Below are 55815 nucleotides of genomic sequence, written 5' to 3' on the forward strand. Positions count from 1 at the left end.
CCGCGCACGACCGGCTCGACGCGACCCTCCTCCGCACCGCCCTCATCTGGACGACGACCGCTCTGCTGGCCGTCCTGGTCGCGGCGGCGCTCCTGTTCCACGCGTCCGGCGGACGCTGGTTCATCGTGCAGACGCCCTCCATGGGTACGGCCGCCCCCGTCGGCACCCTCGTCCTCACCGAGCCGACGGCCCTCGAGGACGTCCGGGTCGGCGACGCGGTCAGCTTCCACCCCACCACCACGCCCGACGAGACCTACACCCACCGGGTCGTCGAGATCGCGGACGACGGCACGCTCCGCACCCAGGGCGACATCAACGGTGCCGTCGATCCGTGGGCCACCGGCCAGGACCAGCTCATCGGAGTCGTCACCACGGCGCTGCCGGTGCTCGGCTGGCTCGTGCGCGGCCTGCCGCTGCTGATCATCGGCGCCGTCCTCGTGCAGCTGCTCACCCGCTTCATCGCCTCGCCCACCCAGCGGGCGTCGATGCGGATCCTCGGCCTCTCGCTCGTCGCGTCCGTCACCGTCTTCGTGCTCCGCCCGCTGGTCGGCATCGTCGTCCTCGAGGCCACCGTGGACAGCGGCACGACGAACGCCACGCTCGTCTCGACAGGCGTCCTCCCCATCCGCGTGAGCGCCGAGGGTGCCGACCCCGTGGACCTGGTCTCCGGACAGGTCGGCCGCCTGCAGATCCCGGCGCACGACGGAGACGCCTACGCCCTCTCCTCCGCTCTGCACCTGCCGTTCTGGGGCTGGGTCCTCTTCGTCCTGCTCTGCGCGATCCCGGTGCTCTACACGGTCTTCGTCGGTCTCCCCGGCGAGCCGGAGCGGACCGCCGAGCGCGGCCGCCGCGCCGCCCGCGAGGAGGAGACGGCATGAGCCGGCACCGCCTCTCCGCCGCCTCGCCGGCCGCGCGGCTGCGTACCCTCCTCGCCCGCCCGAGGTCTGTCGTCGCCGCCCTCGCCGCCGCCGCCCTGGCCGCCGTGCTGCTCACCGCCCCTGCCACCTCCGGCGCGTACACCGCCTCGATCCTGAACTCGACCAACACGGTCGGCAGCGCCGCCGCGTTCTTCACCTGCGACGGCGCCCTCGCCGCCGACCGCGGGGCCGCGCTCTTCGCCTACACGCTCGCGCAGCCGAGCGGATCGACGACCGCGCCCGACACGGACTCCGGCCAGTACCCGGGCACCTACCGCTCCACCAGCCTCTTCCCGACCGCGATGGTCAGCTCCGCAGCGACGCCCAAGGCCTGCCCGCGCGACGCGGGCGGCTCGTGGACGCCGAACGGCACCAACCAGTACCTGAGCACGCCGCTGGAGATCAGGAACCCCGGCACCTTCAGCACCGAGATCTGGTTCAAGACCACGAACGCCGGCGGCAAGCTCTTCAGCTTCAGCGCGGGCGCCACCGCTCCCGGCGGCCAGTACGACCGCCACACCTACATCGGTGCCGACGGCAAGCTCGTCTTCGGCGTCTACAACGGCGCCGCGCAGACCATCACGAGCACCCGAGCCGTCAACGACGGGCTCTGGCACCACGTCGTCTCCACGCTCTCGCCGACGGCGGGCATCGCGCTCTGGGTCGACGGCGTGAAGGTCGCCTCGAACAGCACGTACCGCACGGCCGAGAACACGACGGGCACCTGGAAGATCGGATACGACAGCCTGGGCGGCCAGTGGCCGAACGTCGGCTCCTCGTACTTCGGCGGGAGCCTGCGCTACGCCGCGGTGTACTCGACGGTCCTCACGCCGGAGCAGATCCAGACGCACTACGCGGCAGGACGCTGAGCGAACGGCCCGGTCGGCGGCGCCTCCGCAGCCCTAGGGTGAGCGGATGAGCACCCCCGCCCTCTCGCGCCGCGCCCTCTTCCACCAGCGGTTCCTCGTGGAGGAGCGCGTGATGGCCCCGGAGGCGCGCCGCGGCCTCGACCGGGCCGGCTTCGGCCTCATCGGCGTCGGCGTCGTCCTCTTCGCGGCCTTCACCGCGCAGGTCGCGAGCGGCACCGGCCTCACCGTCCTCGATCCGGTCGTCGCCGAGTGGTTCCGCGAGAAGCGCTCCGCCGAGGGCACGGTCGTGATGGACGCGCTCGCCACCGTCTTCGGGCCGGTCTACCTGCCGGTCATCATCCTGGCGGTGCTCGTGCTCTGGTTCGTCCTCGCCCGGCACCTCTGGCGGCCGATCCTCCTGGCCGGCGGCATGCTCGTCGGGATGCTCAGCGTGCAGCTGGCCGCTCACCTCGTGATGCGGATGCGCCCGCCGGTCGAGTACATGCTGCTCGGGCCCGACGGCACGTTCTCGTTCCCCTCCGGCCACGTCACCGGCGTGAGCGACTTCTTCCTGATCACCACGTTCCTCCTCGCCTCCCGCCGCTCCTCCCGGAGCTGGATGATCGGGGGCTTCGCGCTCTCGCTCGGGATGATCGCCGGCCAGATCGTCGCCCGGCTCTACCTCGGCTACCACTGGCTGACCGACACGCTCGCCTCGGTGTCGCTCGCCCTGATCGTGCTCGGCTCGGTGATCGTGATCGACACCCGCCGGACCGCGGTCGTGCGGGGCCACGCGGACTGACCGGCGCGGCGCCTCCCTCTGCGGCGAGGAGCCGACCGCGGGAGCAGGCCCTGTCGTCAGCCCCGGTCGGCCGGATCCTCCTCGGTGACGATCGGCAGCGGCTCCGTCACGCCGATCGTGCTGACGATCGGGACGATCCCGGTGCGGGTGAACGGCTCCTCCGCGGGAGCCGCCGGCTCGTCGGGCAGCGGCGCGGGGTCGACCGCGGCCGGCGCCGACGGGTCGGACGCCGGGAGGCCGGGTCCGCTGCCCGGCGCCGTGGCGTCCTGCCCTGCGTCCGTCTGCCCCGCTTCTGCGCCGTCGGGGTAGAGGACGTCGGCGGCGAGGGCCTGCTCGATCCCGCGGTCCCGGCGGGTCCGGGCGCGGACCGGCGCCACCGCCCGCACGATCGGGGTGCGCAGGCGACGGTAGGCGATCCGGCCGAGCGTGACTCCGCCGGCGAGGCCCAGCGCGATCATGCCCGCCTGGAGCAGGAGCTCGATCCCGGCGCTCGGGCCGGCGTTCGAGGTGAGACCGAGGACGCCGCGGTAGAGGGTGAGGCCGGGCAGGAGGGGGACGATCGCGCACGCGGTCGTCACCACGGCGGGCACCCGCATCCGCTCGGCCAGCATCTCGCCGAGCAGGCCGATCGCCAGCGCCGGGAGGGCGTTGGCCATGAGCGGCGCGAAGCCCGAGGTGGTCAAGGAGTCGGAGACGAGGAACGCGCCGGCTCCGGTGAGGGCGGCGATGAGCGCGGGCCGCGGCGGGGTGTGCGACGAGAGCGCCCAGGCGCCGGCCGCGACCCCGGCACCGAGCACCTGCACAGCGGCAGGCCAGGGGCGGGCGTAGGAGTCGACCAGCACCAGCTCGACCCCGAGCGAGCGCGCGCCGTCGAGCACCACGGCGATCCCGACGACGATGCCCAGCGTCAGCAGCCCGACCTCGAGCAGTCGGCCGCCCGCGGTGATCGGGAACCCGTTGATCGCGTCGTCCGCCGCTCCCACGAACGAGAGCCCGGCGAGGAGCACGACCACCCCCGACGCGACGACGAGCGCGGGCGGCAGCACCGCCAGCTCGACGGGCAGACGCGGCACGACCGCGAGCAGCACCACCGCCACTCCGGTCGCCAGCGCGGCGCCCGCGATCTGCTGGAAGAAGGCGGGCAGGCCCCAGCGGGCGAGCAGCTGGTTGACCAGGTCGATCGCGGCGGCCGTCGCGGCGGCGAGGAGCACGACGAGGGGTCCGCCCCCGAGCAGGAGCGCGACGCCCGCGGCCATCAGCGCGAGCGTGAGGGTGACGACTCCGCGGCGGTAGCGGTGCGGCTGGACGAGGATCGCGTCGAGCCGGTCGTGCGCGGCCTCGAACTGGTGCCGGGCCTCCTCGCGGGCCTCGGCGGAATCGACGGCGTCGGCGACCCGCACCTCCGGCGAGCCCTCGGTGATGGCGGTGACGAGCGCCGTCACGCGAGCGAGCCGCTCGTAGTCGGCGCTGCGGGAGGGGACGACGCGCAGCACGCTCACGCTGGGGGAGTCGTCGCCTCCGTCGTGCACGACAAGGATCGACGTGAAGGTGAGGTCGACCTGGCACTCGATGCCGTACGCGCGGCACACCCGCTGGATCGTCTCGGTCACCTCGGCGGCCGCGGACCCCAGCGAGAGCAGCGTCTCGCCCAGCCGCACGGCCAGCTCGAGCACCCCGCGGACCGTCTGCTCGGCGAGGAGCGCCCGCTGCGCTCGACGGCTCACCGGGGCCGCGGGCCGCTGCCCACCGAGCTTGCCGACGACCTGCTGCAGAAGACGAGGAGAGCGCACCGTCCAGGGTAGGCACGCGGGGGCCGGTCCGGGGACGGGTTGCGCCGGCGGCTTCTGCGCGGATGCCCGGGCAGCAGCCCTCAGAAGCAGGCGAGCACCCGGGTCGTCAGCCAGAGGGCGGCCTCGAGCTCGGTGTGCAGCTCCCGGCCGAGGGCGAGCCAGCGCTCCTCCGCCTCGGCGCTCCTCCAGCCCTCGAACACGTCGCATCCGGCGGCCCAGAGCTCCTGCCAGCGGAGCAGCGGTCCGTGCAGGGCCTCCGGGACGCCGATCGCACCCGGGTCGTCGACCGGGCCGTCGACCGCCCAGAGCGGATACTCCGCGCCGTGGTCCGGGTACAGGCGGAGGTCGGCGAGCCGCCCCTCCCGATCGGCCCGCGCGCGGGCGAGGGTGTCCTCCTCCGTCGCGAACGGCGGGACGATCCACTCGATCTGCGTGACGGGATCGACGACTCGGCGTTCCACGGCTCCTCCTCCGCTCCTCGATGCGCGCACGACGGTAGCAGGGCCGTTCCGCGCCGCATCGGAGGGGGCCTGCCTACACTGGCGAGCGACTGCGTCCGCGAACGGGCGGGCGGGGCGAGGGGTGGGAGCGCATGAGGGTTCACGAGCGCGCGGTGCGGCACGGGCGGCTCCGGCGGCGGTCCGGGGTGCGGACAGTGGTGGTCGGGATCGCGGCGGTGGTCGGCGTCCTCGCTGTCAGCGCCACCTCGCTCGTGGCGATCGCGACGGTGAGCATCAGCCGGAACGTCGCCGACAACGCGGTCGATCTGGGCGTCGCTCCTCCCACCGCCGGGAACGTGCAGATGGGCGCGGTCGAGGGCGGCTTCGACGTCCTGGTGGTCGGCACCGACAACGACGCCACGCAGGGCGACTCCTTCGGCGTCCGCGACGACACGCTCAACGACGTCAACATCCTGCTCCACGTCTCGGCCGACCACCGCAGCGCGACGGTGATCAGCTTCCCGCGCGACCTGATCCTGGACCGTCCCGCGTGCACCGACCCCGAGACGGGCGTCGTCACCGAGGCGGCCGCCGGCGTCCCGCTCAACTCCGCGTTCCAGTACGGCGGGCTCGCCTGCGTCAACGACACCCTGCAGCAGTTCACCGGCCTGACGGTGCCCTACGCCGGCTGGGTGTCCTTCAACGGCGTCATCGAGATGAGCAACGCCGTCGGCGGGGTCCCGATCTGCCTCACCGGTCCGATCCTCGACACCGACTCGGGCCTGGACCTGCCCGCCGGCACCTCCACCGTCTCCGGGTCGATGGCCCTCTCGTTCCTCCGCAGCCGCCACGGCGTCGGCGACCAGAGCGACCTCAGCCGCATCTCGTCGCAGCAGCAGTACCTGGCCTCCCTGATGCGCACCGTCCGCTCGGCCGACACCCTCTCGAACATCCCCGCCCTCTACGGACTCGCGCAGGCGACCTCGTCGAACGTGCACCTGTCGACGTCGCTCACGAGCCCGGCGACGATGATCTCGCTCGCCCTCGCGCTGAAGGACGTCGACCTCTCGAAGATGGTGTTCGTGCAGTACCCGGCGCTCGACGACCCGGACTACCCGGGCAAGGTCGTGCCGAACGCCGAGGTCGGCGCCGAGCTCATGAGCCGCGTCCTCAACGACCAGCCGGTGACCCTCGCGTCCGACGCTCCGGCGGAGGAGGCGCCCGCGGCGGAGACGCCCGCGGAGGGCGGCGCGGCTCCGACGGATCCCGCTCCCGTCGCCGTCGACGCTCCGGGTCAGACCGCGGCGGAGGAGACCTGCGCGGTGCCGTCCGACTGACCCGACAGGTCTCGCGACGACGAAGGCGCCCGGGCGGTGTGCCCGGGCGCCTTCGTCGTGCGCGGTGCGCGGCCGTCTACGCGCGGCGGCGGCGGAGCACCGTCAGGGCGAGACCGCCGAGGATGCCGAAGGCGGCCAGGGCGAGCGGCGCGGTCGTCGAGACGCCGGTCGAGGCGAGGACGGGGCGGTGGCCGCCCGTCTGCGCCGCGGGTCCGGAGCCGGCCGGGTGCACTGCGGGCCCGGCGCCGGCAGGGTGCGCCGTGACGGCGGCGACCGCGGCGGAGCAGTCGGCCTCTCCGGCGATCGGGTCCTCCTCCGTCAGCGTGTAGTCGTAGGAGGTGCTCGCCACGAGACCGCTCGACGTGCCGCGGGCGATGACGCAGTAGATCTCGCTCGCCGGGTCCTGCAGAGGGTACTCGCCGAGGGAGATCAGGCTCCAGCCGAGCCCGTCGACGCCGACCTCGAGGCTCGAGCCGCCGCCCGTGAGCGTCTGGCGCGCACCCGAGGTCGAGAAGACGCCGATCGAGACGGTCTCGTCCGCGCCGAAGCCGAGGAGAGCGCCACCGCTGGTGGGCTGTCCGTCCGCCGGGGCGGGCTCGGGCGGAGCCCCCTGGGGCCAGATCCGGATCGCGGTGCGCGAGGGGACCTGCTCCAGCGACGACGTCACGGAGCGTCCGCTGGTCTCTCCCGTGGCGGTGACGGAGAAGGTGCCCAGCTGGTCCGCCATGGTGTCGGCGTCGAGCAGGACGAAGGCCTCGCCCGAGAGCGGGGTCGGCGCGGGGGGCACGAGGGCGGAGGTGCTGCCGTCGGGCGCGGTGAGCGTGACGGACACGTCCTCGCCGCGGTCGAATCCGCGGAACGAGGCGACGACGCCGTAGATCCGGAACTCTCCGACCTGGATGTCCGCACCGGCCGGGAGCACCCCGCCGTCCTCCCGGTTCTGGAAGACGACGCTCGTGTCGGGCTGCGTCACGGTCAGCTCGACGGCATCGGAGGCGACACGGGCGCCCGAGGCGTCGAGTCCCTCCGCGACGACGGAGATCGTCTCGCCGGGGAGCGGGAGGTGGGGGTCCACCGCGACGCCGTCCGCGTCGGTGGGGAGCCAGTCCTGGAGGCGGAGCTCGCCGGAGGCGGTGATCACGCTGGTGGTGACGGCCTCCTCCGAGGCGCCGTCGCGGAGCACGACGACGGCGACGGTGCCGGGCTGGAAACCGGTCCCGGACACGTCCAGGCCGCCGGCCCAGCCCTCCGCCGAGGGGATCGCGGAGAACGCCGAGCCCGCTTCGTAGGTGGTGCGGTCGAGGGCGATCGCCAGGGGCGACTGCGCGCTCTCGACGGGCGCGGTGGTCGGAGCCGGAGTGGGCGCCGGAGTCGAGGCCGGCTGCGGCGTCGCCGTGGGCTCCGGAGTCGCGGTCGGCTCCGCGGTGGGAGCCGGCTCGGCCGGTGCGGGGCTCGAGGCGGCGTCAGGGACGACCTCGGTGGCCAGGGCGACGGACGGGAACGCGAGCGCCCCCAGCAGTGCCGCAGTGGTGATGATGGTGACGCCGTGGCGTCGTCGCGCAGAACGCACGATTCCTGCTTTCTCCGAGCCGCTGATCGCGGTCGGCTTCCCCATGAGCGGGGGACGATCGCCCCCTGTGGCCGAGTGTGTCCTATGCGGAACCTCAGCCGGTGCCGGATCCTGCAACGATCCGATCACGCCGCGCGGCGCGAGGTGACGGTTCGGTCACGGCCGGGCGCGGCGATTCTGACGGGCCGGTGGTCGTCGCTCTCCGGAGGCTCCTCAGACCGGCGGCACGACCAGCAGCACCACGCCGATCGCGGCGCTCATCGCGGCGACCACGCACCAGCGCTCCGCTCGGGTTCCCGCGGGTCCGCGCGTCCGCGCCACGGCGCCGAGACCGATCGCGAGCACGGCGATGCCGACCTGCAGCGCCACGGTGGTGCGGATCAGCGTCCAGGCGTCGAAGGCGCTCGCTCCAGCCGATCCCGTGGCGAGCAGCGGCACTCCGCCGACGCCCGCCGGCACCAGCAGCAGGCCGGATCCGATCGCGAGCGCCGCGACCAGGTGGGCGAGCACGTCGTCCAGCGCGGTCCGTGGGGGCGCGCCGACCGGCCCGAGAGCGGCGGCGCCAGGCCTCATCGCGACAGTGCGGAGATGCATGGGGCGAGCGTAGGTCCGTACCGCACCGGAGCGGACCCCCTGCGGAGGCCCCTGTCCGGTGGGCATTCCGAAGGAGGATCGGCGCTGAGCGAGTAGTCGAGGGCCCCGCCCTCCGGTCGCTCGTCGACGCCGTCCGGGCGGCTCGCTTCACGCCCGTCAGTCGCTGCTCCCGGTCCAGGTCCCTTCGATCACCTGGATCAGGTCGTGCCGCTCATCGCGGCCCAGATCCGGTTCGAACTCGACGACGAGCCGGTCCGACCGGTAGACATCCCTCGTGTTGTACACCGTCGCCTGGCGCGCGAGATCGAGGGAGTGGTAGCGGTGGATCGACGCCCCGGGCCCGTCGACGCCCTCCACGCACCCACGACGATCTCCGCAGGCCTCCCTGCTCGGAGCGGCAGCGCGCTCGAGTCCGTCCAGCTCCGCGCGGGTGATGTCCCGGATCGTGATCCTCGATCTCGAGTCGTCGAGGAGGAGCCCCGCTCCGAAGACGGCGGCTCCGCCGACGACGGCCCCGACGACGAGACCCGCAGCCCCGAAGACGACGGCGGTCCGGCCGACCGTTCCCGTGGCTCTGCTCGTCGCTGTCATGGAGGTCCTCTCTTCGGCCGGCTGCTCGGGCGGACGGCGGAGTGCCATCGCATCCGGAGAACCTCCCAGCGCTCATCGGCGGAGTCAAGAGCGCACACCTCGATGGCAGGAGATGTGGCGCGATCGTCGACGCAGAGGGTGCAGCAGCAGGCTCCGCATCCGCCCGGCGCCTCCGCCTCAGGCGCCGTCTCCGGCAGGATCAGGGGATGCGCCTGCAGACCCTCACCACCGGATCCGGACCGCGACACGTCGGGCTGGTGCACGGGCTCGGTGCGTCGGCGGCGACCTGGGGGCCGTTCGTCGAGCGGCTCGGCGCGACCGGCCGTCACACCGTCACCGCCGTCGATCTGCGCGGGCACGGCGAGAGCCCGCGGGCCGAGTCGTACCGGATCGACGACATGGCCGCCGATCTGGTCGAGACGCTGCCGGCAGGGCTCCACAGCGTGGTCGGCCACTCGCTCGGCGGCGCGGTGCTGCAGCGCGCCGTCGCCGCACTCGCGCCCGGCCGGGCCGTCTACCTCGATCCCGGGTTTGCCCTGTCACTCCCGACGAGCGGCCTGGCCGGACGGCTGTTCTGGGCGGCGCCGCTCCTGTCGCTCGGCATCGCCCAGCTCGGACAGGCGCGGGCGAGCGCCGCGGTCCGCGCCGCCTACAGCCCCGAGACCCGCGCGCTCCTCGACGACGCGAAGAAGCGGTTCGACTCTCGGATGGCCGTCGGCGTGTTCCGGGACGTCGCCTTCCACCCGGTCCCGGTCGAGGCGCCGGCGGTCCCGTCGACGATCGTGCTCTCCGACCAGTCGCCGGCGGTGCTGCCTGACGCCCTGGCCGCGCGGCTCGAGCAGCGGGGCTGGCAGGTGCGCCGGATCCCGGGCGTGCACCACGACATGCAGCTCGAGGACCCGGACAGGACGTTCGCCGCGATCGCCGACGTACTCTAGCCGGGCGCCCCTCCGCGGGTCGGGCGCCGATGAGCGGGAACTACCGGCACATCCGCCCCGACGACCGCGGCCACGGGCGGCTCCGGACGGACGGACGCTCGAGCCGTCTGCGAGAGTGCTGGCATGTCCCCGCAGTCGTTGTCCGAAGCCGATCGTCGCCTCGTCGCCGCGTGGGCCGCCGACTGCGCGGAGAGGGTGCTCCCCCTCTTCGAGGCCGAGGCCCCCGACGACGTCCGGGCACGGGGCGGCATCGCCCGCGCCCGAGCCTTCTCGCGGGGCGAGTCGGACGCGGCGGGGGAGATCCGGCTCCGCTTCGTCGCGGGTCGTGCGGCGCAGTCGGCGATCTCTCCGGCGGCGAAGGCTGCGGCGCGGTCGGCGGGACAGGCGTCCGGCGTCGCCCACATGGGAGCTCACGCGCTCGGCGCCGCCGCCTACGCAGTGAAGGCGGTCGGGCTGGCCTCGACGCGGGAGGGCGGCGAGGCCGAGATTCGGTGGCAGCTGGGGCACATGAGCGGGCAGGTGCGGGCGGCGCTGCGGACCCTGCCGCTCCTCGGTGAGGACCCGTCCGGCCCGCTCGGTCCGGGACTCCTGACCTCGGGTGTGCTCGGATCGAGCATCCGCGCGGTGCAGGCGGCGCTCGGCGCAGCAGCCGCGGACTGATCGCCGACGCAGGCGGCGCAGCAGAGGGATCGGGCGACGGCGCGCAGGTCGTCCCCCCTCAGCGTCTTCACCCGCGTTCGCCCACCGCGGATCCGGACGCGCTGCCGTCCCAGGCGGAGAGCATGCTGAGCCGATCCACACTGTCGCTGTCCGCGTCCGGGCAGGAGACCACCAGGACGCCCCCGCCCACCGGCAGCTTCTCGCACGGGCGTCGGTTCGCGCTCGTGCACATCCCCTCGACCAACCACTGCACCCTCGTGATCGCCGCCGAGCCGGACGGCGCGCGCTGGTCAGCGAGTCCACGCAAGCCAGCGCTTCGGCTCGGTCCACACCCAGCCGCACCGCGGATCTTCGGATGAGCCGTGTGCTCATCTCGCGTCTCTCGCCGATCGGCCGCCTGCCGTCGACCTCGAATCGCCGCTCCGACGGCTTCATCCACCCCGATGATCGGTCGCGTTGCCATTTCGCGGAGGAGGGGACGACGTGCTTCGCCGCACGATCAGTTCGGTTGAGACCGTCGTTCGAGCATCCACGGCCTCGCGGCCCTCGATGACCGCGACGAGTGTCCGAACGCTCACACGGCCGACCTCCATCAATTTCTGGCGGACCGTCGTCAGAGGGGGCCAGAAGGCCTCGGCCTCCTCGATGTCATCGAACCCCACGACGCTGACCCGGCCGGGCACGGGGATGTCCGCCTCGTGGTAGGCGAGGAGGACTCCTAGCGCCATCTGGTCGTTGGCGGCGAACACTGCGGTGACGTCATCCCGCTCTCTCAGCGTGACTCCGGCGCGGTACCCCGATCCGGTCGACCAGTCGCCGGCGAGGGTGGCCGGCGGTTCGATGCCGCGCTCACGCAGCGCCTCCCGCCAGGCGGCCTCCCGTCGCAGAGCCGCGAAGCTGTCGCTCGGTCCGCTGACGTGCCAGACCGTGTCGTGCCCGAGGTCGAGTAGATGCTGGGTGGCGAGCAGTGCGCCGTGCCTCTGGTCGGAGTCGACCACGGGATGGCTGGTCTCCCGGCTGGCGTCCAGGGAGACGACGGGAACGCCTGGCGGGAGGTGCACGTCCGGGTTGTCTCGGTAGTGGAACTGCTCGAGCACGATGATGATGCCGTCCAGGGCCTGGTCGGCGAGCACCGAGAAGGCGTTGCTCGTCTCGTCCCGGCTGGAGACGTCCACGGTGATGAGCGTGAGGGAGTACCCGGCCCGGTTGGCCTCTGCGGAGATCGCCTCGAGGGTTCGGCGGTTGCCGAACGAGGAGAGGGTCGAGAGCACCACGCCGATGTTCCGGTACCGGCCCGATCGGAGCGCGCGGGCCGCGCGATTGGGCCGGTAGCCGAGCTCGGTCATGCTCAGGAGGACCTTCTCCCGGGTGAAGGAGTCGACCTCGGGCGCCCCGTTCGCGACGCGCGAGACCGTCTGCTTCGACACCCCCGCCCGCTCGGCGACGTCGCTCTGAGACGGTCCCTTGTGCCTCGTCGCACCGGGACGGTGCGCCTCAGACATCCTGGTCGTCCGCGCGCACCGGGGCCGCGGGAGGAGGCGTCGCACGGGGATCCTTCTCGTTGCTCATGGCTCCATGCTAGAGTCCGGACCCAGATGGTCACGTGACCAAAAATCTCAACGACTGAGGAGCGACGATGGTGTCTCTGACGACAGCCCGACCGGTGAGCGCCCGCCGCGCCCGCCGCGACTGGCGGGGCTGGGGGTTCATCGGCCCGTTCATGCTCGTGTTCCTGGCGGTCCTGGTCGCGCCGGTGATCTACGCGATCTACCTCAGCCTGTTCCGCCAGCAGCTGGTCGGCGGCAACGCGTTCGTGGGAGTGGAGAACTACGTCCTCCTCCTGCAGGACCCGCGCTTCTGGGAGTCGCTGGGCCGCGTCACGCTGTTCCTCGTCGTGCAGGTCCCGGTGATGCTGGTGCTCTCCCTCGTCGCCGCTCTCGCCATCGACAGCGCCCACCTCGTCGGCCGAGGCGCGTTCCGGATCCTGCTGTTCCTGCCCTACGCGGTTCCCGGCGTCGTGGCAGCACTGATCTGGGGCTTCCTCTACGGCAACCAGTTCGGCCTCACGGGCAGCGTCAACGATCTGCTCGGCGCGGAGATCCTGCAGCCGTTCAGCTCGGAGTGGGTGCTGGGCTCGATCGGCAACATCGTCACCTGGGAGTTCCTGGGCTACAACATGCTCATCTTCTACGCGGCACTGAAGGTCATCCCCGCCGACATCTACGAGGCGGCGGACCTCGACGGAGCGGGCGGCCTGCGAGTGGTGTGGAGCATCAAGCTGCCGGCCATCCGCAGCGCGGTCGTGATCGCCACCATCTTCTCGATCATCGGCAGCTTCCAGCTCTTCAACGAACCGAACCTCCTGAAAGTGCTGGCCCCCAACGTGATCTCCACCTACTTCACCCCGAACATGTACGCCTACAACCTCTCCTTCGCAGGCCAGCAGTACAACTACTCGGCCACGGTGGCGATCGTCATGGGGCTCCTGACCGCCGTTATCGCCTACATCGTGCAGCTGCGCGGACAGCGCTCCGAGGTGCGCTGAGATGACCGTCTCCTACGCACGCACCAGCCCCCGCGCTCGACGCCCGCGCCGCTCGATCCTGCTCGCCGTCATGATGGTCGTCTTCGTCGTGTACTCAGTGGTCCCGCTGGTCTGGCTCCTCATCAACGCGACCAAGAGCCAGAGCGATCTGCTCTCCACCTTCGGCCTCGGCTTCGGCGGCGAGTTCGCGCTCTTCCAGAACATCTACGAGACACTCACCTACCGCGACGGCGTGTTCCTGCAGTGGTTCGCCAACACCCTGCTCTACGTCGTCGTCGGAGCGGGCGGAGCGACACTCCTCGCCACGGTCGCCGGCTACGGACTCGCCAAGTTCGACTTCCCCGGGAAGCGGGGCGTCTTCGCCCTGATCCTCGGGGCGGTGGCGGTGCCCGGGACCGCCCTGGCCGTGCCGACCTTCCTGATGTTCAGCCAGGTGGGACTGACGAACACGCCCTGGGCGGTCATCCTGCCCTCGCTCGTGAGCCCCTTCGCGCTCTACCTCATCTGGAGCTTCGCCACCGAGGCCGTCCCGACCGAGCTGCTCGAGGCGGCACGCATGGACGGGTCGAGCGAGTTCCGCACTTTCTTCACCATCTCGCTGCGACTGCTCTCCCCGGGCATCGTCACGGTCGTCCTCCTCACCGTCGTCGCCACCTGGAACAACTACTTCCTGCCGCTCATCATGCTCAGCGAGCCGACCTGGTATCCGCTCACGGTCGGCCTCAGCCAGTGGAGCGCGCAGGCGACCGGCGTCGGAGCCCAGCCGATCTACAACCTCGTGATCACCGGCTCGCTGCTCACGATCGTCCCGATCGTCATCGCGTTCCTGTTCCTGCAGCGCTACTGGCAGTCGGGTCTGACCGCCGGAAGCGTCAAGCAGTGAACCTCCGCACCTCCTTCCTCCCCTCCCTTCCCGTACAACGAAGTCACTCGAAAGGAACTCCCATGACTCACTCCACCAGCAGGCGGCGTCTCGGCCGCTTCGGCACCCTGGCGGGCGCCGCGCTCACCCTCGGCCTGGTGCTCTCCGGCTGCTCCGCCGCCGGCGGCGCGACGAACTCGGACGCCGATGCGGCCGACCTGGACGCGGCCCTCGAAGAGGGCGGCGCCCTGACCTACTGGACATGGACTCCGTCCGCCGAGGCGCAGGTCGCCGCGTTCGAGAAGGCCTACCCGAACGTCGATGTGAACGTCGTGAACGTCGGCACCGGCACGACCGAGTACACGCAGCTGCAGAACGCGATCACCGCCGGCTCCGGCGCGCCCGACGTCGCCCAGGTCGAGTACTTCGCCATCCCGCAGTTCGCGCTGGCCGACTCCTTCGTCGACCTGACTCCGTACGGCCTCGCCGACCTCGAGGATCTGTACAGTACCGGTCCCTGGAGCTCGGTCAGCATCGGCGGCGGCCTGTACGGCCTGCCGCAGGACTCCGGCCCCATGGCCATGTTCTACAACCAGGCCGTCTTCGACCAGTACGGCATCGAGGTCCCCACTACCTGGGACGAGTACTACGCCGCCGCACAGAAGCTGCACACAGCGAACCCCGACGCCTACATCGCCGGCGACACCAGCGACCCCGGCTTCGCGACGAGCATGATCTGGCAGGCCGGCGGCCGCCCGTTCGAGGTCGCGGACGACGGCACGACGATCTCCGTCGACCTCGAGGACGAGGGCTCTCAGGCCTTCGCCGCGAACTGGTCCCGCCTGACCGAGGGCGAGCTCTTGCCGGACATCCCGAGCTGGAGCGACGAGTGGTACCGCGCACTCGGCGACGGCACCATCGCCACGCTCCTCAGCGGGGCCTGGATGCCCGGCGTGCTGGAGTCCTCCGTGCCCGAGGCCGCGGGCGACTGGCGCGCCGCAGCCCTGCCCACCGTCGACGGCGGCAGCACGGGCGGCAACTCGGAGAACGGCGGCGGCGGACAGGTCGTGCTCGAGCAGAGCGAGAACAAGGCTCTGGCCGCTGCGTTCGTGCGGTGGCTGAACTCGGACGACGAGAGCATAGACATCTTCCTCCAGTCCGGCGGCTTCCCCGCGACCGTCGCCGACCTCGAGTCGGACGAGTTCCTGGCGCAGACCCCCGAGTACTTCGGCGGGCAGGCGATCAACGAGATCCTCGTCGAAGCGTCCCGCACCGTCAGCACGGGCTGGCAGTACCTGCCCTTCCAGGTCTACGCCAACAGCGTCTTCCCGGACACCGTCGGTCAGTCCTTCGTCAACCACGAGGACATCGGCAGCGGACTGATGGACTGGCAGGACCAGCTCGTCGAGTACGGCGACCAGCAGGGCTTCTCCGTCAACAAGTGATACGGAGTCGCTGAGCGATACGAGAGCGCGGCGCGGGGCCTCCCCGCGCCGCGCTCTCATGTGCGGTCGAGGGCGCGATCGACTGTCCCGCGACAGCCGCCGCGCTCCGCGGGACCGGAGAGGATCGGCGCGGAGCGATCAGGGCCGGTACAGGACGGCCGCTGTGCCGCGGACTCCCGGCCGCACCTGGAACAGCGCTCCGGCGAGAGGGTGCGCGGCGGCATCGGCGGGAGAGTAGTCCTCGCGGGACGTCGTGATGAACAGGGTGTCCAGATCGGGTCCGCCGAAGGTCACGCTGGAGACCTGCGGGGCGTCGACGTGGACGACACCGATCAGCTCGCCGGAGGGGTCGTAGCGATGCACTGCCGAAGCACCCCACATCGCTACCCACAGCGCCCCCTCGTCGTCGATCGTCATGCCGTCCGGGCTCCCTGGCCGCGACGACAGATCGAGCGATCCGTCACGACGGAGGGCGGACCCCTCCGTGAGATACCGGTCGATGCGGTGGGTCGGGGTGTCGATGTAATGCATCGTGCCGCCGTCTGGGGACCAGGCCAGACCGTTGGAGATCGTGACCTCGGGGACCGCCTCCGTGACGACGCCCTGGTCGAGGGCGTAGAGGGAGCCGGCGCCCGAGCGCTTGTCCATCGCCATCGTGCCGAACCAGAACCGGCCGGCCGGATCGACCTTCCCGTCGTTCATGCGCCGGTGCACGCCGTCGCGCGGAAGGACGTCGACGACGGGGGAGACGGTGCCCTCTGGGGAGAGGGACCACAGGCCGTCCGCAGCCGCGACGAGCCAGCCGCCGCGCACGTCTCCGACGACGGCGCCCACGGGACCGTCGAAGGCGATCGGGGGGCGGAGCAGGAAGCTCGTACCCTCCGGGGTCGCGGAGCGGACGAGTCCCGCGTACTGGTCGACCCATATCAGCGTGTCGCCGCGCGGGTCCCAGAGCGGGCCCTCGGCGTGATGCGACACGGGCGGGATGCACACCGCGGCCTCCCAGTAGGCGGGGACGGCGGAGCTCATGCGCCGCCTCCCGGCGTCGCCGCGACCGCGTCGTCCGGGTGCTCCACGGGCTCCTCCAGGCGGCCCCGGGTCTGATCGACGAGCGCACGGGTGAGGCCGACCGCTGCTCCGGCGTCGCGTGCGGTGAGCGCGTCGGCGAGCCGGACGTGGATGGCCAGGGCCCGCTCGCCCTCCTCGTCGAACACCGGCACGCTGCCGGAGTAGCGCAGCCGGAGGGCGGCGAGGACGGTGTCGGAGAGCTGCGCGAGGACGGAGCTCGAGGCCGCGACGACGATCGCCGAGTGGAAGTCGAGGTCGGCCCGCGTGAACGCGGCGACGCGCCGGTCGCGGTAGGTCGCGGTCATCTCCTCGGCGGCCCGGACGATCGCGGTCAGCTGCTCCTCCGTGCCTTGGACCGCGGCGAGCTCCGCCGCCGCCGGCTCGATGATGGTGCGCAGCTGCATGAGCTCGCGGAGCTGGATCTGCGCGTCGTCCGTGTGCGACCGCCAGGCGATGACCCGCGGATCCAGGAGCTGCCAGTGCTCGCGGCCGAGGACGGTGATCCCCACCCGCTGGCGGGCGACTATCATCCCGAGCGTCTCGAGGATGCGCAGAGCCTCTCGGATCACCGACCGCGAGACGCCGTGCTCGCGGGTGAGCGTCTCGATGTTCAGCACCGTGCCCGTCGGCGGATCTCCACCGACGATGGCGGTGCCGATGGTGTCGACGAGGGAGCGTTGATGAGTCATGAGACGGGTGGGACCACTCCCTCGTAGGCGCGCTGCGGGAGCTGCGTGGCGAGCTTTCCGCCGCTCACGTCGATGAGCGTGCCCGTGATGTAGTCGGCGGCGTCGCTCGCGAGGAACACGAGCAGATCGGCGATGCTGTCGGCGGTGCCCCAGCGGCGGAGGGTCAGCGTGTCGAGCAGCCGGTCCTGAGCCGCCTGGGGCATCGTCTCGAAACCGTTCATGGCGCTCGGGATCATACCGGGAGCGTAGGCGTTGACCGTGACGCCCCACGGCCCCAGCTCGCCGGCGAGCACCCGGCTGAACTGCACGACGGCCGCCTTCGATGCGCCGTAGGCGGCCGCGCCCACCGAGGGGACGATCGCCGCGAACGAGGCCGCGTTGAGGATGCGTCCATGACCGGAGGCCTTCACATGCGGAAGCACCGCCTGCGACATCAGGAACACGCCGCCGACGTTCACGTCGAAGCAGCGGCGCCAGGCGGCCAGATCGAGATCCTCCACCCGGCCCTCGACGTTGATGCCCGCGTTGTTGACCAGGACATCGATACCGCCGAACTCTTCGGCGACGCGAGCGACGCCGCTCGCCACGGAGTCGGGCTCGGTCACGTCGCCCTCGATCTGGAGGACGCCCTCGGGCGCGCCCTCCGGGAAGGCGACGTCGAACGCCGCCACCTTCGCACCCTCGAGGGCGAACCGCTCAGCGAGCGCCCGCCCGATGCCCCGGCCGCCACCCGTCACCAGGACGACCCGATCCGTGAGATCCATCAGCATGTCCTACCCCCGTCGTTCTGAAAAGTCTGCTTATTATAGATCTCATGGACGCGGAGATGCGAGTCGCCTGGGTGACAGGAGCCGGAAGCGGAGTGGGGCGCGCCTGCGCGACGGCCCTGGGGGAGCGGGGGTGGACCGTCGCCCTCTCGGGGCGCAGGGCGCCCGAGCTGTCCGAGACGGCGGGACTCGTCCGCGCCGCAGGCGGCACCGCCCTCGAGCTGCCGTTCGACGTCGCCGCGGACGACGCCCGTGAGCGCGTCGAGGCGATCGCCGCCGCGACCGGCACCGACCGCCTGGACGCCGTCATTCTCTCCGCCGGTGCCAACACCCCGCGGCGGGCGTGGGCGGACCAGTCGATGGCGGAGTTCGCGAGCGTCGTGCAGACCAACCTCCTCGGCGTCGTCCGCAGTGCCGACGCCGCACTTCCGGGACTGCGCGCCGCATCCGGCGTGATCGTCGTGGTCTCCTCGATCGCGGGCTGGCGCCCCTCGCCCGGCGCCGGAGTCGCCTACAGCGCCGGGAAGACGGCGCTCGCGCCGGTCGTCCGCACCCTCAACGACCAGGAGGCGGACTCGGGCGTCCGCGCGACACTCCTCTGCCCCGGGGACATCGACAGCGACTTCCTGCGCCAGCGGCCCGAGGTCCCCGGCGCGGCGGCCCGATCGGTGATGCTCGCGCCCGCCGATATCGCCCGCTCGGCGATGTTCGTGGTCGACGCACCCCGCCACGTGCGGATCGACGAGCTCGTCATCTCCCCGCTCTCCCAGCGCTCCGCCTGATCGCGCTCGACCCGACCCGACCCCACACGACACGCGGTCGCCGTCTTCACGGCGCCCGGACACCGACGAGAGGCTCCCATGAACCACCGATGGCTCCGCACCGGCGAGGAGCGCACCCCGCGCATCTCCTTCGGCGCCGACTACAACCCGGATCAGTGGCCGCGCGAGGTCTGGGCCGAGGACGTCCGGCTGATGCAGGAGGCCGGGGTCGACGTCGTCTCCGTCGCCATCTTCTCCTGGGCGAAGATCCAGCCCGCCCCCGACCAGTGGGACTTCGCCTGGCTCGACGAGGTCCTCGACCTGCTGCACGCCGGAGGCATCGGAGTCGATCTGGCGACGGCGACCGCCTCCCCGCCGCCCTGGCTCACGCTGGCCCACCCGGAGATCCTCCCCGTCACCGCCGACGGCAGGATCCTCTCGCCCGGGGGCCGGCAGCACTGGCGTCCCACCTCGGCGGTCTTCCGAGCGCACGCCCTCGAGCTCGTCGAGCGCATCGCCGAGCGCTACCGGGACCACCCCGCGATCGTCGCCTGGCATGTCAGCAACGAGCTCGGCTGCCACAACGCCTGGGACCACTCCGAGGACGCCACGCGGGCGTTCCGCACCTGGCTCGAGCACCGCTACACCGGCATCGACGGCCTCAACGCGGCGTGGGGGACAGCGTTCTGGTCGCAGCGCTACAGCTCGTTCGAGGAGGTGCTCACTCCGCGTCTGGTGGCGGCCCTGCCGAACCCGACCCAGCGCCTGGACTTCCTCCGTTTCTCCTCCGACGCCCTGAAGGAGTACCTCGTCGCCGAGCGCGAGGTGCTGCGGCGGATCACCCCCGACATCCCGGTCACGACCAACTTCATGATCATGGAGGGCAAGAACCACGCCGCCTACGACGACTGGGCGCGGGAGGTCGACTTCGTCTCCAACGACCACTACCGCTTCGCCGGGGAGCAGTCCTTCGACGAGCTGGCCTTCTCAGCGGCGCTGACCTCAGGCGTCGCGCAGGGATCGCCCTGGTTCCTGATGGAGCACTCGACCAGCGCGGTGAACTGGCAGCCGGTCAACCAGCCCAAGCAGCCGGGGGAGATGGCGCGCGACGCCCTCACCCACGTCGCCTACGGCGCCGACGCCGTCTGCTACTTCCAGTGGCGGCAGTCCGTCGCCGGAGCGGAGAAGTTCCACTCCGCGATGCTGCCCCACGCCGGCGAGGACAGCCAGCTGTTCCGCGACGTCGTCCAGCTGGGGGAGCGGCTGCGCCGGCTGGACGATGTGGCGGGGAGCCGGCGCGAGGCGGCCCCGGTCGCCGTCCTGTTCGACTGGGACTCCTGGTGGGCGAGCGAGCTGGAATCGCACCCCAGCACGCTGCTGCGCTACCGACGCGAGGCGCTGGACTGGTGGCGCGCGCTCGCAGACGCGGGCGTCCGCGCGGACGTGATCACCCCGGGCACCGACCTGACCCCGTACGACGTCGTCGTCGCTCCGATGCTCTACCTCGTCTCCGGGCGGACAGGTCGCGAGCTGACCGGCTACGTCGAGGGCGGCGGGAACCTGATCACCACGTACTTCTCGGGGATCGCCGACGAGAACGACCACGTCGTCGCCAGCGGCTACCCGGGTGCTCTGCGCGACCTCCTCGGCATCCGAGTGGAGGAGTTCCACCCGCTCCTCGAGGAGGAGCACGTCCTGCTGGAGGGTGACTTGCGCGGATCCCTGTGGACCGAGGGGATCCAGCTTCGCAGTCCTGAGACGCGGGTGGTCCGCCGCTACGCGACAGGACCGCACGCGGGCGAGCCGGCGGTGACGCGGCGCGCGGCCGGAGCGGGCAGCGCCTCCTACGTCTCGACCCGTCTCCGAGGGGGTGACCTCCTCGATGTCGTCGCCGAACTTCTCGAGGCCGCCGGAGTGGCCTCCGAGCTCCCGTCGGAGATGGTCGGCGCCGTCTTCCACTCGCGGCGGACGATCGACGGCAGCGGGTTCGATTTCTACATCAACCGCACCGACCGCCGAGTCGCGCTTCCCTCTGATGAGCCGGACCTTTTCGAGCAGCGGGCTGTTCCTCCGAGGGGAGTCGCAGTGGTTCGTCGGATCGGCAGCCCACTCCGCTGACAGCGAGCCGGGCGGCGCTGCTGCTCGAAGCGCTGATCCGCTCGATCGTGCAGCGCGCGGGGGCCGTGCCGCATCGCGACCGGTCGCCGGGAGTCGGCGCGTCCTGATCGGAGGCGAGCTCACCGGTCCGGTCGTGCCGACACCCCCCCCGACGCGAGGAAGGGCCGCCCCGAGGGACGGCCCTTCCCGCGACTCCGTCGGCCCGCGCTCCTCCAGAGGAGCCGGGCCGACGAGTGCTCAGTGCTGGCGGATCTTGTCGATCAGCTTCTCGCCGAGGTCCTTGACCTTGTCGGTGATGGGGGTGCTCGACTTCGGGCGCTCGGTGACGGTGAACGGCAGGGTGATCGCCTTGCCGGTCTGGTCGCCGGTCACCGTGACGCTGTAGTCGCCGGGCGTGGCGGGCGCCTTCGCCGTGACGGTGAGGCCGCCGCCGGCGAGGTCGCGGGTCGCGGTGCGGTCCGTGAAGAGGGGCGCGGAGCCGATCAGCTGCGTGTCTCCGTTGAAGCCCTTCGCGGTGAGAGTGACGTCGGCTCCGGGGGCGAACGACGAGCCGGAGAGCTCGGCGGTGGCTCCGAAGCTCATCGAGCGGATGTCGCGGTCCACTCCGAGCGCGTTCGTGATGGTGAAGAACGTGTCGGTCTGGTCGGTGAGCCCGGCGACGTTCGCCGCGCCCGGCCCGTAGGCGGCGATGCGCAGCTGCGTTCCGGTGTGCTGCTGCGATCCGCCCTCGGCGGCCGTGCCGTACGACACCTTCATGGTGCTGCCGTCGGCGGTCTTCAGCGCGGTGCTGAGCGAGGTCGGCGGGGTCGAGTCGACGATCTGGCTGGAGTGGGCGTGGTCGGCGGTGACGATGACGAGGGTGTTCCCGTCCGCCTCGGCGAACGCGAGCGCGGCCTGGACGGCCTCGTCGAGGTCGACGGTCTCGCCGATCTGGCCGCACGCGTTCGCGGCGTGGTCCTGCTTGTCGATGCTCGCGCCCTCGACCTGGAGGAAGAAGCCCTTGTCGCCCGTGTCGAGGAGGTCGATCGCCTTCTCGGTCATGGAGCGGAGCGTCGGCTGCTCGGCCGGACGGTCGGGGTTCGCGGCGCAGGTCTGCGGGGCGGCGTCCGCTCCGCCGACCGTCGCCGGGGTGGGCGCGTAGCGGACGGGCAGGTTGCCGGAGTTGAACAGTCCGAGCACGGGCGCGTCCTGGTCGGCGACGGTCAGCGCGTCGAGCTGCGCGGCGGTGGCGGGAGTCGTGGCGTCCCCGAGCACCTGGAAGCCGCGCTCCGCGGCCTGCTGGAACAGCGGCTCGCCGCTCCAGTCGCCGGCGCGGGCGACCTGCGCGAAGCTGGCCGAGCCTCCGCCGAGGGTCAGGTCGGCGCGGGTGTCGAGGATCTGCTCGCTGATCGAGCCGAGTCCGCCGTTCTCCAGCGCGTCGTCGCCGCAGCTCGCGCTGTCGGGTCCGTAGCAGCTGCGGGCGTCGACGTGGGCGGCCTGCACGGCCGGGGTGGCGTCCTGGATCTCGGCGGTGGTGACGTTGCCGGTCTTCAGGCCGTTCGCCTTCGCGATCTCGAGGAGGGTGTCCTTGCGCTGCTGGTCGATGTCGACCGAGATGGCGTTGTCGTAGGTCTTGGTGCCGGTGGCCCAGGCGCTGCCGGTGGCGGCGGAGTCGGGCACGTAGTCCGGGGCGCCCTTGACGGCGCCCGCCGCCGGGTCGTCCGCGCGGTAGAGCGAGTAGGTCGTGTACTGGCCGGTGATCGGCAGGGCGTCGATCCCGGGGAAGCGGCCGGCCGCTCCGTACTGGTAGTTGCGAGCGACGGTGATCTCCGAATCGCCCATGCCGTCCCCGATGAGGAGGATGACGTTCTTCGCGTCCTGCTCCTTCACCGCCGCGCGCAGCGAGTCGGAGAGGTCGGCGTCGACCGGGGAGATGCGGGCGGCTCCGCCGGTGGCGGAGAGGTCGGCGGCACCGACAGCAGTGGCGGCGCCGGGTGCGGCCAGGGCGGCGGCGCAGACCAGAGCAGCGGCCGAGAGGGCCAGAGCGGAGCGTCCGCGGTTCGCGGAGCGGAACAGTCGTGTCACGTCGTGGACTCCTTGAGAGGTGAGACCCCGGAAAGGGGCACGCTCATCTCACTCCTCATCGCCGCATCGGTGGGTGAACGGTGATGCATAGCTGAGTGAACTTTCCGACGAGGGCTCTCGGCCCCGGCGGCCCGCCGGAGCGTCCTGCCGACCGGCGTCCTGCCGACCGGCGCTCACCGGGAGCGTCGGTCGGCAGGGGCGCGGTCGCCGGAGCCTTTCGGGTCAGCGCTGGACGAGCGGGACGGCGATGTCCGTGACGTCCGCGCCGATGGCGCCGAGCGGAGTCGCCGTGCCGTTCAGCAGTCCGATCTCGTAGAGCGACCCGTTGACGGCGGCGAGGCCGACCGAGCCGATGGAGCTGCCGTTGCGGAGGACGGAGTAGATGTCGAAGCCGGTCGCACCCGCTGCGTCGAGGCCGAGCTTCCCGGTCGGCGCCAGGGTGCCGACGTTGGCCGGGGACTGGATGGCGATCTGGTCGAGGGCCGTGTCGAGGACGAACAGGGTGGTCGCGCTGTTCGCGTCGAGGTCGTTGTTCGTGTACGCGGCCCCGGCGACACCGGTGGCCACGGCGGGCGCGGCGTAGCTGAGCGTGCCGTCGGCGACCGTCGCGGCGCCCGCGGTGGCGAACGGCTGACGGAGGTTCTGGCCCGTGTCGCTGACCACGCGCAGCGCGTTGGCGGCGGGGTTGAAGTCGACGCCGAAGGAGGTGCCGCTCAGCGCCACGGTGAGACGGGTCACCTGAGTGGCCACGCCGGTGGACGGGTTGATGGAGTAGACGCCGGCGCTCGCCGCGTTGTCGCCGACGCCGTAGAGGGCGCCGTCCTGGACCCGGTAGTCGATGCCGATGAGCGCGGTGTCGCCGCCGGTGAGGCCGGTGACGGCGACGCCGTTCGTGACCTTGCCGGGCTTCGTCGGGTTGAACTGCACGAGCTTCGTGCCGCCGTCGGAGAGTCCGACGACCCGCAGCTTCGCCGCCACGGAGCGGACCGCGTTGATCAGGTTCCTGTCCGACGCGCTGCTGGAGTCGCTGGTCGCCGCGGCGGGAGCGACGCTGCTCGCACCGGCGAGCACGGGTGCCACCGCCATCACGCCCGCGACGGCGACAGCTGCGATACCGACTCTGATGTTCCTGGTCATCGTGCACTCCTCGAGACTTGCGGTCGCCGGAGATCGGCGGCTCGGAGGGGGATACCGTCCGGAGCGCGCGAGCGTTCATCCGATCCGGAGATCCGTGCCCCGTCACTCCAGAGAGCCGTCGGCGAACCGGCGGAGCGCGGCCGCGTAGCGGTCCGGGTCCCGGTGGTCGCTGTCGGTCAGGAGCAGCACCGAGCCGGAGACGGCGCGCGTGTACTCGCCGCGGCAGGGGAGGGTGACCACCGTCGTCAGTCCGGCCTCCCAGGCGGGGACGAGGGAGCCGAGGCAGCGCCGCTCGGGGGCGGCGTCCAGAGGGATGTCCCGTGCGTCCATCCGGGCGGACCGCAGCTCGTCGTGCCAGGCGCGGAAAGGCGCTCCGAGGGAGTCGTCGCCGAAGCGCTCCCGCCAGCCGGGGCCGCGCGCGAGGTCGAGGAGGCGTGCGCGCTCGGGGGATCCGTCGGCGGTGCTGGAGAGCTGCCGGAGGAGCGGGCCGGTCTCGACCGCCAGATGCTCGACGCAGTCGTGCCACAGCTGAGGCCAGGCGCGCTGCTCGTCGGCGCCGGGCTCCGCCGACCCGACCCGTTCCGGGGACCGCTCGAGCGGCGGCGGCCCGTCGCCCGCCGGGGTGAGGCCCCGCGCCTCGCGGATCCAGAGGAGCTCGAGCAGCGCTGAGGGGTTGTCCTCGACCGTGATGACCATCTCCGACGGCCAGGGGTCGCCGGGAAGGGGACGGGATGCGCGCATGGGAGGGGCTCCTTCCGAGGGGATGAGGTCGGATCGTGCCGGAGAAGGCTCCAGGGAGGCTGGACTCGCGTCGGCCGACGCGCCACTCCTCCGGGCTCCCAGCGGCGTCGCCGGTGATCCTCCTCGCCGGCGGTCGAGGACGGCGCCGAGCGCCCCCCGAATGTCGGTGCCCCCGACCTACACTCGGACGCGTTCGAACACACGTTCGATACCACGAGGAGGGAGTCGACCATGAGCGTGACCGTCGTGGAACGCATCGCGACTCCGGCCTCGGACGCCGTCGCCGTCACCTTCCTCGTCACCAGCGAGGCGGTGGCGGCGGGGTTCCCGTCGCCGGCGCAGGACTACTTCGACGGGTCCCTCGACCTCAACGACCACCTGATCCGCGACAGGACGTCGACGTTCATCGTCCGAGTCTCGGGCGAGAGCATGGTCGGCGCGGGCATCAGCGACGGCGACGAACTCGTGGTCGACCGGTCGATCACGCCGACGCACGGGAGCGTGGTCATCGCGATCCTCGACGGCGAGCTGACCGTGAAGCGCCTCGAGCTGCACCCCGGGGGAGTGGTGCTGCGGGCCGAGAACCCGGAGTACCCGCCGATCCACGTCGCCGAGCTGAGCGACCTCCAGGTGTGGGGCGTCGTCACCGTCTGCCTCCACCGGCTGCACCGTGCGCTCTGAGCGGCGCATCGCCCTGGTCGACGTGAACTCGTTCTACGTCTCCTGCGAGCGGCTGTTCGATCCGAGGCTCGCGGGCCGGCCGGTCGTCGTCCTCTCGAACAACGACGGCTGCGTGGTCGCCCGCTCCGACGAGGTGAAGAGGCTCGGGATCGAGAACGGCACGCCCTGGTTCCAGATCGAGCCGCTCATCCGCTCCGGTCGCCTCCCGGAGGTGATCGCCCGATCGAGCAACTACGAGCTGTACGGCGAGCTGTCCGCGCGCGTGATGGAGCTGCTGGGCCGCTACTCCGCCTGGCAGGAGGTGTACTCGATCGACGAGTCCTTCCTCGGCGTCGACGGCGACGTGGCGGAGCGGGCGAAGATCGGCCGGGCGATGCGGGCGGCCGTCGCGAAGAACGTCGGCCTGCCCGTCTGCGTCGGATTCGGGCCGAGCAAGACTCTCGCGAAGTTCGTCAACAAGGGCGGAGCGAAGAAGCACCCGCGCCTGGGGGGCGTCTGCGACACCGACTGGTACACGCCCGAGCAGCTCGACGCGCTCATGGCCTCGCAGCACGTCACCGAGCTGTGGGGAGTCGCCGGCCGCACAGGGAAGCGCCTCGCGGAGCTGTCCATCCACACCGTCCGCGACCTCCGCGACGCGGACCCCGTGCTTATCCGCAAGAAGTTCTCGGTCGTCCTGCAGCGCTCCGTCTACGAGCTGCGCGGCGTCGACTGCATCCCCCTCGAGGCCGCTCGCACCGTCCGCGACCAGCTGATCTTCTCCCGGTCGTTCGCCACTCCCGTGACGACGATCGCGGGCATGGAGCAGGTGCTCTCCGTCTACGCGCAGCGCGCCGCCCACCGCCTCCGCGCTCAGGAGTCGGTCACCAGGACGATGAGCGTGTTCGCGTCGACGTCGCCGTTCGCGGACGCGCCGTACGAGTCCGCCGGCGGCCTGGCCGGCTTCCCCGTCCCCACGGACGACCCGGTGGCGATGGTGAGGGCCGCGATCGGCACCCTGCGCCCGCGGCTGCGGGAGGGCGCGCGCTACGTGCGGGCCGGCGTCATCCTCACGAACCTGTCGCCTCGGAACTCCCACGCGCTGCTCGAGATCTTCGACACCGCCTTCGACACGAAGGGCCTCGGCGCCACCATCGACGCCGTGACGAAGCGCCACGGCCGGTCCGCGGTCGGCCTCGGGCTGGCGGGCATCCGCACGGGGCCGGTGTGGACGATGAAGCGCGACGCCCTCTCGCTCCGGGCGACGACGCACTGGGGCGAGCTGGCGACGGCCCACGCGCGGTGAGCCCGCCGGCGGGGAGATCGGGTCATCCGACGCGTAGGCGCCCGGGGCGCTCTCGGGCAGGCTCGTCGCCATCGACGAGTGTCGGTGCGGGGACGGCGGGAGGACCCATGGCCGAGAGCTGGCAGGACGCGTCGGTGCGGGGCGTCGCGATGATCGAGAACGAGCTGGTCGTGCGCGACTTCCTCGAGGTGTGGAGCGCTCGCGACAGCCGCCAGCTCGTCCCGTTCCTGCATCCGGAGGTCGTCTACAGCGCGTCGAGTTCGCAGGAGATCGCGGGGCGGGCGCGGGTCCTCGACATGTGCGACGAGGTCCACCGGGCGTTCACCGAGATCCGGATCGCCCTCGTCACGATCGCCGTCGCCGGCAGCGTCGTCCTCACCGAGCACGCCCTGCACCTCCGCTCGGACACGGGGGAGGGCCACTGGCTCCGCTGCTTCGGGAGCTACGAGCTCCGCGGAGAGCAGATCGTCACCTGGCGGCAGCTCCATGGCTGAGGGCCTCGCGTGACGGCGGTGACCGGGCCCGCGCGCCTCAGGCTCGCCCTGGTGCTGCTGGCGATCGCCTCGGGCGCGACCGACGCGTTCGCGTTCCTCCTGCTCGGCGGCATCTTCACCGCGAACATGACGGGCAACCTGGTGCTGCTGGGGCTGTACCCCCGCTCCGCCTGGCTGACGACCGCGGCCGGAGCGGTCACGGCGATCGTCTTCTTCGCCGGAGCGGTCTACGCCGGGTTCCGCACGACGCGGGCGCGCACGTCGTCGACCGGCGACGGGAGACGTCCGCTCCGCGCGATCGCCCTCGTGGGGGTCGTCCTCCAGCTCGCCGTCGCGGTCGCCTGGCCGACGGTGCAGGGCGGCAGATCGCTGCTCGTGGACTGCGCGTTCATCGCGACCAGCGCGGCGGCGCTCGGGCTGCAGACCGTGCTCGCGAAGCGGATCTCCGGCGCCGCCGGCCTGACGACCACGTTCGTCACGGGCACGCTCACGAGCCTGATGCAGGAGCTCGCCGAGCGCTCGTCCGGGTCGAGGACCCTCCAGGCGCTCATCGTCGCGAGCCTCGCGGTCGGGGCCGTCGTCGGAGCGGCGACCGTGACGCTCGCTCCGGCCTGGGCCCCGACGCCGGCCCTGGTGCTCTCGGCGGTCGCCGTCGTGCTTCTCTTCGCGCACCGCGCGCGAGCCGTGCCCGCGGGAGCGGAGCCCGGGGCCCCGCGTCCCGCGTGACCGGGATCAGGCGTCGAGCGCCCACTTCGGCCGGACCCAGTGGCAGGTGTAGCCGCCGGGGTGCTTGCGCAGGTAGTCCTGGTGCTCCTCCTCGGCGTCCCAGAACTCGCCGGCGGGCTCGACCTCGGTGACGACCGGTCCGGGCCAGCGGCCCGACGCGTCGATCTCGGTGATCGTCCGGCGCGCGACCCTCTCCTGCTCAGGCGAGAGGAAGAGGATCACGGACCGGTAGGCCGTGCCGATGTCGTTGCCCTGACGGTTCTTCGTCGTCGGGTCGTGCACCTGGAAGAAGAACTCGAGCAGGTCGCGGTAGGAGAGCTGCTCGGGATCGAACTCGATCTCGACCGCCTCCGCGTGGTCGCCGTGGTGGCGGTAGGTCGCGTTCGGCGTGCTGCCGCCGGCGTACCCGGCGCGGGTGCTGAAGACGCCCGGCATGTCGCGGATGAGCTCCTGGAGCCCCCAGAAGCATCCGCCCGCGAGGATCGCGCGCTCCTCGGCCATCAGACGCCTGCCTTCGTGTCGTGCGCGGACTCGCGCGGAGAGATCATCATGCGGGCAAGTCCATCACGACCGGGGACGTCGCGGCGAGCGTCGGACGACTCTCGGAGCAGACCGTCGGCGGGGGAGCCGAGCGTGTCCCGGCCGAGCGCTCCGTCACTGCGATCGGTACGCCGCCGGAGATGCACGGGTGGGAACGAGTCATCTGACCGGGTCGCTCCGGGTGCCCCCGTTCCTACGCTCGTCGGTACAACCGAGGAGAGAGCGGAGCGGACCATGGAGCAGCCGAACGTCGAGACGCGCAGTGCACGGCGGGTGATCGAGACCCTGACCGCCAACGGCGTGAAGTACGTCTTCGGGATCCCGGGAGCGAAGATCGATGCGGTCTTCGACGTCCTCGCCGACGAGGGGCCGGAGCTGATCGTCTGCCGGCACGAGCAGAACGCCGCCTTCATGGCGGCCGCGGTGGGACGGCTCACGGGCAGCCCGGGTGTCGTCCTCGTGACCTCCGGCCCCGGCACGACCAACCTCGCCACCGGCCTGCTCACGGCCAACACGGAGCAGGACCCGGTCGTCGCGCTCGCCGGGGCCGTGCAGCTCTCCGACCGCCTCAAGCGCACGCACCAGTCGATGGACGCGGCCGCCTTCCTCACCACCGTGACGAAGTACACGGTCGAGTCGACGGATCCGGACGACGTCTCGGAGGCGGTCAGCAACGCCTTCCGCGCCGCGGTCGCCGAGCCCCGAGGCGCCGCGGCGGTCGTCCTCTCGGCCAGCGTGATGGCCGCGCCGACCTCGCAGGTCATCACCCGGGCGGCCACGGGGCCGATGAGCGGTCCGGCGCGCGCCGAGGACCTCACCCACGCCGCCGACCTGATCAACACCGCGGAGCGGCCCGTCCTCCTCGTGGGACTCCGCGCGTCGGAGCCGGCGACCGTGGCGGCACTGCGGGTCCTGATCAGCGAGACGGAGCTGCCGGTGATCGAGACGTTCCAGGCGGCCGGCCTCGTCTCCCGCGAGCTCGAGGACCACTACCTGGGCCGCGTCGGCCTGTTCAAGAATCAGCCCGCCGACCTCGCCCTCGCCGAGTCCGACCTCGTCGTCGCGATCGGCTACGACGCCGTCGAGTACGACCCGGTGATCTGGAACAGCGACGTCGACCGCCGGATCGTCCACATCGACTCCGTCGACGCCCCGCTGGACAACCACTACCTGCCGGCGCTGGAGCTGAAGGGCGATCTCGCGCAGACGGTCGCGGCCCTCACGCCCCTCGTCTCCGGCCTGCAGCTCGACGAGGACGCGGCCGACCGGGTCGCCCGGCACCGGAGCGAGCTGGAGCGGATCGACGACGCGGCGCGGACGGCCGAGGCGGCTCCCGGGACCGTCGATCCCGCCCGCCTCGTGCTCCTGATGCGCGACCTGCTCTCGGACGACGCCACCGTGGCCTGCGACATCGGCTCGAACTACATCTTCATGGCCCGGCACTTCCGCGTGTACGAGCCCAAGCACCTGCTCTTCTCGAACGGGCAGCAGACCCTCGGCGTCTCCTTCCCGTGGGGCATGGCGGCGAGCCTCCTGCGCCCCGGGACCCCGGTGGTCTCCGTCTCGGGTGACGGAGGGTTCCTGTTCTCCGCGACGGAGATCGAGACGGCGACGCGGCTCGGCCTCTCGTTCACGCACGTGATCATGCGGGACGACACCTACGACATGGTCGGCTTCCAGCAGCTGCTGAAGTACGGCCGCAAGTCCGGGGTCCAGCTCGGCGACTACGACATCGAGAAGTTCGCCGCGGCGTTCGGCGCCACGGGCAGGCGGGTGAGCGGCCTCGCCGAGTTCGAGGAGGCCTTCCGCGCCTCCCTCGCCGAGCCGGGCGTCTCGATCATCGACGTCGCGGTGGACTACAGCCGCAACGTCGACATCGCCGCCCACCTGGTCGAGGACGCCTTCGAATGAGCACGCACACGGTCGACTCGACCGACGACTACGCGATCTACCAGAGCTCGACCATGGCCGCCCTGCTGGCCGGGGTCTACGACGGGGACCTGACGATCGGCGAGCTGCTCACCCACGGCGACCTCGGGCTGGGCACCTTCAACCACCTGGACGGCGAGATGGTGATCGTCGACGGCGTCTGCTACCACCTGCGCAGCGACGGCTCCGTCCAGGTCGCGGACGGCGACGACCGGACGCCCTTCGCCGCCGTGCTGCCCTTCCACGCGACCACGACGTTCACGGTGGAGGAGCCGACCGGTCTTGCCGGCCTCACCCGGCTGATCGACGACGCGGTCGACGGCGGGAACATCCCCGTCGCCCTGCGGATCGACGGCCGGTTCACCGAGGTCCGAACCCGGACCGTGGGCGCGCAGACCGAGCCGTACCCGCCCCTGATCGAGGCGACCGCCCACCAGAGCGTCACCGGCATCGCCGACACCCGCGGCACGATCGCGGGGTTCCGCACTCCGCAGTTCGAGCAGGCCGTGTCGGTCCCCGGGTACCACCTGCACTACGTCGACGACGCCCGCGAGAAGGGCGGGCACGTCCTCGACGTGACCGTGGCCGAGGTGACGGTCTCGCTCACGACCGTCGCCGGACTGCACCTCGCGCTTCCGGAGACGGACCAGTTCCGCCGGGCGGACCTGGCGATGAAGGACATCGCGGCGCAGGAGGCGCGAGCGGAGGGGTGAGGCGGGCGGGACCTCCGGGGAGACGGGCCGGCCGCGACCCGTCTCCCCGGAGGCCGGTCAGGGCGCGAGCTCCTCGCGGACGATCGCTGCTCCCGCGCTCAGCGCGCTGAGCTTCCCCCAGGCGAGGTCGCGGGGCAGCGGCGCCATGCCGCAGTTCGTGCTGGGGAGGAGCAGGTCCGCGTCGACGAACCGGAGGGCGCGGCGCAGGGTGTCGGCGACCTCCTCGGGCGTCTCGACGGTCCCGCTCGCCACGTCGATCGCTCCGAGCATGACCTTCTTGCCGCGGACGAGCTCGATCAGCTCCATCGGCACGTGGGAGTGGTGGCTCTCCAGCGAGACGATGTCGAGCGAGGACTGCTGGAGGAGCGGCAACGACTCCTCGTACTGCCGCCACTCCGACCCGAGGGTCGCCTTCCAGTCGGTGTTCGCCTTGATCCCGTAGCCGTAGCAGATGTGCACCGCGGTCTCGATGCGGAGTCCCTCCGCCGCCCTCTCCAGCGCGGCCACACCCCAGTCGTGCACCTCGTCGAAGAAGACGGTGAAGGCGGGCTCGTCGAACTGGACGATGTCGACTCCGGCGTCCTGGAGGGCCCGCGCCTCCTCGTTGAGGATGGTCGCGAACTCCCACGCCAGCTTCTCGCGGCTCCCGTAGTGCCGGTCGGAGAGGGTGTCGATCATCGTCATCGGGCCGGGCAGCGCCCACTTGATGGGCTGATCGGTCTGCTCGCGCAGGAACCGGGCGTCGTCGGCGAACACGGGCCTCTCGAGCCCTACGGCGCCGACGACGGTCGGCACGCTCGCGTCGTACCGGTCGCGGATGCGCACCGTCTCGCGCCGCTCGAAGTCGACGCCCGTGAGGTGCTCGATGAACGTCGTGACGAAGTGCTGCCGGGTCTGCTCCCCGTCACTGACGATGTCCAGGCCCCGGTGGTGCTGCTCGTGGACAGCGGCGCGCAGGGCGTCCTGCTTGCCCTCGGCCAGGGCGTCGCCGGTCAGCCGCCACGGGGACCACAGGGTCTCCGGCTGCGCGAGCCACGACGGCTTCGGCAGGCTACCGGCGATCGAGGTGGGCAGGAGCGGGAGGGCCGCCGAGGCTCCGCGCGCGCTCATCGGACCGCTTCCGCGTACTCGGCGGCCCACTGCCGCAGCCGCTCCCCGTGCGGCTTCATGAGATGCTCCTCCGCGAACCTCCCCTGCTCGACCGCGAGCCGGCCGCGCTCCTCGCGGTCGTAGGAGACCGCGGGCCGCACGTAGTCCTGCTGCTCCAGGTCCGGCCGGTAGACGTCGGCGGCGGCCGAGCGCGCGCCGTAGATCTCGGGCCGGTAGATCCTCTGGAACGTCTCCATCGTGCTGATGGTGGCGATGAGCTGGAGGTCCGAGTAGTCCTCCAGCAGGTCGCCGCCGCAGTAGAACGCGAGCGGCGCCGTGCTGCCGGGCGGCATGAAGAAGCGGACCCCGAGGCCCATCTCCGCGAAGTACCGGTCGGTCAGCGAGAGCTCGTCCTGCCGGTACTCGACGCCGAGGATCGGATGGAGGGTCCCGGTGCGCCGGTACGTCCTGCTCGTCGAGACGCTGATGCAGATGATGGGCGGCGTCGACGAGAGCTCCGCGTACTGCGCGGAGTACCGGAAGTGCTGGAAGAGCGCGCCGTGCAGGACGCCGAAATCGTCGGGGACGGTGAAGCCGGCCTGCGCGGCGTTGACCGCCGGCAGCCGCACGCTGAAGTCGTGGTCGCGGAGGTAGGAGGAGAAGTTGTTCCCCAGTGTCCCCGGCTGACATCGGCCGGTGCGGCGGTCGAGGATCCGGGTGCGCAGGACCTCCAGCAGGGGGAACTCCCGGTCCTCGCCGTCCGTGGTGAGCCGCAGCCCGACGGAGACGATGTCGAGCCCGACCGTGTAGCGGCCGCGGCTCGGATCGTCGCCCGGCACGAGATCGTTCAACCGGTCGTCGATCATCCGCAGCGCGGTCCGGAGGTTCTCCCGGCGGCGCTCGCCGCGGGCCAGATTCGCGAAGTTGGTGGTGATCCGGGAGCTCTGGGCCGGCGAGTAGTCCTCGTCGAAGGGGGTGAGGGTGATGCTGAAGGCGGGTTCGTTCGTCATGATCGGCCGATCGGTAGGAGGGACTGGGGCGGGGGCACGATCAGTGCGGGTGGTCCTCGGTCAGCTTGAAGCCGAGTCGGCCGTGCGCGAAGGCGGCTCCGGCTCCGATGGCGGCCGCGACCCAGGCTGATTCGGCGAGCTCGGTCTCGGTCGCACCGGCGCGCACGGCGTTCTGGCCGTGGCCGTCGATGCAGTAGACGCACTGCTTGCTGATGCCCACGGCGTAGGCGATGAGCTCGCGGTACTTGAGCGGGATCTCGCGACCCTGCGGAGCGAAGACGGCGGTGTCGAAGGCGGTGAACGCCGCAAGGACGTCGGGGGTCTCCTTCTTGTAGGCGGCGGTGTAGCGGCGGTCGGCTGCGCGGTCGTAGTAGGCGTCGGTCATGGTCTTCCTTCGGAGGTCGGAGAGGGGGCGGAGGGGATGAGGTCACGGCCGGGCGGGGATCTCCAGGCCGAGGTTCTCCCGCAGGGTCGTGCCCTCGTACTCGGTGCGCAGCGAACCGCGCTCCTGCAGCAGCGGCACGACGCGGTCGACGAACTCGTCCAGACCACCCGGGTGCAGGTGCGATCCGAGGACGACCCCGTCGCCGCCTCCGCTCTGCACGAACTCGTCGAGACGGTCGGCGACCTGCTCAGCCGTGCCCACGTACTCCGTGCGGTCGAAGACGGTCTCGGCGAGACCGCGGAGGGTGAGGTCGCGCTCCTGAGCGAGCGCACGCCAGGCGCGCACGGTCCCCGCGCGATCACCGTGGATCAGTGCGCGGCCCTCGATCAGCGGCGGCGCCTCGAGGTCGGGCTCGAGATCGGGTACCGGCCCGTCGACGTCGAAGCCCGACAGGTCCCGGTTCCAGACCTGCTCGAAGAGCACCTGGATCGTGCGCGGTGTGAGTTGCTGATCGCGGATCCACCGCGCTCTCTCCTCCGCCTCCGCAGCGGTGCCGCCGAGGACGACGGCGGCTGACGGGAGGATCCGCACGGAGCCGGCCGGGCGACCCGCCGCCGCGACCCGGGCCGCGATGTCGCGCGCGAACTCGTGCGCCTCAGGTCCCCGGTGGTAGGGGGAGAAGATCACGTCGGCGCTCGACGCCGCGAAGTCGCGACCCTGCGGAGAGACGCCCGCCTGCACGATCACCGGGCGGCCCTGCGGGCTGCGCGGCACGGTGAAACGGCCGGAGACGTCGAACTGGCTGCTCGAGACGGCGAACGACCCCGTCGACGAGTCGGCGAGGAACTCGCCGGAGGGGGCATCGGCTCGCACGGCGTCGGAGGTCCAGGTGTCCCAGAGCGTCGTCACCGCGCGGACGGCCTCCTCGGCACGGGCGTAGCGGTCGGCGCGGTCGAGGAAGCCGCCGCGGCGGAAGTTCGCGCCCGTGAAGGCGTCGAAGGACGTGACCACGTTCCACCCCGCTCGTCCGCCTGAGAGGTGGTCGAGGGTCGCGATCTGACGGGCGAGCTCGAAGGGCTCGTTGAACGTCGCGTTGAGCGTGCCGACCAGGCCGATGTGCTCCGTGACCGCGGCCAGCGCGGCGAGGAGCGGCAGAGTGTCCGGTCGTCCGGCGATGTCATGGTCGAACGGGCGCCCCGCGCGCTCCCGCAGTGCCAGACCCTCGGCGAGGAAGAAGTAGTCGAACCGCCCGCGCTCCGCGGTCTCTGCGACGCGGCGGAACGTCGAGAAGTCGACCTGGCTGCCGGCGTCGGGGTGCTCCCACAGGGTGTGCTCGTTCACCCCGCCCACGTAGGCGGCGAGGACGATCTGCTTCGGTCGCCGCGTCATGACTGCTCCTCGGAGGCGTAGCGGTTCGGGATCGACGTGGGCAGGCCCAGGGCTGAGCGGAGGGTGCGGCCCTCCTCCGTCCCGACGAGCAGACCGCGTCGGCGCAGCTCGGGCACGAGGTCGTCGGCGATCAGCGGCAGATCGGTGGCGAGAACCGCGGGTCGGAGGCGGACGCCGTCATAGCCGAGCCGTGAGAGCTCGGCGATGCGGTCGGCGACGGACGCGGCCGACCCGGCGGCGACGGCGGCGTCGCCGGTGAGCGGTCGGCCGAGAGCGTCGAGGCGCGAGAGTCTGGCCGCGGCGGACTCCGCCGGGGTGTCGAGGACGACGACGAGGTCGGCGAGGACCCGCAGGCGCTCGCCCGTGCGCCCCGCCCCGCGCTCCGCCTCGGCGATCTCCTGGAGGATCCTCTCGGCGTCCGCTGCGTTCTGAGGCGTCGCGAACACGACGTCGGCCGAGCGCGCGGCGAAACGGTACGGGATGTCGGCGTGTGCGAGCGCGGCGACGACGGGCTGCCCCTGCGGCGGCCGGGGAGTGATCGCGGGGCCGCGCACCGAGAACCAGCGTCCTGCGAAGTCGACGCGGTGCACCTTGTCGGCGTCGAGGAAGCGATCGGTGGCGACGTCGCGGATCTCGGCGTCGTCCTCCCAGCTGTCCCAGAGTCTCCGTGCGACCTCGACGGCGTCGGCCGCCTCCTCGAAGAGCTCGTCGACGACGGCGCGGATCGCGGGGTCCTCGAGAAGGGGCGTGCCCGGCTCCGGCGGCACGATCGCCGCGATTCGTCGTCCGACGTGCGAGGCTTCGTCGACGCGTGACGACACCCTGACCTGCCAACCGCCCCGCCCCCGGCTCAGGTGGTCGAGCGTCGCGACGGCCTTCGACACGTGGAAGGGCTCCGTGTGCGTCACGGTGACCGTGGGCACGAGACCGATGCGGCTCGTGAGGGGGGCGACGTAGGAGGCGATCAGCAGCGCGTCGAGCCGGCCGCGGACCTCGTCGGTGCGGTCGTCGGCCAGGAAGGGGTCCGCCGATTGCAGGGCGAAGGAGTCCTCGATCGTCACGAAGTCGATCCCGCCGCGCTCCGCCCGCTGCACGATGTCCGCCCAGTACGCGCCGGTGAAGAGCGCGTCGGGACGGGCGCCGGGCTCGCGCCAGGACGCGGGGTGCCAGCCGTCGCCCTCGAGGGCGACGGCGAGGCTGAGGGGTGGGGCGGCGGTCATCGTGCTCCTCGGATCAGGGTGCCGGCTCGGACGAGCTCCTCGTCGTCGAGTGCGCGGAGGCGGCGCAGCAGCGCGCGCGCGACCTTGTCGTTCTCGCGGAACGACACCGCGTTCGTGCCCGGCCGGGAGAAGGCGCCGACGAACGGCGAGTCGGTGTACGGGCCGATCGCGTACCGGCGGCCGACGCGGCCTCCCGCCGTCGAGCGCAGCAGGGTGTCGTCCTGGTGCACGCGCAGCCTCCCGGTCGACAGGAGAGTGTCGCCGACGTCGACGAGGTCCTCGACCGCCGACCCCGACGCGACGAGCGCTCGCATCAGCGCGTCGTCACTCCTCGCAACGGACGTCCGGGGGAGGCGCGCGTCGACGAGAGCGTCAGCGAGGACGACCTGATCGGTCGCCCCGCCGCTCGCGACGAAGCGGCCCTCCTCTTCGGAGGTCTCCACACGGATGCCCGGGCCGAGGAAGTCGACGACGCCCGCGTCCGAGAGTGCGAGCAGCTCCTCGAGACGGTGCGCGGGCGGCCCGCTCGCGAGGAAGCTGAACCAGCCGAGCCACCATCCGTGCAGATCCTCGATCCGCGAGCGGGGTGTCCACCTCGCGGACGCGGTGAGATCGGCGACGAGGAAGTGGCTGCGCAGAAGGGCGAGGAAGAGCGCCATCGTGGCGCTGTGCTCCTGCCGGCTGCGCAGAGCCAGGTCGTCCCGGATGTAGGCGCGCACCGCCTCCTGCAGCGCCGAGCCGTCGGCGAACCGCACATCGGCGAACGGGCGGTCGAGATCGGGGAGGAGCAGCCTGTCGAGGCTGTCCGGCACAGTGTCCGCGACGAGCGCGGTCAGGGTCCGCGCATCTCCGAGGACCCGCTCGGCGTCGGCCCCGAGTGCGGGGAGAGCGTACCCCTGTCCCGCTTCGGGTCGCGGGCCGCGGGAGCCGGCGAGGACCGAGGCGCGCGGGTCGAGCCGCGAGAACACCTCCGAGAAGTGCGTCCAGTCGGTGCTCACCCGGTCGGGGTGCCCGGTGAAGAGCTCACGGTAGTAGCCCCAGAGCATCTCCTGGGCGATCAGGGGCCAGACGTCCTCGCTGAAGTCGAGCGGGCGGTGTCGCGAGCGCAGCTCCTCGACGACGGACGCCGAGAACCAGCGGGGCTCGGGCGCGGCTCCCTGGAGCGTCGAGCCGATCTTCGAGTGGTAGGGGACCCCGCGGCGGCTGCCGATCAGGATGCGCGGCTCACGTCCCGACGGGTGGTAGCGCAGTCCGCCGGCGTCGTCCCGTTCGAAGCGGCCGCCCCGGCCCTCGGTGAGCAGCACCAGGAGATCGACCGCGACCAGGCCGAAGCCGCGCACGATCACGTCGCGTCCGGCGCGGAGGGATCCGAGGTCGGCGTCGGCCGTGAACGACGGCGGCAGGTAGGCGAGGCCGTGGCGCTCGGCGAACCCGGCCAGCCGGGTCTCGTCGACCGTCGGCAGAGCGCCGCTGTGCCCGAGCGAGAACAGGACCAGGTCCGCCTCGATCACGTCGCCGGAGTCGAGGACGACCCGCTGCGCACCGTCGTCGCGGCCGAGCACCTCGACGACACGCGCCGCGTGCTCGCGGACCTCGACGTCAGGGCGGAGAGCGGCGAGCGCCTCCCGGTGGAACCAGCGCAGATAGAGGCTCTGCAGCCGGCGGGTGGGGAAGCTGTCGGCGCGGAGCCCGTCGAGCTCGCGGCGCACGGCTTCGTCGCCCTCTGCGAGCGCGATCCGGCCGGCCCGCACCGCCTCCGCCCACTCGATCAGCGAGGGTCCGGGGCGCACCGGCCCCTCGATCGTCGCGCTCGCGTCGGTGAACATCGTCACGTCGGCTGCGAGCGAGTTGAGCTTCAGCAGCGGCGACTGCTCGTAGCGCCAGATCCGGCCGGGGCCGACGGGGTACGGGTCGACGACGTGGACGACGAGCGCGGCCGGCCCGAGGGCGTCCTCGGCGGCGTTCGCGGCGAGGCGCTCGAGGACCCCGACCGCGCGGGGACCTCCCCCGACGATCACGAGGGAGCGGGTCCCGTCCGATGGCGCTGACATGCGTCCACGATGACTCTTCCCCCGTGAGGACGCCGCTCTGTGACGACTCGTGACGATGTGAAGAAGTGTGTAGCGGCGGGTTGGAGCCGGGTGGCCGCGGACCCTAGCGTCGGCCCCCACGGCGTGCAGAACGGTGCGCCCCGACAGGCAGGAGCCTCGAGTGCCCATCGAATTCCTCGGCATCGCCGCGCTCAACGACGGCAGCGAGACACGAGCACGCAGCGGCGCGAGCTTCGACCCGGAGTACACGGTGCGTCTGGCCGCGGCTCATGAGGACAGCGGGTGGGACCGCATCCTGTTCGCCTACCACTCCGGAGCCCCCGACCCCGCCGTCGCCGCCGCTTTCATCGCGTCGCGGCTCGAGCGCATCCAGCTGCTGCTGGCGCACCGGCCCAACGTCTCCTACCCCACGGTCGCGGCGAAAGCCTTCGCGACCCTCGATCAGCTGAGTGGAGGCCGCCTGAGCGTCCACGTGATCACGGGCGGGTCGGACGCGGACCAGGCCGCGGAGGGCGACTACCTGAGCAAGGACGAGCGCTACGCGCGCACCGCCGAGTACATCAGGATCGTCAAGCAGGTCTGGACGACCCGTGAGCCGTTCGATCACGTCGGGGAGCACTACCGCTTCTCCCGGTTCGTCAGCGACGTCTGGCCGGTGCAGCAGCCTCGGCCGCAGATCTCGTTCGGAGGCTCCTCTCCCGCCGCTCTGTCCGTCGGTGCCGCCGAGAGCGACGTCTACGCGCTCTGGGGCGAGCCGCTGCGGGACACCGCCGAGCAGATCCGCAGCATCCGGGAGGCGGCGGCGGCGGCCGGCCGCGACGTCGCGCCGCGCATCCAGGTCGCCTTCCGACCCATCCTCGGGGCCACCGAGGAGCAGGCCTGGGAGAAGGCGGAGGGGATCCTCCGCCGCATCGAGGCGCGCACCCGCGAGACCGCCCCCGGAGGCCTCGCCGCGCCGGAGAACACCGGCTCGCAGCGCCTCCTCGCGATCGCCGCCGCAGGCGACCGTTTCGATCGCGCGCTCTGGACCAGGGCGGGAGTCGCCGCGGGAGCGCGCGGCAACTCGAACGCCCTCGTCGGGACGCCGGAGACGGTGGCCGCCGCGCTGCTCGACTACGTCGATCTCGGGGTCGACATCATCTCGGCGCGCGGCTACGACTACGTCGACGACACCCTCGACTTCGGTCGCCACGTGATACCGCTGGTGCGCGAGGAGGTCGCTCGACGCGACGCCGCGGCCGCCCAGGCCGCCGAGGAGGCCGCTCGTGTCCTCGTCTGACACCGTCGCGGCCGACGAGTTCGTCCATGTGCGGGCCGATGACCCGCGGGCCCGGCCCCTGCTCGACGAGCTCGAGCGCGAGTACGACACCCGCTACGGCACCGCCTGGGGCGAGCCGGCATCGGCCGAGCTCGCGCGCTACCCGAGCGAGGTGTTCGCCCCGCCGGAGGGATCCTTCGTCCTGCTTCTGCGCGACGGCACCGCGATCGCCGGAGGCGCGCTGAAGAGATTCGACGACACGACCGCCGAGCTCAAGCGCATCTGGACATCCTCGGCGCACCGTCGGCAGGGACTCGCCCTGCGCGTGGTCGCCGAGCTCGAGGCGGAGGCCCGCCGGCTCGGCTACTCGACCGTCTACCTCACGACCGGGCCGCTCCAGCCGGAGGCGCAGCGGCTCTACCTCACCGCGGGCTACACACCGCTCTACGACGTGACCCAGCCTCCGGAGGTGGTCGTCCTGCACGGCTATGCGCGGACGCTCACCGATCGGCCGCTCGACGTCGCGAGGATCCGGACCGCGCACGACGACTCCTTCGCGCAGCTCACCGCGTCCCTGCCCGACGGCGGAGCACGCCTGCGCGGTGGCGTCACGGGGCGTGCCTCATGAGCGGCACGATCGCGCCGCCTCGACCGCGGGACACGTCCGGCCCCCTTCCCGGAGGCATCGACCTCGCCCGACTCGGCGAGCGGCCGGTGCTGCCGCTGCGCCACCCGGTGCGCTGGGTGGTCGCCGCACTGGTCCTCGTGCTCCTGCTGAACGCCGGACAGACCCTCTTCACGAACCCGTCGTGGGAGTGGCCGAAGGTCGGGACCTGGCTCTTCAGTCCGGCGATCCTGAAGGGGCTGCAGCTGACGCTCCTCGCCACCGCCATCAGCGCCGTGATCAGCTTCGTCGGAGGCCTCGTCGTCGCCGTAGCCCGGCTCTCGGGCAATCCGGTGCTGTCGACGCTCAGCTGGGTCTACATCTGGCTGTTCCGCTCGGTGCCGCTGATCCTCGTCCTCATCTTCCTGTTCAATCTCGGCAACCTGTATCCGACCGTCGGCATCGGCATCCCCTTCGGTCCGCAGTGGTCGGTGCCGACGGTGTCGCTGCTGCCTCCGCTCGCCCTCGGCGTGATCGGCCTGAGCCTGTCCGAGATCGCCTACAGCGCCGAGGTCGTCCGTTCCGGGGTGCTCGCGGTCGATCAGGGGCAGCACGAAGCGGCGAAGGCGCTCGGGATCCCGCAGCGCCGCCAGTTCACCCGCATCGTCCTCCCGCAGGCGCTCCGCTCGATCGTGCCCGCCTACGTGAACCAGATCATCGGCCTGCTGAAGGCGAGCTCGCTGCTGTTCTACGTCTCGCTGCTCGACCTGTTCGGGGTCGCTCAGAACCTCGGCAGCACGTACCCGACGGACATCATCCCCCTGCTCGTCGTCGCGACGATCTGGTACCTGGTGCTGACCTCGGCGATCTCGGTCGTGCAGTTCTACATCGAGCGCTTCTACGCCCGCGGCGCGCACCGGGAGCTCGCGCCCACGCCCCTCCAGCGGGTGCGGCGCTCGCTCGCCGGCCTGAGGAGTGCGCGATGACCGCCGCCATCGAGATCCACAACGCGACCAAGTCCTACGGCGACCGGACCGTGCTCCGGGGAGTCGACCTGCGCGTCGAGGCGGGCACCGTCACGGTTATCCTCGGTCCGAGCGGCTCGGGCAAGTCGACCCTGCTGCGGGCGATCAACCATCTCGAGAAGCTCGACGAGGGGTTCGTCTCCGTGAACGGCGAGCTGATCGGGGTGCGGCTGCGCGGCGGTCGGCTCAAGGAGCTGCGCGAGAAGGAGATCCTGCGCCAGAGGGCGAGGATCGGCTTCGTCTTCCAGAGCTTCAACCTCTTCCCGCACCTGACGATCCTCGAGAACGTCACCGAGGCGCCGATCTCGCAGGGGCAGCCGCCCGCGGAGGCCCGCGAGCGGGCACGCGCCCTGCTCGAGCACGTCCGTCTCGCCGACAAGGCGGCGGCCTATCCGAGGCAGCTCTCCGGCGGCCAGCAGCAGCGCGTGGCCATCGCGCGTGCGCTCGCGCTCGACCCCGAGGTGATCCTCTTCGACGAGCCGACCTCGGCTCTCGATCCCGAGCTCGTCGGGGAGGTGCTGCAGGTCATCCGGTCGCTGGCCGAGAGCGGCCGCACCCTCATCGTCGTGACCCACGAGATCGGCTTCGCCCGCGAGGTCGCCGACCGGGTGGTGTTCGTCGACGACGGCCTCGTCGTCGAGCAGGGCAGCCCGAGCGAGGTCCTCGACCGCCCGCAGAATCCGCGGACCCGCGACTTCCTCGGCCGAGTCCTCGGCTGAGCCCCCGCACTCCTCCTCCTCTCCATCCGCACGACAGACACAGGAATCGAATCATGACCAGACCGCACATCACTCGTTGGACCAGAGTCGGGGCGCTTCTCGCTGCCGCCGCGCTGACGACGGGCCTCGCGGCCTGCTCCGGTGCCGCCGCCTCCGACCCGGCCTCCCCGGGAGCCGCCTCCGGCACCACCACCGTCACCGTGGGTGCCCTCTCCAACGGAGCGGCGACCGAGACGGACATCGACGTGCCGGTCGTCGACGAGATCCGCGGCACGCTGCCGCAGGAGATCCTCGACCGTGGGACCCTGACGATCGGCGTCGGCGCTCTCCCCGCAGGCTTCCCTCCGCTCGCGTTCACCGGGACCGACACCGAGACCCTCACCGGCTCGGAGCCCGATCTCGGCCGCCTCGTCGCCGCCGTCCTCGGGCTGCAGCCCGAGGTGGAGAACTCCACCTGGGACAACCTCTTCGTGGGCATCGACACCGGAGGCAGCGACGTCGGCTTCTCGAACATCACCGTCACGGAGAAGCGCAAGGAGAAGTACGACTTCGCCTCCTACCGCGCCGACACCCTCGCGTTCCAGGTCCTCGCCTCGAACGACTGGGAGTTCGACGGCGACTACGAGAACCTCGACGGACTCACCGTCGCGGTCAGCAGCGGCACCAACCAGGAGAAGATCCTGCTCGAGTGGCAGGCCCGTCTGCAGTCCGAGGGCAGGTCCCTGGAGATCACGCGACTGCCCGATGCCAATTCCGTCACTCTCGCTCTCGGCTCCGGCCGGATCGACGCCTACTTCGGGCCCAACCCGACGACGGTCTACCAGAACCGGATCTCGGAGGACGGCGCCGACCCGACCCGCAACGCCGGCACGTTCTCCGGAGCGGGCGAATCGCTCGACGGGCTGATCGCGGCGACTGTGAAGAAGGACTCCGGACTCGCCGAGCCGATCGCCCAGGCCCTCGGCTACCTCATCGGGAACGGTCAGTACCAGGACTGGCTGTCGGCCTACGGCCTGCAGGACGAGGCCGTGGACGAGGCCCTGGTGAACCCGCCCGGGCTCCCGCTCGACAACAGCTGAGCCGCCCCCGCCTCGGGCGCCCCGATCGACCAGCGGGGCGCCCTCCGCCCGCTTCCCCGAGGACTCCCATGCACCTGTTCGACTCGCTCACGCGCGAACGACTCGACCGCCCGACGAGCCGCAAGTGGAGCCTCCGCCCCGGCACCATCGGAGCCTGGGTCGCCGAGATGGACTTCGGTACGGCGCCGGCCGTTCGGAGGGCACTGCACGACGCCGTGGCCGGCGACGTGCTGGGCTATCTGTCCCCCTCGACTGCGGGCGAGCTGGGCGAGGCCGCCGCGGAGTACCTCGCTGAGCAGTACGCGTGGACGGTCGACCCCGCCCGCGTGCACTCCGTCTCGGATGTCATGGCCGCGCTCGGAGTGGCCGTCACCGAGTTCTCCCGCCCCGGCTCACCGGTGATCGTGCCTACCCCCGCTTACATGCCGTTCCTCACCTACCTGTCGGCCATCGGACGCGAGGTGATCGAGGTCCCGGGAACGATCGTCGACGGCCGCTGGGAGCACGACCTCGACGGGATCGATGCGGCCTTCGCGCAGGGAGCGGGCACCCTGGTGCTCTGCAATCCGCACAACCCGACGGGCTCGGTCCTGCCACGGTCCGAGCTCGAAGGTCTCGCCGCTGTCGTCGAGCGCCACGGCGGGCGGGTCTTCGCCGACGAGATCCACGCGCCGCTGCGGTTCGACGGCGTCCCCCACATCCCTTACGCCTCGGTCTCGGAGGAGGCCGCCCGGCATTCCGTCACCGGAACGAGCGCCTCGAAGGCGTGGAACATCCCCGGCCTGAAGGCCGCGCAGCTGATCACCACGAACGACGCAGACGAGGACGTCTACTCGCGCTTCGGGTTCGCGGTGCAGCACGGCGCTTCGAATCTCGGCGTGATCGCCTCGACGGCCGCCTACCGGGAGGGCGGAGCGTGGCTCGACGAGGTCGTCGACTACCTCGACGGCAACCGGCGCCTCATCGCCGACTTCCTCGCCTCCGAGCTGCCCCGGATCGGGCACCGCACCCCGGAGGCGACGTATCTCGCCTGGTTCGACCTGGGTGCTCTCGGCCTCGCCGATCCCGCGCAGCACCTGCAGCGCGAGGCGGGAGTGACGCTCACCTCCGGACGCCTGTGCGGCGCCGGCTACGCCGACCACGTGCGTCTCGTCTTCGCCATGCCGCGTCCCCTCCTCCTCGAGACGCTCGAAGCCGTGCGGGCCGCCGTGTGAACGGCGGAGCGCCTTCGCGGGGACTCGACGAGGTGGGACGGCGGAGCACCGAGGCGGGCGGCATCGCACGACAGTGGCGAGGAGCCGTCCTTCAGCGCCTCCGCTCCCTCTGCACCCCCGATGAGGCCGGGCCGCCGGCGGTGGACCGGGCGGCCTCGCGTGTCGAGGCTGTGCAGCTCGCCCACGAGATCGAGCACGGATTCTTCCGCCCGGTGCCCGGCCGGGCGCAGGATCCGGAGTGAGACGGGGCGGACCCCCCCTACGTCCCGAAGAGGTTGGCGCGGGTCCCGCCGGGAGCGAGCTCGTCGCGGAGGATCCCGCGGCGGCGCAGGACGGGGACGAGGTCGTCGAGCATCCGGTGCAGGGTGACGGGGTGCAGGTCCCCGGAGAGGAGCAGCCCGTCGCTGCCGCCGTCGTCGCCGAGCTCCTCGACGAAGTCGGCGAACTCCTCCGCGGTACCGACGAAGCCGGCGCGCTCGGCGACGCGGCCCTTGCGCGCCTTCCTGATGAGCAGCTCCCGCAGCGGAGCGTCCTCCGTGCCGCCGTACAGGCCGGCGATGGTGCCGTGCGAGACGTGCTCGCCGAACACCGACCGCGGGACGGGGAGATCCAGGTCCAGCCCGGTGAGGTCGGTCTCCAGATCGCTCGACCAGCCGAGCGCGATCCGCCGCAGCGCGTCCTCGTCGGGGTGGCGCGACGCCTCGACGACGCGCGCGGCCTCCTCCGGGCTCGACACGATCTCGGGCTTCACGACGAAGAGCACGCGCAGGTCGTCCGCCGTCCGCCCGTGCTGCTCGGCCGCGGCGAGCACGCGCGCCCGGTAGTCGCGCACCGCCCGGGCCTCCAGAGGGGCGAGCGCGAGCTGCACGTCCGACTGCGTGCCGGCGAAGGCCAGGCCGCGCGGAGACCCGCCGGGGGAGACGACGATCGGGTCGCCGTTCGCGAAGGGGACGGCGTTCAGGGGTCCGTCCACGTGGAAGTGCTCCCCGCGGTGCCGGAACGCGTCGATCCGGGTGCCGTCGGCGTAGCGGCCCGACCCGGGGTCGGCGATCAGCGCGCCCTCGCCCCAGCTGTGCCAGAGCCGGCGGACGACCGCCATCCACTCGTCCGCCCGGTCGTAGGCCGCGTCGTGCGACAGCGGCTCCAGGCCCACGTGGCGGGCGCTGCCGACGTCGGTGACCAGGTTGATCCCGAAGCGGTCGGAGCTGAGGTGCTGCAGCGTCGCCGCCTGCCGGGCGGCGAGGTACGGGGGCGTGATGCCGGCGTTGATCGTCGGCGCCAGCCCGATCCGCTCGGTCGCCGCGAACAGGTACGGCGCCAGGAGGAGCGGATCGTGCTTCGGCCCGCCGTACGCTCCCCGCACCCGCAGGTCGAGCGTCTCCGGGGAGCCGAGCGAGACGGCGTCCTCCATCACGATCAGCTCGAAGCCGGCCTGCTCCAGCTCGCGGGCCGACTGCTGGTAGAGGCCGGGCTTCGTCCAGTCGTGGTTCCACTCCCGGTAGGGGTGCCCCCATCCCTGCGGTCCGAAGCCCCGGGAGAAGAACCAGCCGAAGTGCTGACGGCGCGCCACGCTCACACCTCCGCGAGCGCGGGGAGGGCGCGTGCGCGCACCGCGGCGAGCCCGCGTTCGAGGTCGCGGAGGAGGTCGTCGACGTCCTCGATCCCGATCGACAGCCGGAGGAGCCCGGGGTGGATCCCGGCGGCGGCGCGCTCGGCGGGGGTGCGTCCGGCGTGGGTGGTCGACGCGGGATGCAGCACCAGCGAGCGCACGTCGCCGAGGTGGGTCATGTGGCTGAACAGCTCGACGGCGTCGATGAAGGCGGCCGCGCCCGCCTCCCCTCCGGCCACGGTGAAGGAGAAGACGGAGCCCTGCCCGCGGGGGAGCAGGCGCTGCGCGAGGGCGAACGACGGGCTCGACTCCAGGCCGGAGTAGTCGACCGACACGACCTCGGGCCGCCCCTCGAGGAAGCGGGCGACGGCGAGGGCGTTCGCCGAGTGCCGCTCGACCCGGAGCGACAGCGTCTCGACGCCCTGCCGCAGCAGGAAGGAGTTCAGCGGTGACGGCGTCGGTCCGAGGCGGGAGACCACGATGTCCCGCGTGTACGAGACGAGGGCGCGCCGGCCGTGCTGCTCGGTCCAGCTGCGGCCGCCGAACGACCGCTCCTCCTGGTTGAGGTGCGGGAAGAGCGCGGGGCGCGCCGCCCAGTCGAACGTGCCGGCGTCGACGATCACGCCGCCGAGGGCGGAGCCGTGCCCGGCGAGGAACTTGCTGGTCGAGTGCACGACCACGTCGGCACCGTGCTCGATCGGGCGGAGGAGGTACGGGGTCGCGAGCGTGTTGTCGACCACGAGCGGCAGCCCGTGCCGGTGCGCGATCGCGGCCAGCGCCGGGAGGTCCAGCAGATCGTTCTTCGGGTTGGGGATCGGCTCGCCGAAGAGGACCCGGGTGTCGGGCCCGATCCGCCGCTCCCACTCGCCGAGGTCCGACGCGTCGTCGACGAAGTCCACGCCGATCCCGAGCCGCCCGAAGTTCTGCACCAGCAGCCCGCGGTTGCCCTCGTAGAGGCGGCGCGAGGAGAGCACCCGGTCGCCGGCCTGCAGGATCCCCAGGAGAGCGGAGGCGGTGGCCGCCTGGCCGCTCGCCACCAGGATCGCCTCGGCGCCGCCCTCGAGATCGGCGAGCCGACGCTCGACCTCCTCGGTGGTCGGGTTCCCGTTGCGGGTGTAGAGGTAGCCCTCGTCCTCGCCGGCGAACCGCTCGCGAGCGTGCTCGAAGCTGTCGAACACGAAGCCGGCGCTGAGGTGCACGGGCGTGACGCGCGCTCCGTGGGCGCCGTCGGGCGCGGCACCGGCGTGCACCTGGCGCGTGGTGAAGCCGGCCGCCGCGGAGGCACGGGGTGCGGGCGCGGAGACCCTGGTCGCGGCGCTCGCCGCCGCAGTGGTCGCGGTGGTCGCCGGTGCAGTGATCGTCACGGTGTGCTCCTGTCCAGACGCCCGGAAGGCGGATGCCGGGAGCCTGTCAGGCCGAGGGGAGTGCGCGCCGGATCGTGACGGAGTGTGACTGCGCGGGTCGTGGACGTCGACCGCTCGGCGTCCACGGGTCGTGCCTCAGCTGTGCGTCGTGTTCGCTCGGATCTCCTCGACGGACAGCTCCGGTGCGCCGCCCGCTGCCGCCGCCGGGTCCATCCAGACGAAGTCCCAGTGGTGGCCGTCGAGGTCGTCGAAGCTCTTGGAGTACATGAATCCGTGGTCCTGCTCGCCGGCCGGGGTCGCCCCCGCGGCGAGGGCCTTCCCGTGGAGCGTGTCGACCTCCTCCCTGCTGTCGGCGCTGAGGGCGAGCTGCACCTCGGTCGAGGTGGTGGCGTCGATGATCGGCTTGCTGGTGAACTCCGCGAAGAACTCCCGCGTGAGCAGCATCGCGGTGATCGTGTCGCTGATCACCACGCTGACGGCGTTCTCGTCGCTGAAGCCCTCGTCGATCGAGTAGCCGAGCGATTCGTAGAAGGCTCTCGCCCGGGCGAGATCGGCGACGGCCAGGTTGACGAAGATCGTGGTGGGCATCGGTGCACCGTTCCTGTCGGGTCGCCGGTGGCACGCCGCCGCCGGTCGTGACTGCATGATGATGACCGGCCGGCGGCGGTGTCAAGGAAGCGCCGTCGAGAAGGCGGCGGATGCCCGGTGCGGGGCGCCCGGGTGAGACTGCGGCGCGCGAGCGGGGAGCGGCTCATCGTCGTGAAGCCCTTTGGGAAGGGTCGTCACGGCTCCGCGTCCGCGCCAGTTCTGGTGGAAACCGCGCCTGTACGGAGAAGGCTGTTGTTCCCTCGGCCGCTCGAACCTATGGTCGGCGATCGTGACCGCGGCGGCGGGGCTCCTCCTCCGTGACGGACCGCTCGGAAGGGTTGACCATGCGACGAAGCAGAACGTTCCACCTCTCGATCACCGCTGTGATCGCCTGCCTGACCGTCGGGACGGTCGCACCGGCCCCAGTCGCTCCTGCCGCCTCGACGAGTGTCCCGGTCGTCGTGAGCCGCGTCGACGGCATGTCCACGGGATTCCTCAGCGGTGTCGACGTCTCCTCCGTCCTCTCCCTCGAGGAGAGCGGGGTCGTCTTCCGCGAGAGGAGCGGCTCTCCGGCGGATCTCTTCGCCGTCCTCGCTGATGCGGGCGTCACGGCGGTCCGGGTCAGGGTGTGGAACGATCCGTTCGATGACCGCGGCCGAGGCTACGGCGGCGGGAACGTCGACGTCGGGCGAGCCGTCGAGGTCGGCAGACGCGCCACGGCTGCTGGACTGGGAGTGCTGGTCGACTTCCACTACTCCGACTTCTGGGCGGACCCCGGTCGTCAGCTGGCTCCGAAGTCGTGGGCCGGCTCGACGCCGGAGGCGACGGCAGCAGCCGTGCGAGGCTTCACGGTCAGCGCGCTGCGGAGGTTCGAGGACGCCGGCGTCGACGTGCGCGTCGTTCAGGTCGGAAACGAGACGAACACCGGGATGGCCGGCTACTCCCGCGACGCCACATCGATGGACGCCTCCCTCGCAGCGCTCTTCGCAGCGGGTGCTTCCGCCGTGCGGGAAGTGCTGCCGCATGCTCTTGTCGCTCTGCACTTCACGAACCCGGAATCCGTCGGGCGGTACTCGGCGATCGCCGCGGGGCTCCACCGCTTCGGAGTCGACTACGACGTCTTCGCGAGCTCCTACTATCCGTACTGGCACGGCTCGACCGCGAACCTCACCGAGGTGCTGGCCCAGGTCTCACGGACCTACGGCAAGAAGGTGATGGTCGCCGAGACCTCGTGGCCGTACACCCTGACGGACGGCGACGGGCATCCGAACGTCATCGCCACTGCTCCCTCTTCGAGCCGGTACCCGATCAGTGTGCAGGGCCAGGCGACGGCTCTCCGGGATGTCGTCGCAGCAGTGCGCGATGTCGGATCGACGGGCATCGGCGTCTTCTACTGGGAGCCGGCCTGGCTGCCCGTCGGTCCTCCATCGGCTCTCGCCGCGAACCGGTCGCTCTGGGAGCGCTTCGGCGCGGGATGGGCGACGAGCCGCGCCGCGGGCTACGACCCGGTCCACGTCGGCGGGAGTCACGGCGGATCGGCCTGGGACAACCAGGCCCTGTTCGCTGCGGACGGCCGTCCCCTTGAATCCCTGCGCACCTTCGAGTACCTTCGCGGCACCCGCGGTTCCCGCGAGGTCTCGACCTCGGAGTGAAGCAGGTGGTCGATCCTCAGTGGTCCCGCCGCACGACCCGGACGCCCTTCCCCGGAACGACCACGGTCCCGTCCACGGTGCTGCCGGTGATGAGCTCGAGCGTGCCGGGGCTCGCGACCGCCGCGTCCGTCTCGGCATGGTTGATGAGGAAGGTGAAGTCCGCGACGTCACCGTGGCGGACGACGACTTCGAGCCCTTCCACTGTCTCGGCGGGTGGAGTGATGCCGGCGTCCGTGAGCAGGGTGTCGACGAAGTCCGCGAGGTCGTCGCCCCGGAGCCGCGTGGAGAGGTACCAGGCCGATCCGTCGCCGAGCACGTTGCGGGTGATCGCCGGTCCTCCGGCAGCTGGTCCGGTGGCGTACCGCGCTCTCTCGACCGCGCCCTCGAGGGCGATGTCGTCGGTCCAGCCGCTTCCTCGCGCTCCGGAGTCGAGCTCGACGACCTCGCCGTCGCGGAGCGGCAGGAACTCGGGGATCGAGAGGCCGAGGACCTCGCGGAGGGCGCCGGGGAAGCCGCCCTCGTGCACGGCGTCGTTCTCGTCGACGATCCCTGAGAAGTAGGAGGCGGCGAACGTGCCGCCGGCGCGGACGTACTCGGTCACGTTCGAGGACGACGTCCGGTCCATCAGGTAGAGCGAGGGGGCGAGGACGAGGCCGTAGCCGCTGAGATCGGAGTGGGGGTGGGCGAAGTCGACCGTGACACCGCGCTTCCAGAGCGCGGAGTAGAAGGCCTCGATCCGCTCGCGGTGATCGAGCTCGACCGAGGGCCGCCACTCCAGATCGTGCGCCCAGAAGGACTCGATGTCCCACAGGATCGCGACGCGAGTCCGGACGACGGAGCCGAGGACCGCTGAGAGGCGGTCGAGGTCGGCGCCGAACTCGACGACCTCCTTCCAGACCCGCGTCCGCGCCCCGGCGTGGGGGAGCATCGCGGAGTGGAACTTCTCGGCTCCGTACCGGGAGGCCCGGAACTGGAAGAAGAGGACCGCGTCGGCCCCGCGCGCGAGATGGCTCGCGGCGTTGCGTGCGAGCTCACCGGGGCGTTTCGCGATGTTGCGCGGCTGCCAGTTCACCGCCGACGTCGAGTGCTCCATGAGGATCCACGGACGCCCTCCGGCGAAAGATCGCGTGAGGTCGGCGTCCATCGCCAGCAGCACGTGGTTGTCGTGGCGCTCTGCGGCCAGGTAGTGGTCGTTCGAGACCAGGTCGACCTCGCTGCTCCATCTCCAGTAGTCGATCGAGGGGCAGTTGGTGGCCATGAAGTTCGTGGTGACCGGCTTGTCCGAGTAGCGCTTGATCGCGTCGCGCTCCGCCGTGAAGCAGGCGAGGAGCGCGTCCGAGGTGAAGCGGGCGAAATCGAGCCGCTGCGTCTGGTTCACGACGGTGGCCGCGACCCGTGGCGCGTCGATCTCGTCCCACTCCCCGTACACCTGGCCCCAGAAGAGCGTGCCCCACGCCGCGTTCAGAGCGCCGAGCGTCGCGTACTTCGCCTGCAGCCAGGCGCGGAAGGCCGCGACAGAGTAGTCGGAGTAGTCCTCGCTGACCGGAGCGCCGTACTCGTTGTGCACGTGCCAGAGGACCACCGCGGGATGCGCGGCGTAGCGCTGCGCGAGCTGCTCCGTGACGGCGACGGCCGCCGCCCGGTACTCGGGCGAGCTCGGGCTGACCATGCCGCGCGAGCCCCGGCCCAGGGTGACGCCCTCCCGGGTGACAGGGTGGGAGTCCGGGTACGCCTTCCAGAACCAGGCGGGCGGGACGGTCGTCGGGGTCGCGAGGTCGACATCGATCCCGGCGCCGTGCAGCAGATCGAGCAGCTCGTCGAGGAACCCGAAGTCGTACCGGCCCTCCTGCGGCTCGAGCAGTGCCCAGGAGAAGATCCCGACGCTGACGAGGTCGACGCCCGCCTCGCGCATCAGGGCGACGTCCTCCGCCCAGACCTCCCGCGGCCACTGCTCGGGGTTGTAGTCGCCTCCGTAACGCAGCCCCGGCCGCCCCGGGATCCACGGAGCCCGGGGGAGCGGACGCCCGTCGGCTCCGGGGAGCCGGTAGCGGAAGGCGGAGGGGGTGTCGCCGGTAGCGGTGGTCATGCGAGCTGTCTCCTTCGGCTGTGCGCGGTCCCAGTGTCGTGCCCTGGTGCGGGTGGCTGCGCCACTGTTGACAGGACCATACACGTATGGCTAACTGTAACCGCTCACAGGGCACGCCGCCGTCCTCCTCCCGAGCGGAGGCGCCGGGGATCGACGAACCAGCTTCTTCAAGGAGGACGAATGCACATCCCGTTCCGCAGGATCCGCTCCCTCGGCGCCGCCGCTGTCACCGGAGCGCTCCTGCTCACCGGTTGCTCCACCGGCTTCGACGACGGAGCCTCGGGCACTGTCGAGCTGACGTATTGGGCCTGGGCGCCGAACCTCGATCAGGTCGTCGACATCTGGAACGAGGACCACCCGGAGATCCAGGTCACCGTCAGCAAGCAGGACGGCGGCGACCCCGCCATCACCAAGCTGCTCACCGCCGTCAAGGCGGGCAGCGGAGCCCCCGATCTGGTTCAGGCCGAGTACCAGAAGATCCCCACCCTCGTCGCGGCGGATGCTCTGGCCGACATCTCCGACGAAGGCGCCGGCGATCTGGAGGGCAGCTTCTCCGACGGCACCTGGTCGGCCGTCACGCTCGGAGGTGACGCCGTCTACGCGATCCCCCAGGACTCGGGGCCGATGATGGCCTACTATCGCGCGGACATCCTCGAGAGCCTCGGCCTCGGCGTCCCGACGACGTGGGAGGAGTACGCCGCGGCCGCGGAGGCCGTCCACGCCTCCGACCCGGCCCGACACCTGGGCACCTTCTCCTCCAACGACGCGGGCTGGTTCGCCGGCCTCGCGCAGCAGGCCGGAGCCTCCTGGTGGTCGACGGACGACCGGAGCTGGGGCGTCGACATCGACGCCGGACCGACCGAGAAGGTCGCGGCCTACTGGGGAGAGCTCGTCGAATCCGGGGCGATCGGCAACACGCCGATGTACACGCCGGAGTGGAACGCAGGGTTGAACGACGGTTCGCAGGTCGGCTGGATCAGCGCCGTCTGGGCACCCGGCGTGCTCAGCGGCAACGCCCCCGACACGAAAGGCGCGTGGATCGCCGCAGCTCTGCCGCAGTGGGACGCCGCGAACCCCTCCAGCGGGAACTGGGGAGGAAGCACCACGGCAGTCACCAGTCAGACGAAGAAGACCGCGGCCGCTGCCGAGTTCGCGACCTGGCTGAACACGGATCCGGTGGCGGTCGCGGCACTCGCCGAGGTCGCGGGCGTCTACCCGGCGGCGACCGAGGCGGCGAGAGCAGCGCTCAGCAGCCCGCCCGACTTCTTCAGCACCCAGGGGGACTTCTCCGACATCGCCGCCGCCGCCTCCGAGTCGGTCGCTCCGTTCACCTACGGGCCGAACGTGAACGTCGCCTTCAGCGCGTACAACGACGAGTTCGCGAAGGCCGCCGCCGCGAGGACGCGGTCCGCCTTCGTCGACGCCGTGGCCGAGATGCAGCGGATCACCTCCGACGACCTCGTGAAGAGCGGCTTCTCCGTGGAGTGACCGGTGCGCGGCCCGCGTCCACCATCGGGCCGCGCGCCTCCCGGCGGCGAGGATCCGGCGCCGCTTCCCGACCGCTCTCGTTCCGAAGGACTCGGCATGGCTCCCCCACCCCTGACTCTCCCGACCGCGCCGCCGAGGAGAGGGCGACTCGGCACCGGCTTCCGCGCCCGAGTACTCGCTCCCTATGCGATGCTCGCACCGGCGATCGTGCTCTTCGCCGCCTTCATGGCCGCGCCGATCCTCTACACCGTCATGCTCAGCTTCCAGAAGAAGCAGGCCGTTGGGCTCGGCCTGGGTTCCGGCGGCCGGAAGCAGGTCTTCGCCGGCATCGAGAACTACCTCGGGTCGCTCAGCGATCCGGAGTTCGGGGCCAGCGTCGGACGGGTGCTCCTCTACGGGCTCGTCCTCATCCCGTGCATGCTCGGTCTCGCGCTCCTCTTCGCTCTCCTCCTCGACGCGAGGCGGGCCCGTGCGGTCTCGTTCTCGAGGGTCTCGATCTTCCTGCCTTACGCCGTACCGGCCGTCATCTCCTCGCTGCTCTGGGGATTCCTCTACCTGCCGGCCGTCTCGCCTTTCGCGTACGTGATTGAGCGGCTGGGCGGGGAAGCCCCCGACATCCTGTCCTCCGGCGCCGTCGTCTTCGGGATCGCGAACATCGCGCTCTGGGGCGGCGTCGGATTCAACATGATCGTCATCCACACCGCCCTCCAGGCCATTCCCTCCGACGTCTACGAGGCGGCACGGATCGACGGGGCGAGCGATCTGCAGATCGCGCTGCGCATCAAGATCCCGATCGTCACCCCCGCTCTGGTGATGACGGCGCTCTTCTCGATGGTCGCAACTCTGCAGGTGTTCGCCGAGCCGACGACGCTGCGACCGCTGACCAACAGCCTCTCGACCTCCTGGTCCCCGCTGATGCTCGTCTACCGGGACGCGTTCACCCGCGACGACATCCACTCCGCCGCCGCGACCTCCGTCGTGATCGCGCTCGCCAGTTTCGCCGTCTCCTTCCTCTTCCTCCGGGTCGTGCAGAAGCGAGCCTTCGGACAGGAGGACTGATCCGTGCCCGGCATCCTTCAGCGGCCCCCCGCCCGCACCGTCGGGCGGACACGGTCCAGGACCGCACGCCGCGACCCCGATCGCGGACGTCCGGGCTGGATCGCGACGACGATCCTGCTGATCGGCGCCGTCTACTGCCTCTTCCCCGTGCTGTGGGTGGTGACGGCGTCCACGAAGAGCGGCGGCGAGCTCTTCTCCACCTTCACGCTCGCGCCCGGCTCGCATCTGATCGACAACGTGGTCGCTCTCGCGCAGTACCGGGGAGGTCTGTTCTGGCGCTGGATGCTGAACACCGCGCTCTACGCGGGCGTCGGTGCAGTGGTCTCTACCTGGGTATCGGCACTGTCGGGATACGTGCTCGCGAAGTTCGACTTCCCCGGCAGGAAGGGCGTCTTCGCCGTCCTGCTGATGGGCGTCCTCGTCCCCGGCGTGATCCTCGCGATCCCTCAGTACTTCCTGCTGGCCGAGGTGGGGCTGACCAACTCGTTCTGGGGAGTGCTGCTGCCGCAGATCATCAGCCCCTACGGCATCTACCTCGCGCGGATCTACGCCGCGGCCGCCGTGCCGACGGAGGTCATCGAGGCCGCCCGGACCGACGGCGCCCGGGAGATGGGGATCTTCACCCGGATCGCCGTTCCGATGCTCCTGCCGGGGCTGGTGACGATCTTCCTCTTCCAGTTCGTCGCGATCTGGAACAACTTCATGCTGCCGTACATCATGCTCGGCGACGACTCGCTCTTCCCGCTCACGGTCGGCCTGAACGGGCTGCTCAACCAGGGCGCCTCCGCGCCGGCGCTCTACACGCTGGTCATCACCGGGGCACTCCTCTCGATCCTGCCGCTGATCGCGATGTTCCTCGTCCTGCAGCGGTTCTGGCGGGTCGACCTGGCGGCCGGGGCGGTGAAGTGACGCGGATGCCTTCGCGCGGAAGAGGCGGGACGCCCTCACGCCCCACGATTCAGGACGTCGCTGTCGAGGCCGGTGTCTCGCGCGGGACGGTCTCGCGCGTGCTGAACGGCGGAAGATGGGTCAGCCCCGAAGCGCACGCGCGAGTGGAGGCGGCGATCACGAGGACCGGCTACCGCGCCAATCCCCACGCCCGGAGCCTGTCCCGCAGCCGCACCGACACGGTGGCCTTCCTCCTCACGGAGGACGCGCGCTCGCTCTTCGAGGATCCGAACTTCGCCACTCTGCTCCGAGGCGCCTCAGCCGCACTCGCGGAGCACGACGTCGCCCTCGTCCTCATCCTCGCGGGGACGGAGCACGAGCAGAGGCGAGCCCTCGCCTACATCGACGCGGGCCACGTCGACGGGGTCCTGCTCATCTCCGCCCACGTCGGCGCACGGCTGCTCACGGACATCCAGAGATCCTCAGTGCCGGCCATCGCCTGCGGCGTGCCGGTCGGCTACGAGAAGCGCATGGGCTACGTCGCCGCCGACGACGAGGAGGGAGCGCGGGAGATGGTCGCTCATCTGCGGAGCCTCGGACGCTCGCGCATCGCCACGATCGCCGGACCGCCCGACACTACGGGAGGGATCGCGCGGCTCGCGGGCTACCGCGCGGAGGTGGGCGGTGCGGAGGCGGTGGAGTTCGGCGACTACGGACGGGCCGGTGGGGCCACTGCGATGGAGGCGCTTCTCGCCGCGCATCCCGACATCGACGCCGTCTTCGCCGCCAACGACCGCATGGCAGCAGGCGCTATCGACGCACTCGCCCGGCTCGGCAAGCGTGTGCCGGAGGACGTCGCCGTCGGCGGATTCGACGATTCGGCCGTCGCCCTCACGACGGACCCGCCGCTGACGACCATGCGGCAGCCCTTCGAGCGGATCAGCGCGGAGATGGTCCGCCTCCTCCTGCAGGCGATCGAGGGGGAG

Annotated in this window: 51 protein-coding genes (1 of these 51 only partly in view); 28 read left to right on the forward strand and 23 right to left on the reverse strand. The window is 71.6% G+C overall.

The window, feature by feature from the left end:
* From C5C99_RS17050 to C5C99_RS05545, 3 genes are all read left to right on the forward strand, one after another.
* Positions 1 to 878: S26 family signal peptidase (locus C5C99_RS17050; protein WP_104339746.1), on the forward strand; the 878-nt coding region annotated here is incomplete at its 5' end.
* Positions 875 to 1786 (forward strand): LamG domain-containing protein, encoded by a 912-nt coding sequence (locus tag C5C99_RS05540; protein ID WP_104247132.1) that lies wholly within the window; start codon positions 875 to 877, stop codon positions 1784 to 1786. The genes C5C99_RS17050 and C5C99_RS05540, both read left to right, overlap by 4 nt.
* A gap of 46 nt (positions 1787 to 1832) precedes the next feature.
* On the forward strand, positions 1833 to 2567 hold the full coding sequence (locus C5C99_RS05545; RefSeq protein ID WP_104339747.1) for a phosphatase PAP2 family protein: 735 nt from the start codon (positions 1833 to 1835) through the stop codon (positions 2565 to 2567).
* A 56-nt stretch (positions 2568 to 2623) separates the two neighbouring features.
* Here C5C99_RS05545 and C5C99_RS05550 read toward each other — a convergent pair whose 3' ends face one another.
* Together C5C99_RS05550 and C5C99_RS17055 are read right to left on the reverse strand one after the other, a co-directional pair.
* Positions 2624 to 4357 carry a threonine/serine exporter ThrE family protein gene (locus tag C5C99_RS05550; RefSeq protein ID WP_181074550.1) on the reverse strand — a complete coding sequence of 578 codons (1734 nt, stop codon included), beginning with the start codon at positions 4355 to 4357 and terminating at the stop codon, positions 2624 to 2626.
* Positions 4358 to 4437: 80 nt separating this feature from the next.
* Entirely contained in the window at positions 4438 to 4818 is a 381-nt protein-coding gene (locus C5C99_RS17055) for a hypothetical protein (RefSeq protein ID WP_181027137.1), read from the reverse strand.
* Positions 4819 to 4949: 131 nt separating this feature from the next.
* On the opposite strand from C5C99_RS17055, the gene C5C99_RS05555 reads away from it, so the two are divergent.
* The gene (locus C5C99_RS05555; RefSeq protein WP_146078973.1) at positions 4950 to 6134 is read left to right on the forward strand and encodes an LCP family protein; all 1185 of its coding nucleotides are present in this window, start codon (positions 4950 to 4952) and stop codon (positions 6132 to 6134) included.
* Between the two features lie 76 nt (positions 6135 to 6210).
* Here the strand turns inward: C5C99_RS05555 and C5C99_RS05560 are convergent, their stop codons facing one another.
* From C5C99_RS05560 to C5C99_RS05570, 3 genes are all read right to left on the reverse strand, one after another.
* Entirely contained in the window at positions 6211 to 7704 is a 1494-nt protein-coding gene (locus tag C5C99_RS05560) for an LPXTG cell wall anchor domain-containing protein (RefSeq protein ID WP_146085470.1), read from the reverse strand.
* Between the two features lie 213 nt (positions 7705 to 7917).
* Positions 7918 to 8298, reverse strand: a complete 381-nt coding sequence (locus C5C99_RS05565; RefSeq protein WP_146085471.1) for a hypothetical protein — start codon at positions 8296 to 8298, stop codon at positions 7918 to 7920.
* Positions 8299 to 8454: 156 nt separating this feature from the next.
* Positions 8455 to 8889 (reverse strand): hypothetical protein, encoded by a 435-nt coding sequence (locus C5C99_RS05570; RefSeq protein ID WP_104339751.1) that lies wholly within the window; start codon positions 8887 to 8889, stop codon positions 8455 to 8457.
* Positions 8890 to 9095: 206 nt separating this feature from the next.
* Between C5C99_RS05570 and C5C99_RS05575 the strand changes: the two genes are divergently transcribed.
* Both C5C99_RS05575 and C5C99_RS05580 read left to right on the forward strand, forming a co-directional pair.
* On the forward strand, positions 9096 to 9827 hold the full coding sequence (locus C5C99_RS05575; RefSeq protein WP_104339752.1) for an alpha/beta fold hydrolase: 732 nt from the start codon (positions 9096 to 9098) through the stop codon (positions 9825 to 9827).
* A 123-nt stretch (positions 9828 to 9950) separates the two neighbouring features.
* On the forward strand, positions 9951 to 10487 hold the full coding sequence (locus C5C99_RS05580) for a putative immunity protein (RefSeq protein ID WP_104247124.1): 537 nt from the start codon (positions 9951 to 9953) through the stop codon (positions 10485 to 10487).
* A 431-nt stretch (positions 10488 to 10918) separates the two neighbouring features.
* Here the strand turns inward: C5C99_RS05580 and C5C99_RS05590 are convergent, their stop codons facing one another.
* On the reverse strand, positions 10919 to 11989 hold the full coding sequence (locus tag C5C99_RS05590) for a LacI family DNA-binding transcriptional regulator (RefSeq protein ID WP_104223311.1): 1071 nt from the start codon (positions 11987 to 11989) through the stop codon (positions 10919 to 10921).
* Positions 11990 to 12123: 134 nt separating this feature from the next.
* On the opposite strand from C5C99_RS05590, the gene C5C99_RS05595 reads away from it, so the two are divergent.
* From C5C99_RS05595 to C5C99_RS05605, 3 genes are all read left to right on the forward strand, one after another.
* A complete protein-coding gene (locus tag C5C99_RS05595; protein WP_104339753.1) occupies positions 12124 to 13032 on the forward strand; it encodes a carbohydrate ABC transporter permease in 909 nt (302 codons plus the stop codon).
* Between the two features lies 1 nt (position 13033).
* Positions 13034 to 13915 (forward strand): carbohydrate ABC transporter permease, encoded by an 882-nt coding sequence (locus C5C99_RS05600; RefSeq protein ID WP_104223309.1) that lies wholly within the window; start codon positions 13034 to 13036, stop codon positions 13913 to 13915.
* Positions 13916 to 13977: 62 nt separating this feature from the next.
* Positions 13978 to 15339, forward strand: a complete 1362-nt coding sequence (locus C5C99_RS05605; protein ID WP_104247122.1) for an ABC transporter substrate-binding protein — start codon at positions 13978 to 13980, stop codon at positions 15337 to 15339.
* Positions 15340 to 15477: 138 nt separating this feature from the next.
* On the opposite strand, the gene C5C99_RS05610 is transcribed toward C5C99_RS05605, so the two are convergent.
* From C5C99_RS05610 to C5C99_RS05620, 3 genes are read right to left on the reverse strand one after another with little or no spacing between them, the layout of a single operon-like run.
* On the reverse strand, positions 15478 to 16368 hold the full coding sequence (locus C5C99_RS05610) for an SMP-30/gluconolactonase/LRE family protein (protein WP_104238876.1): 891 nt from the start codon (positions 16366 to 16368) through the stop codon (positions 15478 to 15480).
* A complete protein-coding gene (locus tag C5C99_RS05615) occupies positions 16365 to 17096 on the reverse strand; it encodes a FadR/GntR family transcriptional regulator (protein ID WP_104223306.1) in 732 nt (243 codons plus the stop codon). Before C5C99_RS05615 ends, C5C99_RS05610 begins: the two co-directional genes overlap by 4 nt.
* Positions 17093 to 17860 (reverse strand): SDR family NAD(P)-dependent oxidoreductase, encoded by a 768-nt coding sequence (locus C5C99_RS05620; RefSeq protein ID WP_308470860.1) that lies wholly within the window; start codon positions 17858 to 17860, stop codon positions 17093 to 17095. The genes C5C99_RS05615 and C5C99_RS05620 overlap by 4 nt, the downstream gene beginning before the upstream one ends.
* Positions 17861 to 17910: 50 nt before the next feature.
* On the opposite strand from C5C99_RS05620, the gene C5C99_RS05625 reads away from it, so the two are divergent.
* Complete coding sequence (locus tag C5C99_RS05625; protein ID WP_104223304.1) at positions 17911 to 18645, forward strand: SDR family oxidoreductase; 735 nt, start codon at positions 17911 to 17913, stop codon at positions 18643 to 18645.
* 78 nt (positions 18646 to 18723) lie between these two features.
* Positions 18724 to 20742 (forward strand): beta-galactosidase, encoded by a 2019-nt coding sequence (locus C5C99_RS05630; RefSeq protein ID WP_104277810.1) that lies wholly within the window; start codon positions 18724 to 18726, stop codon positions 20740 to 20742.
* Between the two features lie 237 nt (positions 20743 to 20979).
* On the opposite strand, the gene phoA is transcribed toward C5C99_RS05630, so the two are convergent.
* The 3 genes from phoA to C5C99_RS05645 all read right to left on the reverse strand — a co-directional run bounded on the left by phoA (position 20980) and on the right by C5C99_RS05645 (position 24684).
* On the reverse strand, positions 20980 to 22806 hold the full coding sequence (gene phoA, locus C5C99_RS05635; protein WP_308471806.1) for an alkaline phosphatase: 1827 nt from the start codon (positions 22804 to 22806) through the stop codon (positions 20980 to 20982).
* A 222-nt stretch (positions 22807 to 23028) separates the two neighbouring features.
* Positions 23029 to 23943: a DUF4394 domain-containing protein gene (locus C5C99_RS05640; RefSeq protein WP_219813606.1), complete on the reverse strand. Its 915-nt coding sequence runs from the start codon at positions 23941 to 23943 to the stop codon at positions 23029 to 23031.
* 102 nt (positions 23944 to 24045) lie between these two features.
* Complete coding sequence (locus C5C99_RS05645) at positions 24046 to 24684, reverse strand: hypothetical protein (RefSeq protein WP_104339754.1); 639 nt, start codon at positions 24682 to 24684, stop codon at positions 24046 to 24048.
* Positions 24685 to 24915: 231 nt separating this feature from the next.
* Here C5C99_RS05645 and C5C99_RS05650 point away from each other — a divergent pair, with 231 nt between their 5' ends.
* The 4 genes from C5C99_RS05650 to C5C99_RS05665 all read left to right on the forward strand — a co-directional run bounded on the left by C5C99_RS05650 (position 24916) and on the right by C5C99_RS05665 (position 27870).
* A complete protein-coding gene (locus C5C99_RS05650) occupies positions 24916 to 25365 on the forward strand; it encodes a LexA family transcriptional regulator (RefSeq protein WP_104233991.1) in 450 nt (149 codons plus the stop codon).
* Positions 25355 to 26650: a Y-family DNA polymerase gene (locus tag C5C99_RS05655; RefSeq protein WP_104339755.1), complete on the forward strand. Its 1296-nt coding sequence runs from the start codon at positions 25355 to 25357 to the stop codon at positions 26648 to 26650. Before C5C99_RS05650 ends, C5C99_RS05655 begins: the two co-directional genes overlap by 11 nt.
* A gap of 107 nt (positions 26651 to 26757) precedes the next feature.
* Complete coding sequence (locus C5C99_RS05660; RefSeq protein ID WP_104339756.1) at positions 26758 to 27144, forward strand: nuclear transport factor 2 family protein; 387 nt, start codon at positions 26758 to 26760, stop codon at positions 27142 to 27144.
* 18 nt (positions 27145 to 27162) lie between these two features.
* Positions 27163 to 27870 (forward strand): YoaK family protein, encoded by a 708-nt coding sequence (locus C5C99_RS05665; protein ID WP_181074551.1) that lies wholly within the window; start codon positions 27163 to 27165, stop codon positions 27868 to 27870.
* A gap of 6 nt (positions 27871 to 27876) precedes the next feature.
* Here the strand turns inward: C5C99_RS05665 and msrA are convergent, their stop codons facing one another.
* Positions 27877 to 28371 carry a peptide-methionine (S)-S-oxide reductase MsrA gene (msrA, locus tag C5C99_RS05670; protein WP_104283991.1) on the reverse strand — a complete coding sequence of 165 codons (495 nt, stop codon included), beginning with the start codon at positions 28369 to 28371 and terminating at the stop codon, positions 27877 to 27879.
* 273 nt (positions 28372 to 28644) lie between these two features.
* On the opposite strand from msrA, the gene alsS reads away from it, so the two are divergent.
* Positions 28645 to 30321 carry an acetolactate synthase AlsS gene (gene alsS, locus C5C99_RS05675; RefSeq protein WP_104339758.1) on the forward strand — a complete coding sequence of 559 codons (1677 nt, stop codon included), beginning with the start codon at positions 28645 to 28647 and terminating at the stop codon, positions 30319 to 30321.
* On the forward strand, positions 30318 to 31052 hold the full coding sequence (gene budA / locus C5C99_RS05680) for an acetolactate decarboxylase (protein ID WP_104226545.1): 735 nt from the start codon (positions 30318 to 30320) through the stop codon (positions 31050 to 31052). Before alsS ends, budA begins: the two co-directional genes overlap by 4 nt.
* A gap of 57 nt (positions 31053 to 31109) precedes the next feature.
* Here budA and C5C99_RS05685 read toward each other — a convergent pair whose 3' ends face one another.
* From C5C99_RS05685 to C5C99_RS05710, 6 genes are read right to left on the reverse strand one after another with little or no spacing between them, the layout of a single operon-like run.
* Positions 31110 to 32162, reverse strand: a complete 1053-nt coding sequence (locus C5C99_RS05685; RefSeq protein WP_104262243.1) for a methionine synthase — start codon at positions 32160 to 32162, stop codon at positions 31110 to 31112.
* Complete coding sequence (locus C5C99_RS05690; protein ID WP_104339759.1) at positions 32159 to 33151, reverse strand: putative oxygenase MesX; 993 nt, start codon at positions 33149 to 33151, stop codon at positions 32159 to 32161. The genes C5C99_RS05685 and C5C99_RS05690 overlap by 4 nt, the downstream gene beginning before the upstream one ends.
* Before the next feature lie 40 nt (positions 33152 to 33191).
* Entirely contained in the window at positions 33192 to 33536 is a 345-nt protein-coding gene (locus C5C99_RS05695; RefSeq protein WP_104223293.1) for a carboxymuconolactone decarboxylase family protein, read from the reverse strand.
* 42 nt (positions 33537 to 33578) lie between these two features.
* Positions 33579 to 34925, reverse strand: coding sequence for an NtaA/DmoA family FMN-dependent monooxygenase (locus tag C5C99_RS05700; protein ID WP_104223292.1), 1347 nt, complete (start codon positions 34923 to 34925; stop codon positions 33579 to 33581).
* Positions 34922 to 36145 (reverse strand): LLM class flavin-dependent oxidoreductase, encoded by a 1224-nt coding sequence (locus C5C99_RS05705; protein ID WP_104339760.1) that lies wholly within the window; start codon positions 36143 to 36145, stop codon positions 34922 to 34924. Before C5C99_RS05705 ends, C5C99_RS05700 begins: the two co-directional genes overlap by 4 nt.
* Positions 36142 to 38196 carry an FAD/NAD(P)-binding domain-containing protein gene (locus C5C99_RS05710; RefSeq protein WP_104257615.1) on the reverse strand — a complete coding sequence of 685 codons (2055 nt, stop codon included), beginning with the start codon at positions 38194 to 38196 and terminating at the stop codon, positions 36142 to 36144. Before C5C99_RS05710 ends, C5C99_RS05705 begins: the two co-directional genes overlap by 4 nt.
* 160 nt (positions 38197 to 38356) lie before the next feature.
* Between C5C99_RS05710 and C5C99_RS05715 the strand changes: the two genes are divergently transcribed.
* The 6 genes from C5C99_RS05715 (at position 38357) to C5C99_RS05740 (ending at position 44095) form a co-directional block, all read left to right on the forward strand.
* Positions 38357 to 39475, forward strand: coding sequence for an LLM class flavin-dependent oxidoreductase (locus tag C5C99_RS05715; protein ID WP_104223289.1), 1119 nt, complete (start codon positions 38357 to 38359; stop codon positions 39473 to 39475).
* On the forward strand, positions 39462 to 40082 hold the full coding sequence (locus C5C99_RS05720) for a GNAT family N-acetyltransferase (protein WP_219812286.1): 621 nt from the start codon (positions 39462 to 39464) through the stop codon (positions 40080 to 40082). Before C5C99_RS05715 ends, C5C99_RS05720 begins: the two co-directional genes overlap by 14 nt.
* Entirely contained in the window at positions 40079 to 41044 is a 966-nt protein-coding gene (locus C5C99_RS05725; RefSeq protein ID WP_104339761.1) for an amino acid ABC transporter permease, read from the forward strand. Before C5C99_RS05720 ends, C5C99_RS05725 begins: the two co-directional genes overlap by 4 nt.
* Complete coding sequence (locus C5C99_RS05730) at positions 41041 to 41802, forward strand: amino acid ABC transporter ATP-binding protein (RefSeq protein WP_104223287.1); 762 nt, start codon at positions 41041 to 41043, stop codon at positions 41800 to 41802. The genes C5C99_RS05725 and C5C99_RS05730 overlap by 4 nt, the downstream gene beginning before the upstream one ends.
* A 53-nt stretch (positions 41803 to 41855) precedes the next feature.
* Positions 41856 to 42881 (forward strand): transporter substrate-binding domain-containing protein, encoded by a 1026-nt coding sequence (locus C5C99_RS05735; protein WP_104223286.1) that lies wholly within the window; start codon positions 41856 to 41858, stop codon positions 42879 to 42881.
* A gap of 68 nt (positions 42882 to 42949) precedes the next feature.
* Positions 42950 to 44095, forward strand: coding sequence for a MalY/PatB family protein (locus C5C99_RS05740; RefSeq protein WP_104247108.1), 1146 nt, complete (start codon positions 42950 to 42952; stop codon positions 44093 to 44095).
* 259 nt (positions 44096 to 44354) lie between these two features.
* Here C5C99_RS05740 and C5C99_RS05745 read toward each other — a convergent pair whose 3' ends face one another.
* The 3 genes from C5C99_RS05745 to C5C99_RS05755 form a co-directional block, all read right to left on the reverse strand.
* Complete coding sequence (locus C5C99_RS05745) at positions 44355 to 45665, reverse strand: LLM class flavin-dependent oxidoreductase (protein ID WP_104339762.1); 1311 nt, start codon at positions 45663 to 45665, stop codon at positions 44355 to 44357.
* Positions 45666 to 45667: 2 nt separating this feature from the next.
* The gene (locus C5C99_RS05750) at positions 45668 to 46954 is read right to left on the reverse strand and encodes an O-acetylhomoserine aminocarboxypropyltransferase/cysteine synthase family protein (RefSeq protein WP_104339792.1); all 1287 of its coding nucleotides are present in this window, start codon (positions 46952 to 46954) and stop codon (positions 45668 to 45670) included.
* Positions 46955 to 47203: 249 nt separating this feature from the next.
* The gene (locus C5C99_RS05755) at positions 47204 to 47656 is read right to left on the reverse strand and encodes a VOC family protein (protein ID WP_104257611.1); all 453 of its coding nucleotides are present in this window, start codon (positions 47654 to 47656) and stop codon (positions 47204 to 47206) included.
* 344 nt (positions 47657 to 48000) lie between these two features.
* On the opposite strand from C5C99_RS05755, the gene C5C99_RS05760 reads away from it, so the two are divergent.
* Entirely contained in the window at positions 48001 to 49308 is a 1308-nt protein-coding gene (locus tag C5C99_RS05760; protein WP_104223281.1) for a glycosyl hydrolase 53 family protein, read from the forward strand.
* Between the two features lie 16 nt (positions 49309 to 49324).
* Here C5C99_RS05760 and C5C99_RS05765 read toward each other — a convergent pair whose 3' ends face one another.
* Entirely contained in the window at positions 49325 to 51394 is a 2070-nt protein-coding gene (locus C5C99_RS05765) for a beta-galactosidase (protein WP_104262250.1), read from the reverse strand.
* Positions 51395 to 51574: 180 nt separating this feature from the next.
* Between C5C99_RS05765 and C5C99_RS05770 the strand changes: the two genes are divergently transcribed.
* The 4 genes from C5C99_RS05770 to C5C99_RS05785 form a co-directional block, all read left to right on the forward strand.
* Positions 51575 to 52882, forward strand: a complete 1308-nt coding sequence (locus C5C99_RS05770) for an ABC transporter substrate-binding protein (protein WP_104260788.1) — start codon at positions 51575 to 51577, stop codon at positions 52880 to 52882.
* Positions 52883 to 52978: 96 nt separating this feature from the next.
* Positions 52979 to 53941 carry a carbohydrate ABC transporter permease gene (locus C5C99_RS05775; protein WP_104223278.1) on the forward strand — a complete coding sequence of 321 codons (963 nt, stop codon included), beginning with the start codon at positions 52979 to 52981 and terminating at the stop codon, positions 53939 to 53941.
* A 99-nt stretch (positions 53942 to 54040) separates the two neighbouring features.
* Positions 54041 to 54850, forward strand: a complete 810-nt coding sequence (locus tag C5C99_RS05780) for a carbohydrate ABC transporter permease (RefSeq protein ID WP_258063649.1) — start codon at positions 54041 to 54043, stop codon at positions 54848 to 54850.
* A 5-nt stretch (positions 54851 to 54855) separates the two neighbouring features.
* Positions 54856 to 55815: the 5' portion of a LacI family DNA-binding transcriptional regulator gene (locus C5C99_RS05785; RefSeq protein WP_104223277.1), read on the forward strand. 72 nt of this gene lie beyond the right edge of the window; 960 of the gene's 1032 nt are visible here — the first part of the coding sequence; the start codon lies at positions 54856 to 54858; its stop codon lies beyond the right edge, outside the window.

Source organism: Rathayibacter sp. AY1C4, from assembly GCF_002932195.1.
Classification (GTDB): Bacteria; Actinomycetota; Actinomycetes; order Actinomycetales; family Microbacteriaceae; genus Rathayibacter.

Coding starts and splice junctions, on each gene's coding strand:
- C5C99_RS05625 (WP_104223304.1), top strand. CDS start 17,911: ATGGACGCGGAGATGCGAGTCGCCTGGGTGACAGGAGCCGGAAGCGGA.
- C5C99_RS05580 (WP_104247124.1), top strand. CDS start 9,951: ATGTCCCCGCAGTCGTTGTCCGAAGCCGATCGTCGCCTCGTCGCCGCG.
- C5C99_RS05640 (WP_219813606.1), bottom strand. CDS start 23,943: ATGACCAGGAACATCAGAGTCGGTATCGCAGCTGTCGCCGTCGCGGGC.
- C5C99_RS05740 (WP_104247108.1), top strand. CDS start 42,950: ATGCACCTGTTCGACTCGCTCACGCGCGAACGACTCGACCGCCCGACG.
- C5C99_RS05650 (WP_104233991.1), top strand. CDS start 24,916: ATGAGCGTGACCGTCGTGGAACGCATCGCGACTCCGGCCTCGGACGCC.
- C5C99_RS05570 (WP_104339751.1), bottom strand. CDS start 8,889: ATGACAGCGACGAGCAGAGCCACGGGAACGGTCGGCCGGACCGCCGTC.
- msrA (WP_104283991.1), bottom strand. CDS start 28,371: ATGGCCGAGGAGCGCGCGATCCTCGCGGGCGGATGCTTCTGGGGGCTC.
- C5C99_RS05600 (WP_104223309.1), top strand. CDS start 13,034: ATGACCGTCTCCTACGCACGCACCAGCCCCCGCGCTCGACGCCCGCGC.
- C5C99_RS05615 (WP_104223306.1), bottom strand. CDS start 17,096: ATGACTCATCAACGCTCCCTCGTCGACACCATCGGCACCGCCATCGTC.
- C5C99_RS05710 (WP_104257615.1), bottom strand. CDS start 38,196: ATGTCAGCGCCATCGGACGGGACCCGCTCCCTCGTGATCGTCGGGGGA.
- alsS (WP_104339758.1), top strand. CDS start 28,645: ATGGAGCAGCCGAACGTCGAGACGCGCAGTGCACGGCGGGTGATCGAG.
- C5C99_RS05555 (WP_146078973.1), top strand. CDS start 4,950: ATGAGGGTTCACGAGCGCGCGGTGCGGCACGGGCGGCTCCGGCGGCGG.
- C5C99_RS05565 (WP_146085471.1), bottom strand. CDS start 8,298: ATGCATCTCCGCACTGTCGCGATGAGGCCTGGCGCCGCCGCTCTCGGG.
- C5C99_RS05545 (WP_104339747.1), top strand. CDS start 1,833: ATGAGCACCCCCGCCCTCTCGCGCCGCGCCCTCTTCCACCAGCGGTTC.
- C5C99_RS05605 (WP_104247122.1), top strand. CDS start 13,978: ATGACTCACTCCACCAGCAGGCGGCGTCTCGGCCGCTTCGGCACCCTG.
- C5C99_RS05620 (WP_308470860.1), bottom strand. CDS start 17,860: ATGGATCTCACGGATCGGGTCGTCCTGGTGACGGGTGGCGGCCGGGGC.
- C5C99_RS05575 (WP_104339752.1), top strand. CDS start 9,096: ATGCGCCTGCAGACCCTCACCACCGGATCCGGACCGCGACACGTCGGG.
- C5C99_RS05630 (WP_104277810.1), top strand. CDS start 18,724: ATGAACCACCGATGGCTCCGCACCGGCGAGGAGCGCACCCCGCGCATC.
- C5C99_RS05775 (WP_104223278.1), top strand. CDS start 52,979: ATGGCTCCCCCACCCCTGACTCTCCCGACCGCGCCGCCGAGGAGAGGG.
- C5C99_RS05705 (WP_104339760.1), bottom strand. CDS start 36,145: ATGACCGCCGCCCCACCCCTCAGCCTCGCCGTCGCCCTCGAGGGCGAC.
- C5C99_RS05595 (WP_104339753.1), top strand. CDS start 12,124: ATGGTGTCTCTGACGACAGCCCGACCGGTGAGCGCCCGCCGCGCCCGC.
- C5C99_RS05695 (WP_104223293.1), bottom strand. CDS start 33,536: ATGACCGACGCCTACTACGACCGCGCAGCCGACCGCCGCTACACCGCC.
- C5C99_RS05765 (WP_104262250.1), bottom strand. CDS start 51,394: ATGACCACCGCTACCGGCGACACCCCCTCCGCCTTCCGCTACCGGCTC.
- C5C99_RS05700 (WP_104223292.1), bottom strand. CDS start 34,925: ATGACGCGGCGACCGAAGCAGATCGTCCTCGCCGCCTACGTGGGCGGG.
- C5C99_RS05725 (WP_104339761.1), top strand. CDS start 40,079: ATGAGCGGCACGATCGCGCCGCCTCGACCGCGGGACACGTCCGGCCCC.
- budA (WP_104226545.1), top strand. CDS start 30,318: ATGAGCACGCACACGGTCGACTCGACCGACGACTACGCGATCTACCAG.
- C5C99_RS05685 (WP_104262243.1), bottom strand. CDS start 32,162: ATGAGCGCGCGCGGAGCCTCGGCGGCCCTCCCGCTCCTGCCCACCTCG.
- C5C99_RS05760 (WP_104223281.1), top strand. CDS start 48,001: ATGCGACGAAGCAGAACGTTCCACCTCTCGATCACCGCTGTGATCGCC.
- C5C99_RS05590 (WP_104223311.1), bottom strand. CDS start 11,989: ATGTCTGAGGCGCACCGTCCCGGTGCGACGAGGCACAAGGGACCGTCT.
- C5C99_RS05540 (WP_104247132.1), top strand. CDS start 875: ATGAGCCGGCACCGCCTCTCCGCCGCCTCGCCGGCCGCGCGGCTGCGT.
- C5C99_RS05610 (WP_104238876.1), bottom strand. CDS start 16,368: ATGAGCTCCGCCGTCCCCGCCTACTGGGAGGCCGCGGTGTGCATCCCG.
- C5C99_RS05690 (WP_104339759.1), bottom strand. CDS start 33,151: ATGACGAACGAACCCGCCTTCAGCATCACCCTCACCCCCTTCGACGAG.
- C5C99_RS05770 (WP_104260788.1), top strand. CDS start 51,575: ATGCACATCCCGTTCCGCAGGATCCGCTCCCTCGGCGCCGCCGCTGTC.
- C5C99_RS05755 (WP_104257611.1), bottom strand. CDS start 47,656: ATGCCCACCACGATCTTCGTCAACCTGGCCGTCGCCGATCTCGCCCGG.
- C5C99_RS05735 (WP_104223286.1), top strand. CDS start 41,856: ATGACCAGACCGCACATCACTCGTTGGACCAGAGTCGGGGCGCTTCTC.
- C5C99_RS05645 (WP_104339754.1), bottom strand. CDS start 24,684: ATGCGCGCATCCCGTCCCCTTCCCGGCGACCCCTGGCCGTCGGAGATG.
- C5C99_RS05730 (WP_104223287.1), top strand. CDS start 41,041: ATGACCGCCGCCATCGAGATCCACAACGCGACCAAGTCCTACGGCGAC.
- C5C99_RS05660 (WP_104339756.1), top strand. CDS start 26,758: ATGGCCGAGAGCTGGCAGGACGCGTCGGTGCGGGGCGTCGCGATGATC.